The 57,671-nt window shown below is 42.1% G+C and carries 47 protein-coding genes and 1 tRNA gene (1 of these 48 running past the window's edge); 16 read left to right on the top strand and 32 right to left on the bottom strand.

Annotated elements, in window-relative coordinates; translation table 11 throughout:
* The 3 genes from ftsZ to HPE56_RS11985 form a co-directional block, all read left to right on the top strand.
* A protein-coding gene (gene ftsZ, locus HPE56_RS11995) for a cell division protein FtsZ (RefSeq protein WP_188244002.1) crosses the window boundary here: on the top strand, window positions 1-1,598 show its 3' portion. 310 nt of this gene lie to the left of the window's left edge; the window shows 1,598 of its 1,908 coding nt (coding positions 311-1,908); the start codon falls outside the window, past its left edge; the stop codon is at window positions 1,596-1,598.
* A gap of 89 nt (window positions 1,599-1,687) precedes the next feature.
* The gene (locus tag HPE56_RS11990) at window positions 1,688-2,134 is read left to right on the top strand and encodes a GatB/YqeY domain-containing protein (RefSeq protein ID WP_188244001.1); all 447 of its coding nucleotides are present in this window, start codon (window positions 1,688-1,690) and stop codon (window positions 2,132-2,134) included.
* Window positions 2,135-2,165: 31 nt separating this feature from the next.
* Window positions 2,166-2,239, top strand: a tRNA-Arg gene (locus HPE56_RS11985).
* 126 nt (window positions 2,240-2,365) lie between these two features.
* Here HPE56_RS11985 and HPE56_RS11980 read toward each other — a convergent pair.
* From HPE56_RS11980 to tamL, 12 genes are all read right to left on the bottom strand, one after another.
* Window positions 2,366-3,331: a YpdA family putative bacillithiol disulfide reductase gene (locus HPE56_RS11980; protein WP_188244000.1), complete on the bottom strand. Its 966-nt coding sequence runs from the start codon at window positions 3,329-3,331 to the stop codon at window positions 2,366-2,368.
* Window positions 3,331-3,990 (bottom strand): ribulose-phosphate 3-epimerase, encoded by a 660-nt coding sequence (rpe, locus tag HPE56_RS11975; RefSeq protein ID WP_188244131.1) that lies wholly within the window; start codon window positions 3,988-3,990, stop codon window positions 3,331-3,333. The genes HPE56_RS11980 and rpe overlap by 1 nt, the downstream gene beginning before the upstream one ends.
* Window positions 3,991-4,147: 157 nt before the next feature.
* Complete coding sequence (locus HPE56_RS11970) at window positions 4,148-4,597, bottom strand: tRNA (cytidine(34)-2'-O)-methyltransferase (RefSeq protein WP_188243999.1); 450 nt, start codon at window positions 4,595-4,597, stop codon at window positions 4,148-4,150.
* Window positions 4,598-4,819, bottom strand: a complete 222-nt coding sequence (locus HPE56_RS11965; RefSeq protein ID WP_188243998.1) for a VF530 family protein — start codon at window positions 4,817-4,819, stop codon at window positions 4,598-4,600. It abuts the gene before it with no gap.
* A gap of 109 nt (window positions 4,820-4,928) precedes the next feature.
* Entirely contained in the window at window positions 4,929-5,267 is a 339-nt protein-coding gene (locus HPE56_RS20305; RefSeq protein ID WP_223170288.1) for a hypothetical protein, read from the bottom strand.
* Window positions 5,251-5,640, bottom strand: a complete 390-nt coding sequence (locus tag HPE56_RS20300) for a redoxin domain-containing protein (RefSeq protein WP_223170287.1) — start codon at window positions 5,638-5,640, stop codon at window positions 5,251-5,253. The genes HPE56_RS20305 and HPE56_RS20300 overlap by 17 nt, the downstream gene beginning before the upstream one ends.
* A gap of 859 nt (window positions 5,641-6,499) precedes the next feature.
* Window positions 6,500-7,363: a sigma-70 family RNA polymerase sigma factor gene (locus HPE56_RS11955; protein ID WP_013304569.1), complete on the bottom strand. Its 864-nt coding sequence runs from the start codon at window positions 7,361-7,363 to the stop codon at window positions 6,500-6,502.
* 159 nt (window positions 7,364-7,522) lie between these two features.
* Window positions 7,523-9,754 carry a polyribonucleotide nucleotidyltransferase gene (locus tag HPE56_RS11950; RefSeq protein ID WP_188243997.1) on the bottom strand — a complete coding sequence of 744 codons (2,232 nt, stop codon included), beginning with the start codon at window positions 9,752-9,754 and terminating at the stop codon, window positions 7,523-7,525.
* Between the two features lie 195 nt (window positions 9,755-9,949).
* Complete coding sequence (gene rpsO, locus HPE56_RS11945) at window positions 9,950-10,219, bottom strand: 30S ribosomal protein S15 (RefSeq protein WP_188243996.1); 270 nt, start codon at window positions 10,217-10,219, stop codon at window positions 9,950-9,952.
* Window positions 10,220-10,315: 96 nt separating this feature from the next.
* Complete coding sequence (gene accD / locus HPE56_RS11940) at window positions 10,316-11,176, bottom strand: acetyl-CoA carboxylase, carboxyltransferase subunit beta (protein ID WP_188244130.1); 861 nt, start codon at window positions 11,174-11,176, stop codon at window positions 10,316-10,318.
* Window positions 11,177-11,202: 26 nt separating this feature from the next.
* Window positions 11,203-12,270, bottom strand: a complete 1,068-nt coding sequence (gene fbaA, locus HPE56_RS11935; protein WP_188243995.1) for a class II fructose-bisphosphate aldolase — start codon at window positions 12,268-12,270, stop codon at window positions 11,203-11,205.
* 59 nt (window positions 12,271-12,329) lie between these two features.
* Window positions 12,330-14,945, bottom strand: coding sequence for a translocation and assembly module lipoprotein TamL (tamL, locus tag HPE56_RS11930; RefSeq protein WP_188243994.1), 2,616 nt, complete (start codon window positions 14,943-14,945; stop codon window positions 12,330-12,332).
* 24 nt (window positions 14,946-14,969) lie between these two features.
* On the opposite strand from tamL, the gene HPE56_RS11925 reads away from it, so the two are divergent.
* Window positions 14,970-15,698: a TrmH family RNA methyltransferase gene (locus tag HPE56_RS11925; RefSeq protein WP_188243993.1), complete on the top strand. Its 729-nt coding sequence runs from the start codon at window positions 14,970-14,972 to the stop codon at window positions 15,696-15,698.
* 52 nt (window positions 15,699-15,750) lie between these two features.
* Here the strand turns inward: HPE56_RS11925 and porT are convergent, their stop codons facing one another.
* Window positions 15,751-16,446, bottom strand: a complete 696-nt coding sequence (porT, locus tag HPE56_RS11920; protein ID WP_188243992.1) for a type IX secretion/gliding motility protein PorT/SprT — start codon at window positions 16,444-16,446, stop codon at window positions 15,751-15,753.
* A gap of 3 nt (window positions 16,447-16,449) precedes the next feature.
* Window positions 16,450-17,178, bottom strand: coding sequence for a bifunctional demethylmenaquinone methyltransferase/2-methoxy-6-polyprenyl-1,4-benzoquinol methylase UbiE (ubiE, locus tag HPE56_RS11915; RefSeq protein WP_188243991.1), 729 nt, complete (start codon window positions 17,176-17,178; stop codon window positions 16,450-16,452).
* 215 nt (window positions 17,179-17,393) lie between these two features.
* On the opposite strand from ubiE, the gene trkA reads away from it, so the two are divergent.
* Both trkA and HPE56_RS11905 read left to right on the top strand, forming a co-directional pair.
* A complete protein-coding gene (trkA, locus tag HPE56_RS11910) occupies window positions 17,394-18,743 on the top strand; it encodes a Trk system potassium transporter TrkA (RefSeq protein ID WP_188243990.1) in 1,350 nt (449 codons plus the stop codon).
* A gap of 1 nt (window position 18,744) precedes the next feature.
* Window positions 18,745-20,235 carry a TrkH family potassium uptake protein gene (locus HPE56_RS11905; protein ID WP_188243989.1) on the top strand — a complete coding sequence of 497 codons (1,491 nt, stop codon included), beginning with the start codon at window positions 18,745-18,747 and terminating at the stop codon, window positions 20,233-20,235.
* A 43-nt stretch (window positions 20,236-20,278) separates the two neighbouring features.
* Here HPE56_RS11905 and HPE56_RS11900 read toward each other — a convergent pair whose 3' ends face one another.
* Both HPE56_RS11900 and HPE56_RS11895 read right to left on the bottom strand, forming a co-directional pair.
* The gene (locus HPE56_RS11900; protein ID WP_188243988.1) at window positions 20,279-21,463 is read right to left on the bottom strand and encodes a pyridoxal phosphate-dependent aminotransferase; all 1,185 of its coding nucleotides are present in this window, start codon (window positions 21,461-21,463) and stop codon (window positions 20,279-20,281) included.
* Window positions 21,464-21,476: 13 nt separating this feature from the next.
* Window positions 21,477-22,580, bottom strand: a complete 1,104-nt coding sequence (locus HPE56_RS11895; RefSeq protein WP_188243987.1) for a fatty acid desaturase family protein — start codon at window positions 22,578-22,580, stop codon at window positions 21,477-21,479.
* A gap of 108 nt (window positions 22,581-22,688) precedes the next feature.
* Here HPE56_RS11895 and rsmG point away from each other — a divergent pair, with 108 nt between their 5' ends.
* Window positions 22,689-23,324, top strand: coding sequence for a 16S rRNA (guanine(527)-N(7))-methyltransferase RsmG (rsmG, locus tag HPE56_RS11890; RefSeq protein WP_188243986.1), 636 nt, complete (start codon window positions 22,689-22,691; stop codon window positions 23,322-23,324).
* A 512-nt stretch (window positions 23,325-23,836) separates the two neighbouring features.
* Here rsmG and pruA read toward each other — a convergent pair.
* From pruA to HPE56_RS11870, 4 genes are all read right to left on the bottom strand, one after another.
* Window positions 23,837-25,465: an L-glutamate gamma-semialdehyde dehydrogenase gene (pruA, locus tag HPE56_RS11885; protein WP_188243985.1), complete on the bottom strand. Its 1,629-nt coding sequence runs from the start codon at window positions 25,463-25,465 to the stop codon at window positions 23,837-23,839.
* Between the two features lie 81 nt (window positions 25,466-25,546).
* Window positions 25,547-25,939, bottom strand: coding sequence for a Co2+/Mg2+ efflux protein ApaG (gene apaG, locus HPE56_RS11880; protein WP_188243984.1), 393 nt, complete (start codon window positions 25,937-25,939; stop codon window positions 25,547-25,549).
* 1 nt (window position 25,940) lies between these two features.
* The gene (locus HPE56_RS11875; RefSeq protein WP_188243983.1) at window positions 25,941-27,074 is read right to left on the bottom strand and encodes a DUF3667 domain-containing protein; all 1,134 of its coding nucleotides are present in this window, start codon (window positions 27,072-27,074) and stop codon (window positions 25,941-25,943) included.
* A 28-nt stretch (window positions 27,075-27,102) separates the two neighbouring features.
* On the bottom strand, window positions 27,103-28,347 hold the full coding sequence (locus HPE56_RS11870) for a type IX secretion system plug protein (RefSeq protein ID WP_188243982.1): 1,245 nt from the start codon (window positions 28,345-28,347) through the stop codon (window positions 27,103-27,105).
* A gap of 151 nt (window positions 28,348-28,498) precedes the next feature.
* Between HPE56_RS11870 and HPE56_RS11865 the strand changes: the two genes are divergently transcribed.
* From HPE56_RS11865 to HPE56_RS11830, 8 genes are all read left to right on the top strand, one after another.
* Window positions 28,499-29,851 (top strand): Na(+)-translocating NADH-quinone reductase subunit A, encoded by a 1,353-nt coding sequence (locus tag HPE56_RS11865; RefSeq protein ID WP_188243981.1) that lies wholly within the window; start codon window positions 28,499-28,501, stop codon window positions 29,849-29,851.
* 3 nt (window positions 29,852-29,854) lie between these two features.
* Complete coding sequence (locus HPE56_RS11860; protein WP_188243980.1) at window positions 29,855-31,138, top strand: NADH:ubiquinone reductase (Na(+)-transporting) subunit B; 1,284 nt, start codon at window positions 29,855-29,857, stop codon at window positions 31,136-31,138.
* A 2-nt stretch (window positions 31,139-31,140) separates the two neighbouring features.
* The gene (locus HPE56_RS11855; RefSeq protein ID WP_188243979.1) at window positions 31,141-31,890 is read left to right on the top strand and encodes a Na(+)-translocating NADH-quinone reductase subunit C; all 750 of its coding nucleotides are present in this window, start codon (window positions 31,141-31,143) and stop codon (window positions 31,888-31,890) included.
* A gap of 1 nt (window position 31,891) precedes the next feature.
* Window positions 31,892-32,539, top strand: coding sequence for an NADH:ubiquinone reductase (Na(+)-transporting) subunit D (locus tag HPE56_RS11850; RefSeq protein WP_109652479.1), 648 nt, complete (start codon window positions 31,892-31,894; stop codon window positions 32,537-32,539).
* 21 nt (window positions 32,540-32,560) lie between these two features.
* A complete protein-coding gene (gene nqrE, locus HPE56_RS11845; RefSeq protein WP_188243978.1) occupies window positions 32,561-33,307 on the top strand; it encodes an NADH:ubiquinone reductase (Na(+)-transporting) subunit E in 747 nt (248 codons plus the stop codon).
* A gap of 2 nt (window positions 33,308-33,309) precedes the next feature.
* Window positions 33,310-34,617 (top strand): NADH:ubiquinone reductase (Na(+)-transporting) subunit F, encoded by a 1,308-nt coding sequence (nqrF, locus tag HPE56_RS11840; protein ID WP_188243977.1) that lies wholly within the window; start codon window positions 33,310-33,312, stop codon window positions 34,615-34,617.
* A gap of 89 nt (window positions 34,618-34,706) precedes the next feature.
* Window positions 34,707-35,063 carry a Na(+)-translocating NADH-quinone reductase subunit F gene (locus tag HPE56_RS11835; RefSeq protein ID WP_188243976.1) on the top strand — a complete coding sequence of 119 codons (357 nt, stop codon included), beginning with the start codon at window positions 34,707-34,709 and terminating at the stop codon, window positions 35,061-35,063.
* A complete protein-coding gene (locus tag HPE56_RS11830) occupies window positions 35,041-36,081 on the top strand; it encodes an FAD:protein FMN transferase (RefSeq protein ID WP_188243975.1) in 1,041 nt (346 codons plus the stop codon). The genes HPE56_RS11835 and HPE56_RS11830 overlap by 23 nt, the downstream gene beginning before the upstream one ends.
* Here the strand turns inward: HPE56_RS11830 and HPE56_RS11825 are convergent.
* The 4 genes from HPE56_RS11825 to gpmI form a co-directional block, all read right to left on the bottom strand.
* Complete coding sequence (locus HPE56_RS11825; RefSeq protein ID WP_188243974.1) at window positions 36,078-36,845, bottom strand: class I SAM-dependent methyltransferase; 768 nt, start codon at window positions 36,843-36,845, stop codon at window positions 36,078-36,080. The two genes, HPE56_RS11830 and HPE56_RS11825, sit on opposite strands and share 4 nt — an antisense overlap.
* Window positions 36,846-36,904: 59 nt before the next feature.
* Complete coding sequence (map, locus tag HPE56_RS11820) at window positions 36,905-37,723, bottom strand: type I methionyl aminopeptidase (RefSeq protein ID WP_188243973.1); 819 nt, start codon at window positions 37,721-37,723, stop codon at window positions 36,905-36,907.
* A gap of 74 nt (window positions 37,724-37,797) precedes the next feature.
* Window positions 37,798-38,583 (bottom strand): ABC transporter substrate-binding protein, encoded by a 786-nt coding sequence (locus tag HPE56_RS11815; RefSeq protein ID WP_188243972.1) that lies wholly within the window; start codon window positions 38,581-38,583, stop codon window positions 37,798-37,800.
* A gap of 14 nt (window positions 38,584-38,597) precedes the next feature.
* A complete protein-coding gene (gpmI, locus tag HPE56_RS11810) occupies window positions 38,598-40,100 on the bottom strand; it encodes a 2,3-bisphosphoglycerate-independent phosphoglycerate mutase (protein ID WP_188243971.1) in 1,503 nt (500 codons plus the stop codon).
* Between the two features lie 241 nt (window positions 40,101-40,341).
* On the opposite strand from gpmI, the gene HPE56_RS11805 reads away from it, so the two are divergent.
* Complete coding sequence (locus HPE56_RS11805; protein ID WP_188243970.1) at window positions 40,342-40,737, top strand: ankyrin repeat domain-containing protein; 396 nt, start codon at window positions 40,342-40,344, stop codon at window positions 40,735-40,737.
* Window positions 40,738-40,835: 98 nt separating this feature from the next.
* Here HPE56_RS11805 and HPE56_RS11800 read toward each other — a convergent pair whose 3' ends face one another.
* The 8 genes from HPE56_RS11800 to HPE56_RS11765 form a co-directional block, all read right to left on the bottom strand.
* A complete protein-coding gene (locus HPE56_RS11800) occupies window positions 40,836-41,003 on the bottom strand; it encodes a DUF6747 family protein (protein WP_170117868.1) in 168 nt (55 codons plus the stop codon).
* 132 nt (window positions 41,004-41,135) lie between these two features.
* Window positions 41,136-41,897 (bottom strand): M48 family metalloprotease, encoded by a 762-nt coding sequence (locus HPE56_RS11795; protein WP_188243969.1) that lies wholly within the window; start codon window positions 41,895-41,897, stop codon window positions 41,136-41,138.
* A 39-nt stretch (window positions 41,898-41,936) separates the two neighbouring features.
* Entirely contained in the window at window positions 41,937-42,677 is a 741-nt protein-coding gene (locus HPE56_RS11790) for a M15 family metallopeptidase (protein WP_188243968.1), read from the bottom strand.
* Between the two features lie 228 nt (window positions 42,678-42,905).
* Window positions 42,906-44,069, bottom strand: a complete 1,164-nt coding sequence (locus HPE56_RS11785) for a gliding motility-associated C-terminal domain-containing protein (RefSeq protein ID WP_223170286.1) — start codon at window positions 44,067-44,069, stop codon at window positions 42,906-42,908.
* A gap of 4 nt (window positions 44,070-44,073) precedes the next feature.
* The gene (locus HPE56_RS11780; protein ID WP_188243967.1) at window positions 44,074-45,600 is read right to left on the bottom strand and encodes a hypothetical protein; all 1,527 of its coding nucleotides are present in this window, start codon (window positions 45,598-45,600) and stop codon (window positions 44,074-44,076) included.
* 7 nt (window positions 45,601-45,607) lie between these two features.
* Window positions 45,608-55,426, bottom strand: a complete 9,819-nt coding sequence (locus tag HPE56_RS11775; protein WP_188243966.1) for a beta strand repeat-containing protein — start codon at window positions 55,424-55,426, stop codon at window positions 45,608-45,610.
* A 389-nt stretch (window positions 55,427-55,815) separates the two neighbouring features.
* Window positions 55,816-56,967, bottom strand: coding sequence for a gliding motility-associated C-terminal domain-containing protein (locus tag HPE56_RS11770; protein ID WP_188243965.1), 1,152 nt, complete (start codon window positions 56,965-56,967; stop codon window positions 55,816-55,818).
* Window positions 56,968-56,970: 3 nt separating this feature from the next.
* On the bottom strand, window positions 56,971-57,671 hold a 701-nt coding region (locus tag HPE56_RS11765), incomplete at its 5' end, for a hypothetical protein (protein ID WP_394355050.1).

The following is a 57,671-nucleotide window of genomic DNA, read 5'->3' as shown; positions in this document are numbered from 1 at the left end:
CCACTAAAATGATATTCATAACTGCTGGTATGGGCGGGGGAACAGGTACTGGTGCTGCCCCTGTTATTGCCAAGCAAGCTAAGGAAATGGATGTTCTTACTGTGGGTATCGTAACCATGCCTTTTCTATTTGAAGGAAAGATGCGCTGTGATCAAGCCCAGAAGGGTATTGAGAAATTACGTGCCAATGTTGACTCGCTCATCGTCATCAATAATAACAAATTAAGGGAAGTATACGGAAATTTAGGTTTTAAGGCTGGTTTCTCAAAAGCAGATGAAGTATTGGCAACCGCCGCAAGGGGTATAGCCGAGGTCATCACCCACCATTATACACAAAATATCGATTTACGTGATGCCAAAACCGTGCTTTCAAATAGTGGTACGGCAATTATGGGTTCTGCCATGGCTTCAGGTTCTTCAAGGGCCAATGAGGCTATAATGAAGGCTCTGGATTCGCCTTTATTGAATGATAATAAAATTTCCGGGGCAAAGAATGTTTTACTGTTGATCGTTTCTGGGGCACAGGAGATTACTATAGATGAAATTGGTGAGATCAATGATCACATTCAAGGTGAAGCCGGTCATGGTGCGAACATCATCATGGGTGTTGGTGAGGATGATTCCTTAGGGGAAGCCATCGCGGTTACTGTTATTGCCACGGGTTTTAATATCGATCAACAAGATGATATTGTAAATACGGAATCAAAAAAAATCATCCATACGTTGGAAGATGAACAAAAGGCAGTACAGAATCTGACACCTCAGAACATTGTTCACCAATTGGTCGAGGATCAAGAGGAGGAAGTTGTCCAACCGAAAGCTAAATTCGAATTTGAGGAAGGTGATGGTTTGGATTTGATTCCAACTACGAATTATATCAGGAATTTCAATGTTTTCTATGAGGAAGTCGTTGCGAAAAATGTTTCGGAGGATGATTTTGTCATCTTTGAGGCCAAGGATACGATCAATGACATTGAAGTAGTGGAGCCTGAAGTTGTTTCAACCAAAAAGGAAGAAGATCAGTTTGCCATTAGTTTTGATATGCCCTTGAACGATACAAAGAATGAAGAGGAAAACGCCAATGTCATTACCTTTAATTTGGATGATGAAGTAAAGGACATGGATGTTAATGGTCATGTAGAGGTTATTCCTGTTTTAGAATACAGTAAGGAAGGTGAGACTCGTTATAGTCTTGATGACTATATGGAGTTGGAAAATCAATTGACAGGTGCCAAATCAAAGGCAGAGGAGTTCGAGCCTAAAATTATCGAGGATGAGTTGGTCTTTCAAAAGAGAACCATAAAAACCGCTCCACAGCAGGTTGAGGAAACAGATCCTATGGATAGTCCAATTGAGGAATTGTTAAAGCAACGTGCCGATGAGCGCAGAAGAAAATTAAAGGATTTCAACTACAAATTCCAAAACAATCTGAGTAATATCGATGAGATTGAAAAGGAGCCTGCTTACAAGCGTCAAGGTGTTAGTTTAAATGATAAACCCATTCAGAATAAAGTTTCAAGAACAACTTTGAGCGAGGATAGCAATGAAGACATCCAATTGCGTTCCAATAACTCATTTTTGCACGATAACGTGGATTAACCACATGTTGAACAGCCTGCTTTAAACCCGAAACTTCTCCAATTTTCGGGTTTATTTTTTTATCTTCGTAGGCTCAAAATGTATACGTTATGAGTTTACAAAAACAGGTAATGGAAAAGATGAAAACTGCAATGAAAGCTAAGGATACTGTAGCCTTGGAATCGTTGCGGGCGATAAAATCCGCTTTGCTTTTGGCGCAGACCAGTGGGGCAAGTGGTGAATTATCTGAAGCCGATGAAACCAAATTGGTCCAAAAGTTGGTAAAACAAAGAAAGGATAGTGCGGCTATTTATACCGAACAGGGTAGGGAGGACCTTGCTGCCCCGGAATTGGAACAAGCGGCTGTTATAGAACAATTTTTACCCGAACAATTGACCGAAGAGGAAATTGAGAAAGTGGTGGTGCAGACCATTGATGCCGTTGGGGCAGAAGGTATGAAGGATATGGGTAAGGTAATGGGGATGGTGTCAAAGGAATTGGCCGGACAAGCAGATGGAAAAACCATTTCCACTATTGTAAAAAATAAACTATCTTAGCGCGCTCTTAACCGAGTGTTGAATAATTAATGGCTCCGTGGCGCAACTGAATAGCGCATCAGATTTCGGCTCTGAGGGTTGGGGGTTTGAATCCCTCCGGGGTCACTAATAAGTCGAAAAGCAAGCAATTTTATATTGCTTGCTTTTTTGATTTTGGGTCTTTGTAATATTATAAAATTTGGGGTTTTAAAGAGAAGGTCCCGGTCAATTCCTTTAAGCGGTATCCCTGCTTTATTTTTTACCCAATATCGAATTCATGATCATCGGTGCGTGTATTCTTGAATTTTCGATAAACCACTTATGGGTTTCCATGCCGCCGCAAATAACACCCGCGAGATAAAGACCTTTTACATTGGTTTCCATAGTCTCTTTATCGTATTGTGGTAATTTTTTTTCATCATTCGAAAGTTGAACACCTAATTTTTCAAGAAAGTCAAAATTAGGCTGGTAACCCGTCAGGGCTAGGACAAAATCGTTTTCCAATTCAATAGTGCCTTCTGGTGTGTCCACCAATATCCTATCAGGATGGATTTCTTTAATGTTCGAGTTGAAATAAGCCTTGATGCTACCCTCTTCGATCCTATTGATAATATCGGGCCGGACCCAATATTTAACGCGTTGACCAACCTCGGGCTCGCGAATGATCAAGGTGACTTCCGCTCCTTTTCGATAGCACTCCAAAGCGGCATCCACAGCGGAATTACTTGCGCCTATGACCGCCAATTTTTGACTGGCATAGAAATGGGGGTCTTTGTAATAATGGGAGACCTTGTCCAGATCCTCCCCAGGAATGTCAAGTAAATTGGGAATGTCATAGAATCCTGTGGCAATAATGGTGTACGATGCGCTATACGATTGTTTATTGGTTTTGATCTCAAATCCGGAAGCTACTTTTTTGACATTTTCAACCGTTTCAAAAAGGTTTATTCTTAAGGCATTATTGGTAACGATCCTTCGGTAGTATTCCAGGGCTTCGTTTCTCTTGGGTTTGGCCTCGTTGCTTATAAACGGAATATTATCGATCTCCAATAAATCGGAGGAGGAAAAGAATTGCATATTAACGGGATAGTTGAAAAGGGAATTGACAATAGGTCCCTTTTCTATGATCACATAACTAAGTCCGTTTTTCTGTGCTTCCAATCCGCATGCGATGCCAATAGGGCCACCTCCTACGATTACAATATCAAAATAATCCATTAGCCTACAATTTCCTTTAGTTCGTGTATCGTCTGTGTTGGGTTGTCACTTTTAAAAACAAAACTACCAGCGACCAAAACATCGGCTCCGGCATTAACCAAGGCCTTGGCGTTTTTAGAGGTGACCCCTCCATCGATCTCGATGAGGGTCTTTGCCCTTTTGCCATGGATCATAGCTTTGAGCGTTCTGGTTTTTTCGTAAGTGTTCTCAATGAATGATTGTCCGCCAAAACCGGGGTTCACACTCATGATACAGACGAGGTCAATATCTTTGATCGTATCTTCCAAGAGGCTGATGTTCGTATGTGGGTTTATGGCAACTCCGGCCATCATCCCTTCAGCCTTTATGGCCTGAATGGTGCGGTGAAGGTGGTTACAGGCCTCGTAATGCACCGTTAATACACTTGCTCCCAGATGGGCAAAGGTCTTTATGTATCTATCGGGATCAACAATCATCAAATGCACGTCCAATGGTTTTGTGGCATGCTTTTGAATGGCTTTCAATACGGGCATTCCGTATGAAATATTCGGAACGAAAACACCGTCCATAATATCAATATGGTGCCAATCGGCTTCGCTATTGTTCACCATCTCAACATCCCGTTGCAAGTTGCCAAAATCAGCAGCGAGGAGGGAAGGCGCTATTTTAATGTTATTTATCATGCTATTCCTGGAATTTTATGTAAAAGTAATGATTTGCTATCGTTTTTAATGTCTTGGATTTCTTCAAAAACCAGGTTTGAATATTTTTCAAAAAACAGTTATCAAAAGTATTGGAGAAGTATTTATTGGAGCCAATTTTGATAAAATCGAAATCTTAAAGATGTTTTAAACCCTCGTATACGGCAATACTTACGGCATTGGCCAAATTTAGGCTTCGAATATGCGGACTGTAGAGTGGTATTTTGTAGAGTTTGTCGGGATTGCGTTGGGTAATGGTCTCTGGTAGTCCCACCGATTCCTTGCCAAATACAAGAAACATATCATTTTCAAAGTCGATTGACCAATGGTCCTTTTTTCCATGGCTCGAAAAGTACACTAGATTCTTATCCTCATGTTTTGCGTAAAAATCCGCTAAGTTTTCATAGATGAATAGGGAGATATGGGGCCAATAATCCAGGCCGGCACGTTTTAGGCGCTTATCGTTTATTTCAAAGCCAAAGGGCTTTACGAGATGTAGGTTGGAGCCGGAAGCCAGGGCAAGACGACCAATATTGCCTGTGTTGTTAGGGATTTCCGGTTCAATGAGGACGATGTTCAAAGGCATTTATTGTCGAATTGAATGTAAATAAAATTGTTCCACTTTTTCACGGGCCCAAGGTGTTTTTCTCAAAAAACGCAATGATGAATTAATGGAAGGATTGTTTTTGAAGCAGTTGATGTTGATCTGATTGGCCAATTCTTCCCAAGTATATTTTTGGGTAAGATACTCCAAAATGTCCGCTAGTTTTACGCCGTGTAACGGGTTATTGGGTTGTGTGTTCTCCATAGTATCAAAACTTGTGACAAATGTAGTTGTTTGTTCTGCATTATAAAACCAAACAGGCAACAGGTCTTTGTAAGCCTGTTGCCTGTTTGTAGCTTAACATGGATATGTGTTATTTTTTAAGTATCCTGTCCATGACGGTGTCCTTATCCAGTTTTTTGGTACAGAAGAACCAATCCTTACAATCGATGTCCCCGTCGTCCATCCTATCTTTTGCCGTTCCACAGGAACCAGCAGGGCCAATGATTACGTCATCTCCGGGATACCAGTCTGCAGGAGTGGCAATATCGAATTCATCGGCAGCCTGAAGGGCGATGATTACCCTGTAAAGTTCATCAAAATTCCTTCCCAAACTCAATGGGTAATAGATGATGGTTCTGATAATTCCTTTGGGGTCAATAAAAAATACGGCCCGTACGGCTTTGGTGGAATCTTCATTGGGTTGTATCATGCCGTATTTTTTTGGCAACTTCCATGGTAATGTCCTCGATCAAGGGGAAGTTTACTTCGACATTCTTCATGCCTTTATATTCTATTTTTTCCTTAATGGTTCTTAACCATGCGATGTGGCTATAGAGGCCATCGATTGAAAGGCCTACCAGTTTACAGTTTGCTTTGTTGAATTTTTCCTCCATAGTAGCGAATGTCATAAACTCTGACGTGCATACGGGAGTGAAGTCGGCAGGGTGGCTGAATAAAATGACCCAACTGTCTTTATAATCTGTGGGAAAGTTAATGTCTCCTTGTGTGGTTACAGCTTTGAATGCTGGGGCGGGATCGCCAATTCTTGGCATACTGATTGCCTGTTCCAATTGTTCTTCCATGGTTTTGTTTTTATTTTATAGATAACTTGATTTTGTTCTCTACAAGATACTTTGGAAGGAGGGTGGATATAAGCCACAATTGTTACATATACAGTATTTTATAAATTCATTAACAATGAAATATAGGGTGTGGATACCGGTAGGATAAGTTCGTTTGGAACCAATCCCTAAAGTTGTTTGAGCATTGGAAATAGAAAGAATAAAAGATCCCGCAGTTCGTGTGCTGTTTATTTTTTACATCGCCTCAAATGCATAGCATTTATGAATACCGTTAAAAAACTACAGACATGCCGATGAATAAAAAACGACCAGGGTCGAAAAACTAAGGTATGGTATACCTTGGTTTAGAGGAGCCAGCCCCAGCTAGGCTACGTTGTTGGGACCCATATTTAGAAAGCAAGTAAATAAACCCCCTGGCCACACCGTTCAGGCCGATTTCACTTGGGGGAAATGCGCTATGGACGGCTTCCTCCGTCCAATGTGGAAACCACTTGAATAAAATGAAAAAATAATTTGAATATAAGTTTTACCCGTATTCCCAATAATAAAGACGAACGATTAAAAAAACAATAATTAAGGATGAGCCGCATTTAGGACTCAGTACAGGGATGTGATAAATTCCTTATAGATTGACAAAATCTTTGTATAAACACAACAATTGCCGTTGATCTTTCTTTTGACAACCCTAGGGTTGGTTTTTGAAAAGGTATAAAATGAAAAACTCCGGTAATCAGCCGGAGTTTATTCATCAATCAAAAAACGAACAGTCATGATAAACTGTTGTTATCTATAAAATTACAATATATATGCCAAATTTCCAATTTAAGGAGAATTTAACGTTATTGATATTGCAATTAACCTATCCTAGATAGGTCTTCAAAATTTTACTTCTTGAAGTGTGTTTTAGGCGTCGAATCGCTTTTTCCTTGATTTGACGAACCCGTTCCCTTGTAAGGTCGAATGTTTCACCGATTTCCTCCAAGGTCATCGAATGTTGTCCGGCCAAACCAAAGTATAGACGAATAACATCGGCTTCCCTAGGTGTCAAGGTTTCCAAAGCGCGTTCAATTTCAGTACGCAATGATTCATGCAATAATTCCCTATCTGGATTGGGGGATTCACCACTTCGAAGTACATCGTATAGGTTAGAGTCCTCACCGGCAATCAAGGGAGCATCCATAGATACGTGACGGCCTGAGTTTTTCAAGGATTGTTTTACATCCTCAACGGTCATGTCCAATTCCTTGGCGATTTCCTCGGCAGAAGGCATTCTTTCATGCGCTTGCTCTAAAAAGGCAAAGGTTTTGTTGATCTTATTGATCGATCCAATCTTGTTCAAGGGCAAACGAACGATACGTGATTGTTCGGCCAATGCTTGTAATATGGATTGACGAATCCACCATACGGCGTATGAGATAAATTTAAATCCACGGGTTTCGTCGAATCGCTGTGCTGCTTTAATCAATCCCAAGTTTCCTTCATTGATCAAATCAGGTAGAGTAAGTCCCTGGTTTTGGTACTGTTTGGCGACTGATACTACGAATCGAAGATTGGCCTTTGTAAGTTTTTCAAGAGCGATCTGGTCGCCTGCCTTGATTCGTTGTGCCAATTCTACTTCTTCATCTGCGGTAATCAAATCCACTTTGCCAATTTCTTGCAAGTACTTGTCCAAAGATGCGGTTTCCCTATTGGTAACCTGTTTTGTAATCTTAAGCTGTCTCATCTACTATATTTAAGTTCACTTTGCATAGACTGCATATATTTATACGTAGAAAAGGATCAAATGTTACAAACGGGGTTAATTATTTTTCGACTATCCATAAAAAAAGCCCTGACGATGCTGTCAGGGCTTGAATATTTAATCAAAAAGGGTGTTTTTCAACTAATCCCTTCTTGGTTTGCGATCACGGTTATCTCTTCCGCCTCCACGTCGATCATCCCTTCCACGTCCACGATCTTTATCGTTTCTTGGTGGTCTTTCGACATAACCTTCTGGTTTTGGTAAAAGAGCCTTTCTAGAAACCTTGTCTTTACGGGTCCTTGGATCAACACCTAAGTATTTCACGTCAAATACATCGCCCATGTTAACGACATCGCTAACATTTTCGGTGCGTTCCCAAGCCAATTCGGATACATGCAATAATACTTCATTTCCTGGAGCTTCGGCATATTCTACCACAGCGCCAAAATCCAACATCTTGATGACCTTGACTTCATAAACACTTCCTACTTGAGGTTTGAACATCAACGAATCGATTTTTGCCAATACGGCATCGATACCATTTTGGTCTGTACCTAAGATTTCAACAATACCTTCCTCAGTTACGGGATCTTCATTGATAACAATGGTAGTTCCTGTTTCTTTTTGAAGTTCTTGGATAACTTTGCCTCCTGGGCCAATTAGTGCACCAATAAATTCATTAGGAATCGTACGGGTAACCATTTTCGGTGAATGTGGTTTCACATCAGCAGCCGGAGCAGGAATCGTATCAGTCAACTTCTTAAGAATGTGTAGACGACCTTCCCTAGCTTGTTGCAATGCATTCACTAAGATTTCGTATGACAATCCTTTTACTTTAATATCCATTTGACAGGCAGTAATACCATCTGCAGTACCGGTTACTTTAAAGTCCATATCACCCAAGTGATCTTCATCACCTAAGATATCTGAAAGTACGGCATATTCCCCTGTTTCGCTATTGGAAATCAATCCCATTGCAATACCGGAAACGGGTTTTTTCATTTGTACACCTGCATCCATCAAAGCCATGGTGCCTGCGCAAACCGTTGCCATTGAGGAGGAACCATTGGATTCCAATACTTCAGAAACTACTCTGACCGTATAAGGACAATCCGCAGGAATCATTCCTTTCAAGGCACGTTGTGCCAAGTTACCGTGACCGACTTCCCTACGTGACGTTCCACGAATAGGTCGTGCTTCCCCAGTACAAAAAGGAGGGAAGTTATAGTGTAAATAGAAATTCTCTTCACCTTCGTAAGAAGGCATGTCAATTTTATTAGCATCTCTAGAGGTACCTAGGGTAACAGTAGCCAACGCTTGGGTTTCACCACGGGTGAAAATTGAAGAACCATGCGTAGAAGGTAGGTAATCAACTTCACACCAAATAGGTCTGATCTCGTTGGTTTTCCTTCCGTCCAAACGTAAACCTTCCTTAAGGGTAAGGTCACGTACGGCGGCTTTTTCCGCTTTATTGTAATATTTGGAGATCAAATCCCCAAATTCCGCTATATCCTCTTCAGAAAAGGATGCTTTGATTTCTTCTTTGATCTCTGCAAATGAAGCACTTCTTTCGTGCTTGGATGAACCGGCCTTGGCAATTGCGTAAACCTTATCATAAGCTAGATCATGAATTTTTTTGGCTAATTCCTCATCTTCCCTTTCCGCTTCATATTCGCGAACTTCCTTTTTACCGAAAGCTTCGGCCAAACGTAATTGGGCGGCACATTGTGCCTTAATGGCTTCATGTGCGAATTTGATGGCATCGGCCATTTCTTCTTCTGAGATTTCGTCCATCTCACCTTCAACCATCATTACGGAATCAGCTGAGGCACCAATCATCATATCAATGTCGGACTCCTGTAATTGCGCTCTTGTTGGGTTAATGACAAACTCTCCGTTGATACGGCCAACCCTTGCTTCTGAAATGGCACATTCAAAAGGGAAATCGGATAATTGAATGGCGGCAGATGCGGCCAAACCAGCCATGGCATCAGGCATAACCTCTTCATCATTCGACATTAATTGAATCATCACCTGGGTTTCAGAATGATAATCCTTAGGGAATAGTGGTCGCAATACACGATCTACCAGTCTCATGGTCAATACTTCACCATCACTAGGTCTTGCTTCTCTTTTGAAGAATCCACCAGGGTAACGACCAGCGGCGGCAAATTTTTCTCGATAATCTACTGTTAAGGGTAAGAAATCAACATCAGATTGTTTGTAATTGGAAACGACTGTACATAATAACATACATTTTCCTGACTGAACAACAACAGAACCGTGGGCCTGTTTTGCCAATTTTCCGGTTTCGATGGAAATTTCCCTACCGTCACCAAGGTCAATGACCTCTTTAAATACTTTTGGAATCATAAATACGATTTAAAACCTGATTTTTTCAGGTTTGTTAAACAATGGTCTATCCGCCATTCTTACTGGTCGGATGTTGTTGTGTTGTTGTGTGTTGACCAATGAAAAACTGAGTGCAGCTTTTTGAATTTGTCCTTTTTTGAATCCTGGACTTAGGAGTGTATAAAAAAGGGGAAGCCTAGCTTCCCCTTTTAAGTTCTATTTTCTAATACCTAATTCTTTGATAAGCTCACGATATTTTACAATATCTTTCTTTTTCAAGTAATCCAGTAGACTTCTTCTTTTACCTACCAGTCTTACCAATGAACGTTCGGTGTTATAATCTTTGTGGTTTCTTTTAAGGTGACCGGTCAAATGATTGATACGATGTGTGAATAAAGCAACTTGACCTTCCGTAGAACCTGTGTTCTCTTCTTTACCGCCGTGTTTTTTGAATATCTCGGCCTTAATCTCTTTTGTTAGATACATTCCAATATTATTTTAAATGATTTTTATGTATATGATTGATTTTCAATCAGGGCGCAAAGATACTAATAATTTTGGTTTCAAGACGCATAGTGTTTTTTATTTGCGAACCGGATTATTCTGGATCAAATCAATATAAAGGTTTATTTTTTTCTTTAAATCCCTTCTATGTGTTATGAAATCCAAAAATCCATGTTCCTGGACAAATTCCGCAGTTTGGAAATCTTCGGGCAGATCTTTGCCCGTTGCTTCTTTTACTACACGAGGTCCTGCAAATCCAATCAATGCACCAGGTTCGGAAATGTTTATATCGCCCAACATCGCATAGGATGCCGTAGTGCCTCCCGTTGTAGGGTCTGTACACAATGAGATATAAGGTAAATTGGCCTCAGCCAACTGCGCTATTTTTGCAGAAGTCTTGGCCATTTGCATTAAAGATAAAGCAGCTTCCATCATTCGGGCTCCCCCAGATTTTGAAATCATGACAAAAGGCACTTTCTTTTTAATGGCATAATCTATACCTCTTGATATTTTCTCACCTACAACGCTACCCATCGAACCCCCGATAAAATTAAAATCCATACAGCAGATGACGACATCCTTTCCCAAGGATTTGCCAAAGCCCGTGCGTACGGCATCTTTAAGTCCGGTTTTCTTTTGTGCAGCCTTTAATCGATCCGTATACTTTTTTGTATCGGTGAATTTAAGGGGGTCTTTTGAGTGCAACTTGGCATCCAATTCGGTAAACTTGTTGTCGTCAAAAAGAATCTCGAAATATTCTTTGCTGCCAATTCGAACATGATAATCATCTTCAGGGCTAACATAGAAATTTTTGGCCAATTCCTCGGATTCAACGATCTTACCTGTTGGGGACTTGTACCACAAGCCCTTTGGGGTGTCTTTTTTTTCCTCAGTGGCTGTTTGTATTCCTTTTTCCTTTCTTTTGAACCACAACGACATATCTTCCATATTGGGTTTAACTACTTTTATAAAGTATTTACATTGTTAAGGTCTTCAAATGCTTTTTTCAAACGGTCGATAAAGGTCTTTTCCCCTGCGCGTAACCATACCCTTGGGTCGTAATATTTTTTGTTGGGCTCATCTTGGCCATTAGGATTGCCAATCTGTGATTGTAGAAAATCCTTGTTGTCCTGAACATAATCCCTAACACCGGCTAAGAAGGCATATTGTAAATCGGTATCGATATTCATCTTAATAACACCGTAACCAATGGCTTCCCTAATTTCCTCTACTGTAGACCCAGAACCTCCGTGGAATACAAAGTCGATATGATTGTCTTCGACACCATATTTTTTAGTGATGTACTCTTGGGAATTCTTAAGGATTTTCGGGGTTAATTTTACGTTGCCAGGCTTGTATACACCATGTACGTTACCAAAAGCAGCTGCAATGGTAAATCTAGGACTTACTTTTGAAAGCTCTTCGTAAGCGTATGCTACTTCTTCTGGTTGGGTGTATAATTTGGAATCATCAACATCGGAATTGTCAACACCATCTTCCTCACCACCTGTAATACCCAATTCTATTTCCAAGGTCATGCCCATCTTGCTCATTCGCTCAAGATATCCTTTGCACAATTCGATATTCTCCTCGATTGGCTCTTCGGAAAGGTCGATCATATGGGAGCTGAACAATGGTTTACCAGTTTCTGCGAAGTGTTTTTCACTGGCATCCAACATACCATCGATCCAAGGCAATAATTTTTTTGCACAGTGGTCTGTATGAAGAATAACAGTTGCCCCGTAGGCTTCTGCCATTTGATGTACGTGCTTGGCTCCGGCAACGGCACCAAGAACTGCAGCGCGTTGATTTTCGTTGGACAACCCTTTACCGGCGTTGAATTGAGCACCGCCATTTGAAAATTGTAAGATTACGGGAGAGTTTAAGGTAGCAGCGGTTTCAAGAACACCATTGATGGTGTCAGAACCAATAACGTTTACTCCTGGAAGAGCAAATCCTTTATCCTTTGCATATTTGAAAATCTCCTGAACTTGATCCCCAGTGGCTACACCAGGTTTAATATTATGGCCCATAATTGTTTGGCTTTAAATTTATTAAAAAAGTGAAGCACAAAAGTAAGAAATAATTAAGTTTAAAAGGGGTAGTTTATACCTATTTGTAGTACCGAATTTGCAAAATTATAGTCCCTGAACCATCTTTTCGAGGTTTCTTCGGCTGGGTTATAGGTTTTAAAGCCCAAATCTACCCTAATTAAAAAATAAGTGAAGTCATACCGAATACCGAAACCAGTTCCTAAAGCTATATCTGCAAGGGAATCGATACCGTTGAAGGTTTTGTCTGGGTCAACCTCACTGTCAAATACGTTCCATATGTTGCCTGCATCCGCAAAAAGGGCTCCTTTTATATCGCCCACTACAGGAAACCGATACTCAAGATTGAAGGCTAATTTTAGATTTGCCTCATTAAAATCATTGACTTCATCTGTTTTTCCAGGCCCGAGTGAGTAGGGGCTCCATGCTCTGTTGTCGTTGGAGCCTCCCGCAAAATAACTACGTACAAAAGGAATGTTGTCTGAATTGCCATAAGGTACGGCTATGCCAAAGAAACTTCGAAACGCCAAAACCTTGGATTGTCTTAAATCCCAATACTTAATATAATCGAATTCGGTTTTGATATATTGGGAGTAGGGCACGCTGAAAACCAACTGGTCTCCATCACTGTTTTCGTTGAATGGTATAATAGTGGTCAAGGCCGAAAGTAAATTCCCTGCGCTTTCCACTTTCCATCGAAAACTGTGAAAACTATTATCGGTAATCCCATTTTTGTTGTTTTTGTTAAAGGTGTAATTCGTAGCGAAAATGAGATTGTTCTCTGTAAGCCGGTCTCTTCTTTCCTCAATGCTGCGTACATCGTCATAATCATCACTGGTCGAAGAAACAGTACCATCGATAATGGCTTGGGTGAATCCGGACGTGCCAGAGGGTATGATCAAATTAGGGTCATCACTATCCTCACTGGTCTCAAAATAATCGGCAAGTTCAGGATATTCATCGGAATCATCATAAGTGTCCGCTATTTCATCCAAAAGTTCATAGGTGTTTTCGTAAACATTGAAAAATCGATCTGGGTTTACATTGTTTACAAATTGGACATTAAGGAGTTCTAAACTATGTCGCCTTTGGTCATTGGGTGTCCAATTATATCCCAGGACGGTGTTGAAGGTCTGTTTGTCAAGTCCAATGTTTTTTTGAAAACTTGTACCTAGGGAGAGCCTTGTTTGGGGTAGGCTGTAACTGGGTATGATCTTGCCGGTATTGACAAAAGGGAACCAGATCCTGGGAATGGTCAGGTTGATGTCGGCACCAAATTCCAACAGGTTGAAAAAACGGTTATCGGTAACCGTTATGCTCTGGTCGTTCGATGACCCCACATTCAATCTTCCCGTTAAACTAAGGTTTTCTGCCCCTTTAAATAGATTTCGAGCCTGCAAGGATGGACTAAAGGCCATACCTACTTGTTGAATGTTCGAGTGGGAGACATCCAGGTCCATTCCCAACGAGTATTTTGGTCGTTCGGTTAAATATATGTTTGCGGTAAGCCCTGTTTGTGAGCTGTCGGTCTCAAAGGCAATGGAAGGGTATTTGAAAACATTCAGGTTGGTAATCTGCCGATAGGTCCTAGATCGGTTAACCTCCCTATAGATACTATCCTTTTCGAAAAAAATAGCATCGCCTAAGGTTTTGGGCTTAAACCTCAATTTATCCTTGTAGTGAATCGTATATCCGTCGTATTCGATGATTTTGTTCCCGTCCTCTTCCCCTTCGCCTTCAAATATGAAGTCGGTATAGATGTTGATTTTTTTGAACTTCTCAATTTGATATTCCGAGGTGGTAATGTCATTGTTGTTTCTAGTGCGTAAATTATGGATATTCAGACTGATATTCATACTTTTATCGTTCCCGGATTTGGTGGAGTCCCTTGTAATGGCGTAGTTGATTGAGCTCTCCTGGAAATTACGGATTCCCGAGTTCCGAAAAATAGAGGTTAACCTTTTGCGCTCATTCTCAAAGTTTACCAAATCAAATTGTTCCCCTTCCTTTATAAAGGATTGCGCCTTGTTCAAATGATAGATTGAGTCTACGGTTTTTGAGGAGATTTTATTCGATAGGGTGTCGATCATATAGGGTTGGCCTAAAGCGATCTTATAGTCGACTCCTGCTCTTTTTTCCCGTTTAAGGGTGTCGATTTCATAAGTGGTGTTATTGTTGAAATACCCTTTGCTGCTATAATAGGCCTTAAGCCTTTCCAGTGTTCTTCGTGTGTCTGAAGTGTCTATGACGGCTGGGGGTTCACCGATATTCTTCAGCCATTCACTCATTCCTTTGACCAAGAAGGATTCCCCAAGTCTGACCACTTGTTTTTCTGAGAGTAACTTGACCAACCGGTCTTTTCTTTTTTCTTTTTTGTAGAGCCAATTTTGGAAGGAGGAATCCGGATTCTGTTTGGCAAGGTTATATAGATTCAATCGCAGAGGGTAACCCAACAATGTGCTATTGGGATTTTGAATGATAAGGCTTTGGATATCCTCATTGTTCACTTTTTCCCCATCGGCATAAATGGTGTTCTTTGTAAGGAGAAGTTCGTTTTCGTCAACACGCTTGAGCGCATTGCAAGAGGCAAGCACTATGGCAAAAAATAATAAGCTTATTTTAGCGCTCGGGTTATTAATACGAAATAATCTCCTCATAGAAATCAAAAATACATTATTTCAATGGTTGGTAAAAGCCAAATAAAGTTTATAAAAAGCTTACTGCAAAAAAAGTACCGAAACCAATATGGTATGTTCGTAGTGGAAGGGTTAAAGACGGTCCAAGAGCTCTTGGATTCCAATTTTGAAGCGCATATCATCTATACCGTCGGCGATGTACTTGTCAACGCGGAACACATGAACACCGAGTTGGTTTCCGAACAGGAATTGAAACGATTGAGCAATCTCAAGAGTCCCAATAAGGTGTTGGGGGTGTTTAAGTTCCCTGAAGAAAAACCCGTGGACCAGCAGGGTTGGGTTTTAGCCTTGGACGATGTTCGTGACCCAGGGAATTTGGGAACGATAATACGGCTATGTGATTGGTTTGGGGTTCAGCATTTAGTGTGTTCGAACAATACGGTCGATTGCTTTAATCCCAAAGTCTTACAGGCGACCATGGGTTCAATAACCCGGGTGAATATTGTTTATACCGATTTGGTCCAATTCATAAATGAATCATCGTTGTCGGTTTATGGTACTTTTATGGATGGGGATAATGTTCATACCACCCCATTGCCCCAAAAAGGGATATTGGTGATGGGTAATGAAGCCAATGGGATATCGAGTGCAATCGAGGCCTTGGTAGACCATAGGATTAGTATTCCCCAATTTGGTGACCAGCGTACCGAAAGTCTTAATGTCGCTACGGCGACGGCCATCTTCTTGAATGAAATCAAAAGAACTGGGAATTAACCCTTGCAGCGATAGGAGGGTGTATTAAATAAGCTGTGTGGGATAGATGGTGTTACTCAAAAGTAAAATTGATGAAGAGTCCGCGCGTACGCATCCCCGCTAAATTTCCCGTCCATGGACTGTCGGGGTCATTGTCAGGTACGAGTTCATCGCTTATGGCAAAAACGCCCCTTATGGAAGGGGTAAATTTAAAATACTCCAAATAAAAATCGATACCGAATCCCAACTCGTAATTGTAGACCATTTTTTTCATTCTAAAGGTACCGGCCGAATTGTCGTCCAAGCTATCTTCATTGCTGCCTAGGTTCATTGAGATCGAGGCGCCACCTATTAAAAAGGGCTTCCAGTTGCCAAGTCTTTTGGCACTTGCCTTTAAAAGTAAAGGAAAGTTGATGTAGGTCGATTTAACTTCCCTAATGGCATCGCTTTCCTCGGTAAAGCCAGGGAAACCCAAGGTCCTGGAGTTGTACAGTAGGCCGGGTTCTAGGCGAACATCCAAAAACTCATTGATACGCAATTCCCCGATAAGTCCGACATTGAATCCAAACGATTTATCTACCAATATATGTTTGGCATCGTTCTTATAATCGAATTTAAAGTCATATTGGTTAAAACCGAGAAAGTATCCCCAGTTCAAAAGGGGTTCATCCTCGTTCTCTAGGTTGATGATCGGATCTTCGTTAAACTGCGCCATTGCCGATTGACTTAAGCAGGTCAATACGATCAAGGCCACTACAATTTTCTTCATAGTTTATTTTGTGGCAATGTAAATAGATGCAACCCCAAACGTTTGAGGTTTGTTCACTACATCTATAAACCCGATTTTACGTAAAATATTGTTGAACGCTTCCCCATGTGGAAAAACTGATGCCGATTTGCTTAAATAAGCATAGGCCGAATCGTCTTTTGAAAACATCCTTCCGATTTTAGGAAGTACGTATTTGGTATAAAAAGCATAGCCTTGTTTATAGGGTGTTTTAGTGGGTACGGAGGTTTCCAAAACCACAAAGGTCGCTTTGGGCTTCAATACACGATGGATCTCGGCAAGACCTTTTTCCAAGGTCTCGAAATTACGTACCCCAAAGGCGACGGTCACGGCATCGAAGGTATTGTCCTCAAAGGGTAGGTTTTCGCTATCCCCTTCGACCATTTCTATGGTTTGCGCCAACTTCCTCTCGATGATCTTTTTCTTGCCGACCTCCAGCATTCCTGGGGAAATATCGAGACCGATGATTTTTTTGGCACCTGTCTCGGCAAGGTTGATTGCCAAGTCCCCGGTTCCTGTGGCGATGTCCAATACTATTTCAGGTTTCTTTTTCTTTAGGATGGCGACTACCCGTTTTCTCCATTTAATATCGATACCAAAGGATATAACCCGGTTTAAACCATCATAGTTTCCTGATATTTTATCGAACATTTGGGTTACCTGTTCTTTTTTTCCTAAATCTGAATCCTGATATGGGGTTACTTTTTTGGTCATATAATGAATTTCGGCAAAGATACAACTTAGCCGATAGCTAAACTATTCACGTCATAAAATGAGGTTGAACCTAAAAAATACGTAATTTTGTTGCGCATTTTATGGTGTATTCATCTAATGGACTGTTCAGTAGGCGTCTTACTTCTTGTAATATTTCTTTTTGTAACACAATTAAGGTATGATTGTCTTCGTTGTGAAATCAATATATTTAATCAATGAAAATTATTATTGCTGGTGCTGGCGAGGTGGGTTTTCACTTAGCCAAATTACTCTCCTACGAATCTCAGAACATAACACTGATTGATACGGAGAAAGAGAGTTTGATGTATGCAGATAGCCATTTGGATATAAAAGTGTTGCGCGGCGATGCCACTTCTATTTCGATATTGAAGGAAGCTGAGGTGCATCAATCCGAACTGGTCATTGGAGTTACATCGTCCGAAACCACCAATATTACTTTTTGTATGTTGGCCAAACAATTGGGTTGTAAACGTACTATTGCCAGGATTTCGAATACGGAGTTCATACATTATAAGGATGTCATTCGTTTTTCCGAATTGGGCATCGATGAGCTGATTTCCCCTGAACAGTTGGCCGCTGAGGAAATTCAACTTTTATTGAATAAATCGGCCTTTAATGATACCTACGAGTTTGAAGGGGGTAAATTGATCATGGTAGGGGTGTCATTGCAGAAGAAAGCCTCTTTTGTGGGTAAAATGGTGAAAGAAGCTGCCCGGATATTCCCTGAACTCCATTTTATGCCCATCGCATTACAACGGTTGGGGACACAGTTCACGGTGATACCACGTGGGGACACCGTTTTCAAGGAAGGTGACCAAGTCTATTTCATTACCACCATGGAAGGGGTTGATGAATTGTACAAGCTGACCAACAAGCGGAAAGAGGAAATTAGGAATGTCATGATCATGGGCGGAAGTAAAGTCGGTTTTAAGACCGCACGTGACCTTTGTGCCAAAAAATTCAACGTTAAACTTATTGAAAAAAACAAGGAAAAGGCTTTTGATTTGGCCGACGACCTTCCTAACGCATTGGTCATCAATGGGGATGGTAGGAATGTGGAATTGTTAGAGGAGGAAAGTTTGGAATCCATGGATGCTTTCGTTGCCGTAACGGGTAATTCGGAAACCAATATCATGTCTTGTTTGGTAGCCAAGTCGAAACATATAAAAAAGACCATTGCCCTAGTAGAGAATATGGACTATTTTCAACTTTCACACTCTATCGGTATCGATACGCTTATCAATAAAAAATTATTGGCGGCGAACAATATTTTCAGACACATTCGCAAAGGGGAGGTGGTTGCATTGATGCGTCTCAATAATATCAATTCCGAAATATTGGAATTTAAGGTTAAACCGAAATCCAGGGTTACCGGTAAGCTTATCCGCGAAATAGACTTTCCAAGGGAAGCTACCATTGGTGGGGTCGTTAGGGGTGAGAAAGGGATAATAGCCCTTGGTGGATTTCAAATTCAGGAAGGTGATAGGGTAGTGGTTTGTTGCCTACCGGAAGCTATTCCAAAAATAGAACGTTTATTCCGATAGTATGTCCTTGAACTCGAAAATCATATTCCATTTAATGGGAGTGCTACTGCTCTTCAATGGTTTGTTCATGCTCTTTGCTGCCATAATGAGTGGTGTTTATAGTGATGGAGCGACCTTGGATATTGCCTTGGCCTCGATTGTGACCATGTTCGCTGGGGTGGCCGCAATGTATTTTACCAGAAACCATAAAAAAGAGGTCAAACGTAAGGAAGGGTATATCATTGTAACCTTTGGTTGGATTATTATGTCCATTTCCGGAATGTTGCCCTATTTGTTTTCTGGGGCGATACCCGATGTTACCAATGCTTTTTTTGAAACCATCTCAGGGTATACGACTACGGGAGCCACTATTTTGGATGATATAGAGGTTTTGCCTGAAGGAATTCTGGTATGGAGGAGTCTTACCCATTGGATTGGTGGAATGGGGATCATTGTTTTGGCTATAGCCATACTTCCGCTTTTGGGAATAGGGGGTATGCAATTATTCGCCGCGGAAGCCCCTGGTCCTAGCGCCGATAAGTTACATCCTAGGATTACAGATACGGCAAAACGACTCTGGTATATCTATGTGGGGTATACGGTTGCCGAAACCATATTGTTGAAGCTGGCGGGAATGTCGTTTTTCGACGCCTTGAACCATTCTTTGGCCACGCTTTCAACCGGTGGATTTTCAACCAAAAATGCCAGTTTGGCCTATTGGAACGACCAACCTTTGATACAGTATATTGTCATCCTCTTTATGTTTCTGGCGGGTAGTAATTTCGTGCTTAGTTATTTTGCCTTCAAAGGAAAGGTAAGACGTGTGCTAATGGATGAGGAGTTTAGGTTCTACACTGGTTTTATCATAGTATTCTCAATTATTGTGGGCTTGGTGGTTCTTTATAAGGCAAACGTTCCTGTATCGGAATATCACCCTATGCCGTATGGTGAGGTTGAAAGTTCTTTTCGGCATGCGCTTTTTCAGGTCGTTTCGGTGATAACGACAACCGGGTTTGTTACGGCCGATTTTACCAATTGGACCCCATTTGTCAAGGTCTTCTTTTTCGGATTGTTCTTTCTTGGGGGTTCTGCGGGATCTACGGCAGGGGGTATTAAGGTCATGCGTCACCTACTGATTATTAAAAATGGGTTGTTGGAGTTTAAAAGAACCTTACATGCCAATGCAGTGATCCCCGTGCGTTATAACAATAAAACCGTAAGAGAGCATATCGTTTACAATGTAATAGCCTTTTTTGTACTGTACATGTTACTGTTTATCATTGGTTCCTTAGGGTTGAGTTTCTTGGGGCTGGATTTTGAATCCTCGGTCGGGGGTGCCGCTTCCTCTTTGGGTAATGTAGGTCCTGCTTTGGGATCTCTTCATCCGTTGAGTAATTTTAATGGGTTGCCGATGTTGGGAAAATGGTGGTGTGGTTTTCTGATGCTCTTGGGAAGGTTGGAACTCTTTACCGTACTGATTATATTGACACCCTATTTCTGGAAAGACATATAAAAAAACCCGCAATCGCGGGTTTTTTTCTTTAAAAATACGTTTTTTATAATACTGCTTTTATTCTCGAAATGGCTTCTCTTAATTCCTTTTCGGAAGCGGCATAGGATATTCTTATACAGTTCGGATTACCAAAAGCCTCCCCGGTTACGGTGGCAACATTGGCGTTTTCCAACAGGTATAACGCAAAATCAGATGCATTGTTGATTTTTGTACCCTTCAAGGTTTTGCCAAAGAAGCTGGAAATATCAGGGAATACATAAAAGGCACCTTCTGGAACGTTGAGTTTGAAACCTTCGATTTCCCCTAAAAGTCCAAGAATCAAATCCCTTCGTTTATGAAATTCGTCGATCATGAACTGAATTTTGCTCACAGGGGCCTCCAAGGCGGTAATCGTTGCCCTTTGGGCAATGGCATTGGCGCCACTCGTAATTTGTCCTTGAAACTTGGTACAGGCCTTGACAATCCATTCTGCAGCACCAATGTACCCGATTCTCCAACCTGTCATGGCAAATGCTTTCGATACCCCGTTTACGGTAATGGTACGATCGTACATACCTTCAATACCTGCGATACTTATATGGCCTCCCCTAAAGTTGATGTGCTCGTAAATTTCATCGGATACCACGAAGATATTCGGATGTTTTTTCAAAACCTCGGCCAAACCTTTCAGTTCTTCCTCGTTATAAACCGATCCACTAGGGTTGCAGGGTGAGCTGAACCACATCATTTTGGTTTTTGGGGTAATGGCAGCCTCGAGTTGTTCGGGTGTCATCTTGAAATCCGTATCAATACTTGTAGGTACTTCAACAGGAACACCTTCGGCAAGTTTAACGATATCACTATAACTAACCCAATAGGGTGCAGGTAGGATAACCTCGTCCCCTTTGTTCAACATGACCATGGCGATATTCGCCAGGGACTGTTTGGCTCCAGTGGAAACCACAATTTGACTTAACCCATAATCAAGATTGTTGTCCCTCTTGAATTTGTTGGATATGGCCTGTTTTAAATCTGCATAGCCATCAACGGGTGAATAACTACTGTAATTCTCGTCAATCGCTTTTTTGGCGGCATCCTTAATGAAATCAGGAATGTTGAAATCGGGTTCCCCCAAGCTCAATCCAATGATGTCTTTGCCTTGTCCTCTTAGCTCCCTGGCTTTCGCGGCCATGGCCAATGTGGCCGAAGTGGCCATATTGTTAATTCGCTCAGATAAATGGTTGTTCATTTAGTGCTAAAATTTATTGAATCTGTAATTGGGGTTTTCTGCCCAATTCCTTCAAATGTTTGAAGTGCGAAATTATAGCTTTTCTTGTAGTTTTATATTCGTTGTAGGGTAAATTATATTCTTTTGCTGTTTGTTTAACAATTTTCGAAATATTTGTGTAATGTATGTGGCTGATGTTAGGGAAAATGTGGTGCTCAACCTGATGGTTAAGACCTCCTGTAAACCAATTCACGATACGGTTTTTGGTACCGAAATTCACGGTCGTGAACAATTGGTGTATCGCCCAGGTATTTTTCATTGTACCGTTCTCGTCAGGTAAAGGCGTTTCAGCTTCATCGACAACATGTGCCAATTGGAAGACAACACTGAGGATCACCCCGGCTACATAGTGCATAATAAAGAAACCAATTAATATTTTCCACCAGGCAATGTCCAAAATAAGCATAGGCAACACAATCCAAATCGTCACATAGATAGCTTTGGTGATCAGTAAAGTGCTCCAATTTACAACGGGACTGGGTAGCTTTCCGAATGAAAGTTTACGCTTCATGTAACGGTACATCTGCTGAAAATCAGTGGTGATGGCCCAATTGAATGTTAGGAGTCCATAAAGGAAAATAGAATAGAAATGTTGGAATTTATGGTATTTACGCCATTCTGCGTGTTTGGAAAAGCGCAATATGCGGCCTGCTTCCAGATCTTCGTCATGTTCAGGGATGTTCGTGTAGGTGTGGTGCAATACATTGTGTTGAACCTGCCAATTATATACATTCCCGGCAAGGATGTAAATACTTCCCCCCATGATCTTATTGATCCATTTTTTGGAGGAATAGGAGCCGTGATTACCATCGTGCATCACGTTCATGCCGACACCGGCCATTCCTATGCCCATGACAATCGTCAATAGCACATTCGCCCAATTGGGTAGGCCTAAGGTCAATATTAAAAAGTAAGGTGTAAGAAACAGGCCGAACATGACGATCGTCTTTAAATGTAAGCGCCAATCGCCTGTTTTTTTCTTATGGTTTTCCTTAAAATATTCGTTTACTCTTTTGTTTAAAGTTTTAAAAAATTGGGCGGAATCCTTTCTTGAGAATCGCACGGTCTTTGTATCCATTTGTTGTAAGCTTTATGTAAATATAAGGCATTGAAAGCAGATTAATAATATCCTTTTCGTTAATTGGGAATTCTTTATGTGCTATTTTTGCAAGATACAAAGATAAGAATGAAAGCTGAGATAGTATTTAAATATTTTCCCAATTTAACTGATAATCAACAATATCAGCTTAAAAAGCTCGAAGATTTGTACAAGGATTGGAACCTGAAAATCAATGTGGTTTCCCGAAAGGACATTGAAGAATTGTACTTGCGTCATGTTTTGCATTCCCTTGGAATTGCTAAGGTCCAAATGTTCAAACCCGGTAGTGAAATCTTGGATGTGGGTACCGGTGGTGGGTTTCCGGGAATACCCTTGGCCATACTTTTTCCCGAATCGAAATTCACTTTGGTAGATTCAATAGGTAAGAAGATCAAGGTGGTGGAAGAAGTTGTTGAAGGATTGCAACTAGAGAATGTAACCCCTGTGAATAGCAGGGTTGAAGAGTTGGATAAACAGTTCGATTTTATAGTAAGTAGGGCAGTGGCCGTTATGCCGACCTTCGTACATTGGGTAAAAGGGAAAATAAAAAAGGAATCGGTGCACGACAGACGTAACGGGATTCTTTATCTAAAGGGAGGTGATTTGGCGGAAGAGCTTAAAAATTATAAAAGTGCCCAGACTTTTGAATTGTCCGATTATTTTACGGAAGACTTTTTTGAAACAAAAAAAATAGTCTATCTACCTATGAAATTCAAAGGTTGATCCTTTAGATTTGAAACATTGAATTAAACGAATATCTGCAGTTCTCTGCGTATTTCTTCACATATTTCTGCACTCTATCCAAGTACGTGAACATACTGGTTATAGGGGTGTTCGAGTTGTTGTCTTTATTCATAATCTTGCTTTTTAGGTTCCTAAATGCTAAAACTTTACATTAAGTTAACGTTAAATTTACATAAAAATTGCTTGAATTACAAATTCAAGGGTGTTAAAGTATTTGTAACAAGGTGATTGGGGAGGTTTTTAGCGCCATTTGGACTCCTTCTTTTTTTTTTTTCTTGAACCCAGTTCAATGTAGGGTGGGAATATCGTTAAAAGTGCAATATGGCATGGGCTTGTAAAAATAGAATTTGCTGCCCGAAAATAGGGGTTGATATTTTGATTCAGGGTTTTGTAGTTTGTTCCTTTAGCGTAGTGGGTATATTGAAAATAAAAAAAAGCCCCTACTTTCCATGGGAAAATAGGGGCCGTGTAAGGTATTAGGTATTATGTGCTTAACCTAAAAATGGATATCTGTAATCTTCTGGGGTTACAAATGTCTCTTTGATCAGTCTTGGGGATACCCATCGAAGCAGGTTCTGGGCCGATCCCGCCTTGTCATTGGTTCCTGAAGCTCGGGCGCCACCAAAAGGTTGTTGGCCAACGACCGCACCTGTTGGTTTGTCATTGATATAGAAGTTACCGGCACAATTCTGCAATGCTTTTGTGGCTTCGTCAATAGCGTAACGGTCTTGGGATAAGACTGCTCCGGTTAAAGCATATTCCGATGTGGAGTCGATCAGGTCAAGGGTTGCCGACCAATCCTTATCATCATAAACGTATATGGTCATTACCGGACCGAACAATTCGGTTTCCATAGTGGTATAATGCGGGTTGGTAGTCAATATCACTGTAGGTTCGATAAAGTAACCCGTTGATTTGTCATAGTTGCCACCAACAACAATTTCGGCATCCTTATCTTCTTTGGCTTGGTCAATATACTTTGCCAATTTGTCAAAAGAACCTTCGTGTATGACCGCAGTGATAAAATTGGTCATATCCTCAGGGGAACCTGGTTTATTGAATGATTGGACATCTTTCTTAACCAACTCCAAGATTTCTTTTGAGGTTGATTTTGGTAAGTAGGCCCTAGAGGCAGCACTACATTTTTGACCTTGGAATTCAAAGGCGCCCCTGGTTATTGCCGTAGCTACCTGTTTTGGTTTTGCGGTAGGATGGGCCAAGATGAAATCCTTGCCACCGGTTTCGCCTACAATTCTTGGGTAGGTCTTATAGGTGTGTATGTTGTTTCCTATCTGTTTCCAGAGTTCTTTAAAAACATGTGTGGAACCGGTAAAGTGTAATCCGGCGAAATCGGCACTATCCAAAACGGTTTTGGAAATCATGACGGGATCACCATATACTACATTGATAACACCATCAGGGAGTCCTGCTTCCTTGAAGACATCAACGATTACCTTTGCCGAAAATATTTGGCTATCACTGGGTTTCCAGACAACAACATTCCCCATCATTGCCGCACTGGCAGGTAAATTACCTGCAATCGCAGTAAAGTTGAACGGGGTAATGGCATAAACAAATCCTTCTAAAGGACGGTATTCAACACGGTTCCATATACCTTCCGCGGAATCAGGTTGTTCTTCATAGATTTGCGACATATACTCCACATTGAATCTAAGGAAATCTATGAGTTCGCAGGCGGCATCGATTTCTGCCTGGTGTATGTTTTTGGATTGGGCGATCATGGTAGCTGCATTGATTTTGGCCCTATAGGGTCCGGCAATCAATTCCGCGGCTTTTATGAAAATTGCAGATCGCTGCTCCCATGTTAGATTGGCCCATGCCTTTCTGGATTCCAAGGCATTTTCAATGGCGTGGTCTACATGTTTCTTTTCCGCCAAATGATATTGTCCAACAATATGCTTATGATCATGTGGTGGTGAAATCGGTTTGGTGTTACCTGTTCTTATTTCTTGGTTGCCAATGTAGAAAGGAATGTCCTCATTGCCATTGAAGTATGCTTTATATTGGTCCAATACTTCCTTTCTTTCCGGGCTGCCGGGAGAATAACTTTTAATTGGCTCATTGATAGCCGTTGGTACCTGAAAAAAACCTTTACCCATAGTTGTATCTTTTAAATTGAAAAACAGACCAAAGGTACCGAATTGGGAATGGATAAAAAACTAAATATTTGGTAAAAAGAATTAATTCAAGGCAAAGGGAGCGCTGAATTTAAAGGTAGGAATGTAGACCCTGAACTCTTCCGAGGATTCAATATTGATCATATTGTAATGTCCTTTCATGGCTCCAATGGTCGAGGCTAAAAGACATCCGGAATTATAGGTGTGGGATTCCCCGGGTTTAATGACCGGTTTTTTGCCGATGACCCCTTCCCCATCCAACATTTCAATCTCATTCAATGAATCGTAAATTTGCCAATGTCGCGAAGTTAATTGAACTGAATGCGTACTTTGATTTTCTATGGTAATGGTATAGCCAAATGCATAATGCATTTTATAATTTTTGAAGAAGGTGCCTTCGAAACTCGTGTTCACTGATATCTTTATTCCCTTCGTAACTTGTGTTATCGTCCTCATGTTAGTATGTAATTAAGCTTCCAGTGAACAGCAGTATAACTGAAATGCCTGCTAAAATAAAAAAAATCGTGTTCAAAAAAAGATATTTAACGATTGTTTTAAAAGTTCCTTGTCCGTAGAATTTCCGCATGGCCCAATATAAATAGATGGAAAAAATGACAATAAAAATCCAACCACTGTCCACGGTAAATATGGAGTCTACTAAAAAACTAATAATGAGCAAGATAAACAACAAAGATTGATTGTGAAAGCTAAATATGAGATGATCGGTATAAGTATATCTTTTTCTGATGTATACCAGCCAAATGAAGATGGCAAAGAGGGGAAGAAAGAAGAAAGTGGCTAAAGGGAGCTTTGATATAAGTTCGTTCAAAAAGCTTCCGGGTTGCTTGGAAAACTTGCTTACACTCTTCGCTGTATTGAAGACGATCTTGTTTTCGTAAGTGTCAGAAAGGTGGTATTCTTCGATTAATTTACTGTATGATTTTATGTTTTTCTTGTTGATCAAGAGACTGGTGATCTTGTATTTTCCAGAAAACCGAATGGCAAAAGTGCTATCGGCATATGTTTTGAAGCTTTGTGTAGGGTGACTCAGTAGGGTGGAATCCCTTTTTTTTATTTGCTCGGATATCTTTAGGATATTGTCGGCCAATTTTAACGAATCCATGACATGGGACAATTCCTCTTGTTGTTCGTCATCCCCGAAATCCAAATTAAACCCACCGTTTTCGCCAATGAAGGAAGAAGCATCCTGGTCCAGGGCGTAGTCATCGAATTTTGAAAAATCACTGTTAAAACTTATGGCCAAAAAATAGATGATCGCCAAGCTGAGTAAAAATCGGAAGGGATTGGTGTAAGAGACCCTTTTTCCATTGATGTAATCCTTGGTAATGCTTCCCGGGTGCAGCAATAGGGCCGATAGGGTCTTGAGAAGTTTGGAGTCGTACGAAATGACGTTCGCGAAAAACTCGTCGAAAAAGTCACTAAGCGTCATTTTTTTTGTGCTGTTCGCTTGGGAGCAGTTGGGACAGAATTTGTCGCTGATATCCAAGGGGTGTCCGCAATTCTTGCAGCTTGTGCCCCTGTATTTCTGTTGGTCCCTTTTCTTGGTAAAAGAAATTAATTTTTTGTCCATATTTGTCACTCAGGGTGATAAATATACGTTAATTACTGATGTTTCGGGAGTTGGTTGAGCCTACCCCTATGATGCTATCGTAGATGTCACCGAAGTTGCGGTAATAGACCAATATTAGATAGGTGTTTTCGGTAAAATGGAAATTACCGGAAATGGTATTCAATTCTATGACTTCGTTTTCACGCTCAATGACATATTTATAATTGTAAAACCCCTGTTTCATTTTTAAGACAGCCTCCATCATTCCATTCTCCTTGTTATAGGTCATCTTATTTTGTGGGGTTAAGGCGTAATTGTTGAATTTTCCATAGACATAAACATTGTCAAGACCAATGCGTTCCGAATAAGGGAGACTAAAGTGTACCAAGGTGTATTCGGCTTCCCTAGAGGCGTCATTGCCTTGTAGTGTGCGTATCATGAAGTCGCCATTGATGTCTGGGTAGTAGGTGTAAGGTCTATCGGCCCTATATTGATCGGCAAATAGATAGTGGTTGTATAGGTCCCCGATCTCTATACGCGAGATGACAGAGCTTGGGGCCCTAAGGTCCTTGGTGTCAAAATAGAAATACTCATTGCCGCCATAAAAGCTGGTTTCCTGGTCATATTTATAAACCAGTTCGTTTCCTATGGTAAATTGTGGGGCTATATTGTAAAGGGCAGTAGGCCAATGGTAGTTTTGAAGGATGGCTATCTTTACCTCCTTTTTGGGGTTTACCAATCTAAGGCTTCCGGCGTTCACATTGAACTGTACGACTTGCTTTTCGTTGATAAACTCGAAATCCCTTGAACGCTTAACGGTTCCCCCTACAGTGACCAGATCTTTATAGACGACGAATCTTCTTGAAAACTGTAGCTCATTGCTGCCATTGTAAACCTCCAAAACATAATTGCCGCTAACTTTCATCCGCACATTGTCATTGGGAATGGTCAGTCTGTAATTGGAATAGGGTTGTAGGGTTGAGTAACTGTTTTCGTAATCCAATATACGTTGGTTGTCAATGCCACCCAAATATTGTGATTTTAGTAGTCGGGAGGGTTTCCAGTCGTAATCGCAATGAACGATTTTGTAATAATAGTCCTGTTCATTGGCCATTAGGTCATCAAACTGCAAAAAAATGGGTTCCCCAATCTGAACAACTGGGAATTGGTCGTCTTTTTCGCCCTTGAAAACTATGGATCTGATATGGTCTGGAGGACTTACTTCTTCTTGGATTTGCCCGAATAAAAATGGGGTAAAGAGTAGAAGTAATAATTGTTTAATGAAAAACCGCATTTATGCTTCAATTTTAAAGTAAAGGTAAACAAAAACCATTCCTAACAAATTTACATCGATGAATTGCCCAAATTTATAGGAGATAATTATGATTACTTTCCATTAAGTGCTATTTTTGCCCGAAATTTTGTTAACCTAAGGTCTACAATTTATGTCTAAAGACATCAGAATACGAAAAGGCTTGAACATTAACTTGGTAGGAGCTGCCGAACAAACTACGGCCAAAGCGGTTTTAAGTAACGTTTATGCCATAAATCTTGAGGATTTTCACGGAATCACACCCAAAATGCTTGTAAAACAAGGTGTTGAGGTTAAGGCTGGTGAAGCGTTGTTTTTTAATAAAAGCAATCCGGAAATGTTGTTTGTGTCGCCGGTAAGTGGTGAGCTAGTCGAAATAGAACGTGGGGCGAGGCGAAAAATCCTGTCCGTCAAAATACTTGCCGATAAGACGCAGGCAGTTGTCGAACATGGGGCTTTTGATGCCGCCAAGGCGACTTCGTCACAAATAAAGGCCCATCTGTTAAAAACAGGGTGTTGGCCTTTTATAAAACAAAGACCTTACGATATCATAGCGAACCCGGATACGAACCCAAAATCGATTTTTATCTCTGGGTATACTACAGCGCCTTTGGCTGCCAATAGTGATTACGTATTACAGGGTAAGGAAAAGGAACTTCAGGCCGCAATTACGGCTTTGGGTAAATTGACACCGGGTGCAGTACATGTTTCCGTAGGGGCCAATTCAAATTCCCCCCTTTCGGGACTAAGTGGATTGGAATTGCATAAGGTTTCAGGACCGCATCCTGCAGGATTGGTGGGCACCCAAATAAATAAAATAGACCCAATCAACAAGGGAGAAGTGGTTTGGACGGTTTCACCCCAGGATTTGGTCTTGATAGGGGAGCTGCTCTTAACAGGTAAGTTCAATGCCGACCGAATTGTTGCTTTGGCAGGGTCATCGGTTAAGACACCTAAGTACTTCATTACCAAAATTGGTGCCGAGATAGCCACCTTCCTATATGGTAGTGGGGTCAACAATGATAATTTCCGGGTGATTAATGGGGATGTGTTGACCGGCTCAAAAAGTAGACCGGATGGTCACTTGGGGTATTATAATAATACGGTCACGGCTATTCCGGAAGGGGATGATTATGAATTGTTCGGGTGGGCACTACCGGTATTCAATAAAGTATCTACGACCAGGGCATTGACATTCTCATGGTTAAACCCCAAAAAGAAATACGACCTAAATACCAATACGAATGGCGAGCATCGGGCATTTGTGGTAACGGGACAATATGAAGAGGTTTTCCCTATGGATATTTTTCCAATGCAATTGCTAAAAGCGTGCATGATCAAGGACCTTGATGAAATGGAACAACTGGGGCTTTATGAAGTGGCTCCTGAGGATTTTGCTTTAACTGAATTTATTTGCATTTCCAAGCAGCCCCACCAAAAGATCATTCGTGAGGGATTGGATTTATTATATAAAGAAATAGGCTAAGAGATGAGTGATAAAAGACTGACCTTTAAGAAAAGACTGCACATATTAAAGCATCATTATAGGGATAAGAAAATGGCGCCTGCGTTCAACGCAATCCATACTTTCTTGTTCTCTCCTGATGATACGACCCATTCTGGGGCCCATGTTCGCGGTGCCGATGATTTAAAGCGTACCATGAATATGGTGATAATGGCTTTGATTCCGGTGTTATTGTTTTCCATGTTCAATGCTGGATATCAATATTATGCTGCCATCGATGTGGCGAACAATGTATCCCGTGAATTTTCCTTGTGGGAAAGCTTCCTTACATGGGATAATTTTTGGATAGGGATTATCAAGGTATTACCCTTGGTCGTGGTTTCCTATGGTGTCGGATTACTTGTTGAATTCATTTTCGCGATCATTAAAGGCCACGAGGTTGAAGAAGGGTATTTGGTTACCGGGATGTTGGTGCCTTTGATCGTTCCTATCGATACACCGCTTTGGATGTTGGCTGTTGCCGTTGTCTTTGGTGTGGTTATAGGGAAAGAGGTATTTGGCGGAACAGGTATGAATATCCTGAATCCGGCTTTGACCATAAGGGCATTTTTGTTTTTCGCTTATCCTACTTGGATGAGTGGTGACAAAGTCTGGGTTTACCAAGCTGTGGAAAGAACGGGAACACCCGATGCCATATCTGGGGAAACCGTTTTAGGGGCCTTGGCCCAAAACCATTTGGCGGAACTCAATTATTCGATTTCCGATATGTTCTTTGGTTTTATCCCTGGTTCGGTAGGTGAAACTTCAACGTTCCTGATTCTTTTGGGGGGGTTGTTCTTGATATATACTAAAATAGCCAGCTGGCGAATTATGGTGAGTGCCGTGATCGGTTCATTGGTTATGGGCTACATTTTCAACATGGTTGTTGATTTGGGTGTTATTTCAGAGGCCAGTAATTTTTACGGTTTAATGAGTTTTGAATACTGGAAGCATCTGTTGGTTGGTGGCTTGGCCTTTGGTATTGTCTATATGGCTACCGATCCCGTTACAGGTTCGCAAACGAATAAAGGGAAATGGATTTATGGCTTTTTTATTGGTTTTATGTCCGTGATGATCCGGGTTTTCAATCCGGCTTATCCAGAGGGTGTGTTCTTGGCCATATTGCTGATGAACGTATTTGCACCGACTATTGACCACTATGTGGTTAAGGCGAATATCAATAAACGTCTAAAAAGATTCAAGAACGCTACTATTCTACCCAAGGATTCAGATAGCAGAGCAGAAGAATTAAAAGCAGAAACAATTTAATCATGGCATTAAATACAGAAAAGAACAGTTACACGGTAATTTTTGCAGCCGTTATGGTTGTTATTGTTGGTACCATTTTGGCCTTTGTGTCGTCTTCTTTGAGTAGCAAGATCGAAGAGAATAAACGATTGGAAAAACAACAGAACATACTATATGCCATGGGGGTTAATGAGAATTCCGGTGAGGGTAGTGTTGATTTTGTGCCTACCGATAAGGTGGCAGGGGAGTTTTCAAAATACATTAAGGAGCAATTGGTTATCGAAGGGGATAAGATCACCAAGGATGATCAGGCTTATTTGATCGATCTTAAAAAGCAGTCAACGGCCGCCAAAGCTGGAAAGACGAGAAAATTGCCTTTGTTCATAGGGGATAAGGATGGGAAAACATTCTATATCATTCCTATGAGGGGTAAAGGACTTTGGGATGCTATTTGGGGTTTTGTCGCGTTGGATGATCAAATGGTGGTCCAAGGGGTTTATTTCGATCATGCCGGTGAAACACCTGGTCTTGGTGCCAATATCAAGCAACGTTATTTTATGGATGATTTTGTTGGGGAGTCCATTCTCGACGGAACAAAGTACGCGGGCATTACTGTGGCGAAGGGCAATAACGATCCCTTGAACCAAATTAAGGACGATAATGAGGTAGACGCACTTGCTGGAGCTACCATTACCGGTAATGGGGTATCTGCGATGATCAGCGAGAGTGTAAATCTTTATAAGGACTATTTAGAAACGATTAGAGTTAAATAATATGGCACTACTTTCAAAAAAAGATGCGAACTTAATTAAGGATCCCTTGGCGGATAATAACCCTATTACCATTCAGGTATTGGGTATCTGTTCCGCTTTGGCAATTACCGCCGAGTTAAAGGCGTCCGTTGTAATGGCTGTTTCCGTACTCTTTGTACTGGGTATGGGTAACGTGGCCATATCCTTATTGCGGAATATCATCCCTTCAAAAATCAGGATTATCGTTCAACTTATTGTTGTTGCGACCTTGGTGATCATTGTGGATCAGGTATTAAAGGCATTTGCGTACGAATTGAGTAAGACCCTTTCGGTATTTGTCGGGTTGATCATTACCAACTGTATCATTATGGGGCGTTTTGAGGCTTTTGCCTTGGGCAATGGACCATGGAGGTCCTTTCTCGATGGTATCGGTAATGCCCTCGGGTACGGTATTATTTTGGTGATCGTTGGGTTCTTCAGGGAGCTTTTGGGATCGGGCACTTTATTTGGTTTCCCTGTTTTGGGTAACCCTATTGACAAAACCGGACTTTATGCCTTTGGATATGAAAATAACGGATTCATGATCATTCCACCAGCGGCCTTGATCGTTGTTGGTATCATCATCTGGGTACAACGGTCTAGGAACAAAGCATTGATAGAAGACAACTAATAGTCATTTAAAGATAATAACATGTTAGAGCATATAGAATTATTTTTTAAGTCCATATTTATCGATAATATGGTGTTTGCAGTATTCTTGGGAATGTGTTCCTATTTAGCTGTATCGAAAAAAGTGGCGACCGCCGTAGGTTTGGGGGCTGCCGTTATTTTCGTCTTGGCCGTAACCGTACCCATGAATTGGCTATTGGATCAGTATTTGCTTCGTGATGGGGCCTTGGCCTGGTTGGGACCTGAATATGCGGATTATAACCTAAGCTTTTTATCCTTTATTCTGTTTATCGCAACAATCGCGACTATGGTACAATTGGTAGAGATCGTGGTTGAGAAATTTTCTCCTTCACTGTACAATTCACTGGGTATCTTCTTACCGTTGATCGCTGTAAACTGTGCAATTTTAGGAGGATCCCTGTTTATGCAATCCAGAGAGATCGCGACGTTGGGATTGGCCTTTAATTATGGTGTCAGTTCCGGTATTGGATGGTTCTTGGCTATTTTGGCCATTGCGGCAATACGTGAAAAAATCAGATACTCAAATGTACCGGCGCCGTTAAGGGGCCTTGGTATAACCTTTATCATTACAGGGTTGATGGGTATCGGCTTCCAGAGTTTTGGTGGTATGTTGACAGGCGGTAGCGATGAAGAGGCTGCTGTTGAGGAAAAAACGACTGCTGCGAAGATCGAAAAGGTAGAGAAAAAAGAGAATAAAGAGGAGATTGATGAAAAAGAGGTCTCATATAATGACGCTATAAACAAGTAAAAATGATTTTAGCTACAAGTACAGGTGGAACAATTTTAATAACGGTAATCTCGTTCCTGATTTTATTATTGGCTTTGGTGGCCATTTTATTGTTCGCCAAACAAAAACTTTCGCCCTCTGGTCCGGTTACCATTACCATAAACGGGGAGAAAAAGATTAAAGTGAGTTCAGGTGGCTCGTTGTTAACGACACTAAGCAGCCAAAAAATATTCCTTCCTTCTGCATGTGGTGGTGGGGGTACCTGTATTCAGTGTGAATGCCATGTGTTGTCTGGTGGAGGGGAAGCCTTACCTACAGAAACACCGCATTTCTCAAAAAGGGAATTGAATGAGGGGGTACGTTTGGCCTGTCAGGTAAAAGTAAAACAGGATATGGAGATTACCATTCCTGAAGAGGTGTTCGGTATTAAGAAGTGGGAAGGTACCGTTGTGCGTAATTTCAACGTAGCTTCTTTTATCAAGGAATTCGTTGTTCAGATTCCTGAGGATATGAATTATAAAGCAGGTGGATATATTCAGATTGAAATCCCACCTTGTGAGATCAAATACGCCGATATAGATATTACGGCACACCCTGAGGAACATGAGACTCCGGATAAATTCCAGGCTGAATGGGATAAATTCAACCTTTGGCCATTGGTGATGAAAAATCCAGAGACTGTCGAAAGGGCATATTCCATGGCTTCTTATCCTGCCGAGGGTAGGGAGATTATGTTGAATGTACGTATTGCGACACCACCATGGGATCGATCTCAAAATGGTTGGATGAATGTTAATCCCGGTATTGCTTCCTCTTATATTTTCTCTAGGAAAAAAGGAGATAAGGTTGTGATTTCAGGACCTTATGGTGAGTTCTTTATCAATGATTCCGATGCCGAGATGCTTTATGTCGGTGGTGGGGCAGGTATGGCACCAATGCGTTCGCATTTGTACCATCTGTTCAAAACCTTAAAAACGAACCGTAAAGTGACCTATTGGTATGGTGGTCGTTCCAAAAGGGAGTTGTTCTACTTGGATCACTTCTACGAATTGGAAAAGGAATTCCCGAACTTCAAATTCTATTTGGCACTTTCAGAACCTATGGAAGAGGATAATTGGAAGGTTAAGGCGGACATAGATGCCCCTGGTGATGGTTTTGTCGGGTTCATCCATAATTGTGTGATCGATAATTATTTAAGCAAGCACGAGTCCCCTGAGGATATTGAATTGTATTTCTGTGGACCTCCATTGATGAACAAGGCTGTTCAGAAGATGGGTGAGGACTTTGGTATCCCAGATGAGAATATCCGCTTTGATGATTTTGGTGGATAATGATAGACATCTTGATTTTTAAAATATAAATTACAAACCTGACAGATCTTCAAGACCTGTCAGGTTTTTTTAGTTAATGAATAACGTTGATGAAACCACTTAGTGCACAGGAATTACATAATTTGGCCATGAATATCGTTGGAAGGCAACTTCAGGCCGAAGGATATGAGTTTATGGGGGTGAATAGTAAACCCAAAAAAAATCCCCAATTCGTTTGCTTAAAGGATAAGGAACTTCATTTTATCGTGGTGCGGAATGTGGAGCATCCCCAAGACCCACGAAAATACGATGTTGCTTTAATGGAAAGAATGAAAGACCATGCCCTAAGCCAAAAAGGAAAATTATACTATGCAGGTGTTGGACTCTACAATGCCAAGGACCGAAATTTACCCGTATACTTAAATGAGGAATATATTGTCGATTATGAAGGACTTATTGAATTTTAAAGAAAAAGGATTGAAGGTAGGTGTTGTTATGTGTATGGTGATGGTTGTCCTGTCCTGTGCCGATACGCCAAGAAACTTGGTTAAGAATTCCAATGCAGGGGGAGCTTTGGGAACGTCCTATAGCATCACGTATATTGCGGATAGGGAGTTGGATTACCAGCACGCCATCGATTCGGTTTTCAATGTTGTCAATCATTCGTTGTCAACCTATATCCCAACGTCTGATATTTCTAGGATCAATCAAGGGGATGACGACGTGACCGTTGACGCTATGTTCCAAGAGGTTTTTAAGCTCTCAAAGGAAGTTTACGAACACACCGAGGGTTATTTTGATCCAACCGTGGGTATTATGGTTAATGCTTGGGGCTTTGGTCCAGGAAAAAAGGTGGCGATGGACAGCCTTAAGGTCGATAGCCTGATGCAATATGTTGGCCTCCCCAAGGTTAATCTAACAGCTGACAATAAGATCCAAAAGGAATATGCGAATACCTATTTGGATTTCAATGCCATAGCCAAAGGGTATGCCATTGACCGATTGGCGAGAATGATGGACCAAAAGGGTATTGAGGATTATCTTTTGGAAGTAGGGGGCGAACTCGTTGGGAAAGGTATTAATCAAATAAAACAGAAACCTTGGGTGGTTGGTATCGATGATCCCCAGATTGGGTTGGGTCGAAAATTGAAAATCCTGATACAGTTAAAGAATAAGGCCTTGGCCTCTTCAGGAAACTATCGAAAGTTTAGGATTGATTCGCTTACCGGAAAAAAATATGTGCATACCATTGATCCCAAAACGGGATATACGAAGAATGCCAGTACCTTGGGTGTGACCGTACTTGCGAATTCATGCGCCGTTGCCGATGCTTATGCAACGGCCTTCATGGCGATGGATTTGGAGAAGACCAAGGCGATATTGGCTACAAGGAAGGAATTGGAGGCTTATGTCGTTTATCTTGATGAAGAGGGGCAAACCAAGGAGTATATGACCGATGGCTTTACGAAGTTGGTTGTGGACTAGGGCTTTCGAACGAAAGGAATTATTTCAGTGGCCGCCAATCGATACCGGTCTATTTCCTCTGGAGAAAGGTTTTTGTTATAAGCTACCTCCTTTACTTCAAATCCTATGTTCCGAAGTTTGTCAAAATAATCCCTGCCATAGATGCGCACATGATCGTATTGTCCAAATATTCGGGCCCGTTCCTTTCGGTCTGTAATACTATCGTCCTCAAAGGTGTGTTGCCTGTTTAGGTCTTGTGGTATTTGAAAGATTCCCCATCCCCCGGGTTTGAGGACCCGGTATAATTCCTGCATCGCTTTTTCGTCATCGGGAATATGTTCCAAAACATGGTTGCATAGAATGACATCATAGGTGTTATCGGCAAAGGGTAGATTGCAGATATCGGCTTCAACATCGGCCAAGGGGGAGTTAAGGTCCGTAGTCGTGTAATCTAGGTTCCCCAGGTTTCTAAAGCGTTTGTAAAAGGCCTGTTCCGGGGCAAAGTGCAATACTTTCAGGTGTTCCGTAAAAAAATCGGTTTCCTTTTGTAGAAACAGCCACAATAGGCGATGGCGTTCCAAGGATAGGGTAGAGGGAGACAGCACATTGTCCCTTGGGCTTTCATAGCCATAAGGTAAAAAAGTCCTAAACCGTTTACCGTCGATAGGATCGGTATATTTATTTCCGCGAAGCCAAAGGGCCATAACAGGCCTGATCCAGTAACTCACTTTTATAAGCAAGGGTCTTGGAATGGCATTTAGGAAATATTTAAATACTTTTTTCATGTATCATCCCTGCTCCATTTATCCTGCCTTTCTTTAAAAAGCGAATCGGTTATAGCCGGCTATAATTGAATTTCCTTTTGATGGAATTCATCTTCTTCGTCACTTTCAATACCCAAGGCATCATAAATATATTTGAAAGTGGAAAGTAATTCCGGTTTTCCGTTAACAATGGCAACATCATGCTCAAAATGCGCACTGGGTTTGCCATCTGCGGTGAGAATGGTCCATCCGTCTTTCAGTTGATTTATTCTTTTTGTGCCCATATTGGTCATAGGTTCGATCGCAACAACCATACCTTCAACAAATTTTTTGCCACGGCCCCTTCTACCGTAATTCGGCATTTCAGGGTCTTCATGCATTTTTTGTCCAAGACCGTGGCCTACAAGCTCACGTACCACGCCATACCCATGCGCTTCGGTGAATTTTTGAATAGCGTAACCTACATCCCCAACGCGGTTGCCAACTTTAAATTCTTTGATTCCTATGTACAAGGACTGCTTTGTGACTTCGAGTAACTTTTTAACTTCAGGAGTAACTTCCCCTACCTCAAAAGTATAGGCGTGATCACCATGATAGTTATTTTTAAAGGCGCCGCAATCAATTGAAATTATATCGCCTTCGACTAGTGGTGTAGCATTCGGAATGCCATGTACCACTTGGGCATTCGGACTCATGCATAGTGAATTCGGAAAATCATATAGTCCTAAAAAACCGGGGACGGCTCCATGGTCTCTAATAAAATCCTCTGCTAATTTATCTAAATACAATGTTGTTACTCCGGGCTTTACCTCTGATGCGAGCATCCCAAGAGTTTTGGAAACGATTAATGCACTTTCCCGCATTAACTCTATTTCTTCGGGTGTTTTAACTATAATCATAAGATGCAAAGGTAAATATTTACTTTGAGGCTAGGAAGCTTAAAGAGGTCAATCTATAAGGTTTTTGAAATGTTTTAATGCAGGCTTTTAAAGTACTCAAAAGCCAATAATAGACGGGAACCATACCAGGAGAAATATTCACCATCCACAAGAAGGCCCTTTCCTTTAATACCGGTATTTTCCAAATCATTGATATGTTGCTCTTTAAAAGGAAAAGGTTCTGAAGAAAGTAGGGCCATGTCTACTTCGGTGTTATTTAATAGATTGTCGTCAATTGTCGGGTATCGAGGGTTTTCGGGGCTCATATTGATAAAGCCATTCAATTGGAGTAAAGCATCTATGAAAGTCCCTTTTCCCGCAAGCATCCATGGTTTTTTCCAAATAAAATAGAGTACTTTTTTTTGGGGTTTATGTTCAATGAAGGTTTTAAAACTTTTTTGTTTTCGTTCAATCCCAGAAACTAAAATTTCTGATTTTTCGGCACAATTGAACAAGGTTCCGTATTGTTTTATTAAGTGTAGGGCGTTTTTGATATTGTTTACTTCAGAGACGTGGACTGCGTATTTTTTTTCGAGGGTCTCCACAATTTCCTTTGTGTTTTCTTCTTTGTTACAAAGGATAATATTGGGGTTTAATTCAGCAATCTTATCAAAGGAAACTTTTTTGGTTCCCCCAACAATGGTTTTCGTTTTTTTTAAGTAAGCTGGATGAACACAGAATTTAGTGATTCCCACTATATATTCTTCAAGACCTAAATCTACAAGTAATTCAGTTTCTGAGGGAACTAGGGATATAATACGAAAAGGCCAACTAGGTAAAACCGTAGTTCTTCCAAGTTGGTCTTTTATTCTATTGTGCATTTATACGTAGTATTTTAAACCAATGACGCTCTTGTCATGGCTTCTGGCTGTGCAACACCTATCATTTTTAAAATGGTTGGTGCAACATCACCTAAAACACCATCTTTTATTTCTTTTATATCCTTATCAATTAAAATTACAGGAACAGGATTTGTGGTATGTGCCGTATTCGGGGAACCATCAGGGTTGATCATCGTTTCACAATTGCCATGGTCAGCAATCAATATGGTCGAGTACCCATTTTCCAGGCCTGTTTCAATGACCTCCTTAGCGCAGATATCCACAGCTTCACAAGCTTTAATGGCAGCCTCCATAATACCGGTGTGACCTACCATATCACCATTAGCAAAATTGAGACATACAAAATCAGCTTCTTGCTTCTTTAATTCTTCCACCAAAGCATCTTTTAATTCAAAAGCGCTCATCTCGGGCTTTAAGTCGTAGGTGGCTACTTTAGGTGAGTTTCTTAGAATTCTACTTTCACCTTCAAAAGGCTCTTCCCTTCCTCCTGAGAAAAAGAAAGTTACATGGGGATATTTTTCTGTCTCTGCTATTCTAATTTGTTTTTTACCAGCTTTGGATAATACTTCACCAATCGTTTCAGTGATATTATCCTTATTGAAAATAACACGGATACCTTTAAAACTATCATCATAGTTTGTCATGGTAACATAGTATAATTTTCGTTTTGTTGTATTGTACTCAGGAAAATCGTTTTGGGACAACATATTGGTCAATTCCCTTCCACGATCTGTCCTAAAATTGAAAAAGATGATAACATCGTCTTCTTCTACGATACCATTTTTATCGGCAACCAATGGTTTAATGAACTCATCGGTAACTCCATTGGCATAGTTGGCTTCTATACTTGCAACCACATTATCGGTGGTGTCACCAATTCCATTGGCAATTACATCATAAGCCAGTTTTACCCTTTCCCATCGATTATCACGATCCATAGCATAATAGCGACCTGTCACTGTGGCAATTTTACCTGTTGTTTTTGCCATATGGTCTTCTAAATCGGCAACAAATGAAGCTCCTGATTTTGGGTCTACATCCCTACCATCCGTAAAGGCATGTACGAATACATTGTCGAGGTTGTTGTCCTTTGCGGCACTTAATAAGCCTTTTAAATGGCTAATGTGCGAATGAACACCGCCATTGCTCAATAATCCTAGGAAATGTACTTTTTTATGGTTTGTTTTCGCATAGTTGAATGCATCAACCAAGACTTTTTCGTCCTTTAAAGTGTCGTTTTCAATCGCAAGATTAATCCGGGTTAGTTCTTGATAAACAATTCTTCCGGCACCTAAATTCATATGACCAACTTCACTGTTTCCCATTTGGCCTTCTGGCAGCCCCACATTCAACCCATCTGTACGTAATGCTGCATTAGGGTATTTAGTATATAAACTGTCTATAAAAGGAGTGTTTGCGTTGTCAATTGCTGAAACTTTTGGATCTGGGGATGTTCCCCAACCATCCAAAATCATTAAGATTACTTTTTTGTTCATGATGTATGATTTCGTTCTGCAAAAATACGGCGTTCCAATAAGTTTAACTAGTTATTTCAGGGGCTTTTTTTAACATTGTACACCGATGATGTTCGTGTGGTCATCAATAATCAAAATGTTAAAATTTCGTTATTTAACAGTTGAAGCTGAAACAATTTTCATCATTGTGGGTCTCTTTAATAGTAATATAAATTAATCATCAATCGTTACTGGGGACTACCCGGTAAAAAAAACAATCATCATGAGAAAAACAATTTTAATTGCTGCCGCTGCTTTTATGCTCGCGGCTCCTGCTATGATGGCAAACCATCATAACACAAATCGGAATTCGAATGTGCACCTTATTTCGGTTAAAAATTCCGAAATCAATTCTTTTTGTAAGGCTATTATGAAAGGGGATCTGGACCTAGTGAAAAAGTTAATTGCAATGGGGGAGGATGTTAACCAAAAATCATTGGGTATGACCCCGGCTATGTTCGCTGCCCGCTATAACAAGGTTGGGATATTGAGACTTTTGATTGCCAATAAGGCGGATTTGAGCATCAAAAGCAATAAAGGGCATACCATTACCCAAATAGCACAATTTTCCAATGCCAAGGAGGCCTTGGAGGTGCTCAATGCCGAAATGCAAAGTTGAGGAATCGTTTATCCTATAAAAAAAACCATCCCGCCAGGCGGGATGGTTTTTTTATTCACTTCAAATAGTGTTCAAGTAAAAGAGTGAATCTTCGAAGTTTAAAAATCGAAACCTGTAGCTACCCTATAGATAAAAGCATAGAAAGCCATAGTCAACATTAAAACGCAGAAAATGAAATACGCTTTTAGGAGTAATACTACAAAATCAGGTTTGCAATTCTCAAAAGCTTCGGTGTAAATGTTCTTAAAATGTAATAGTGTTCCCATATAGTTTTGCTTAAGTGATAATAAATCAAAGCTATAAGGGTTAAATCTGAGGCGATATAAAGATTTATGGGAAAACCAAAGATACTAAAATAAAGCGTAAATCAAACAGGATAATGTTAATTTTGGAAAAGACTATCCGCCATATTTGGTTATGGCCTCCCGTATTTTTTCTATACGGTTTTCAGGGTCAGGGTGGGAGCTTTGGAATTCAGGCACACGATTGGGGCCTGCAGCTGCTTTTAAAATTTTCATGACCTCGATCATTTCCATCGGGTCATAGCCGGCATTTATCATGAAAAGAACGCCAAGTTCATCACTTTCAAGCTCATCGCCACGGCCATTTTTCAATAGGGTATTCTGTCCTATACTGCCAACGATATTACCTGCATCCGCACCCACCGAGGCTCCCATGGTAATGGTTTGCCAAAAACTGCTCTCCGCAATGCGCTCTGCGGAATGCCTGCCGATGACATGTCCTATTTCATGACCAAGGACACCCGCCAATTGAGCTTCGTTCAGTTGTGAAAATAGGGCATAGGTAATAAAGACCTGACCACCGGGTAGGGCGAAGGCATTTATGGTTTGATCATCTGCCAATAAGTGGAAATCATATTCATAAGGGGTTTCCCGGGCGATGCTGTTATCGACTAATTTTTCACCTACAAAATCCACAAAGGACTGTAGGCGCTCATCAGGATATAGTCCACCGTGTTGTTGGGCTATTTCAGGAGCACTTTGCACGCCAATGGCGATTTCCTGCTCAGAGGTCATGTTGATGGTCTGTTCCCTGCCGGTATATGGGTTTTCTTCCTTATTGCTGCATCTCTGGATAAAGGCAAAAGCCACAATGGCCAAGCCGATGAATATCCTGATTTTCCAACTGCCTCTTCTCATGGTTAGTAGTGTTCAGTGTTGGCCCAATATATAAAAAACCTAAAGAAGTGCGGTATTTATGTCCAAAATATTATTTTGGAAGTAATTTTTGATGAAACGGGAGGTGAAATGCTCACTGCCATAGTACGTCTCATCACGCATTAATTGAACTAAATTCAACCTACGGTAAGCCGTTAGCATGGGTATGGAAATGGGCGCGTAACTGTAATGCCATGGTTCGTATTTAAACCCTCTGCGTTTGGGGTCCTTGGTATATACCAAATGGAAATCAAATTTTTCGGAGTTCCCATCCATCCACTTTTTAAAATCCTCAAAAGGCCCACCGGCTTCAAATTTTTCGGGAACCAAGACATCACCATTGGTCTTTCGGTATCCATCAATAACATCGATGTCTGTCCCCCAATGATGCCTACTGGTACCGGGAATGGTCGAATACGTTATGATCTTTTCAATGGCATCGAGCGGATTCATACCTTGATCTTCAGTGTACTTGATATATTTTCGCTCCCATATCAATTCCTGACGATCGAAACTGCGATAGCTGGAAACTATTTTCAAATCTATTCCATCACTGTAAGCAGCTTTTTTCATGGCCAAAAAGGAGTCATGGGCTTCCTTTCTAAGGTTTATTCCTTTACCAAAGAGTTCTATATCCGCTTTTCCCATTAATTCCAATACTGAAAATTCGAATTCACGGTCTTTGGCAACCATTAGTGATGGTGCCAAGGCCAAGGCCAATCCAGAAACGCTACTTTTTTTTATGAATGATCTTCTTTTCATGCTTTTTTGATTTAATCCAAGGTGTTTTTTGAAAGGCTATTTGCAAATATGTTGCCATTCTATACCTATAACGTAATTTATCACGATTTGATGTTTTAAAAGGCTAGACCTTTTTTATTTTTTAAGTATACCGGTGATTTTCAATGCCCTAAAATTAAACAAATCGTAGGTGTTCTTCCAAAACCCCACCTTGATGTAGGCATTTATTCGATCTTTGTCAATGTATGATTATTGTTTCAGGGAAAGATATAGATATCCTTGGTGGCGCTGTTTTAGATCATGCATGGTAATGATATAGAAATAAATACCCGTGGCCAATCCTTTATCACGGGAAATTACCGATGCTCTATTCGAAGTACCATTGAACTCATTGTTGTAGTCTTCCTTGGAATAGACCAGTACTCCGTATCTATTGAATATCTGTAAGGAATTGTTGGGTGAAACCTCAAGCCCATCAAGGACCAAATAATCGTTTTTACCATCCCCGTTCGGGGTCATATAATAATTATCAAGTTCAACGGTGTCAAATTTTTCCACGATGTCCGCATTACCGCCCAAGGTCAATATTTCATAGTCATTGGGTAGGAAAGGTTCGGAGGTGACCGATCCCCGTACAAGGCCTCCTTCAACATTGGTGTTTCCCAGGTTTACCCATTCGTCCTGTTCTTTGCTCCAGCCCACAACCTTAAGGTCACCAAGAAATTCTGCCAAGGAACCAATATTGCTATATTCATCCCAGGTTAGGGTTACGGTGGTCAATACCTCGCCTTCCAAATGCCAATATTCCTTATCGCTTACCGACATATACTCGGAGGCAATTTTCTCGGTTTCAAAACTCTTTGCAAAAACGGAAGGGGAATTGGGATCTTCAAAAAAATAGGCACATTTAACGAGTGGATCGACTTCATCGGAAGTGATGCTTAAAGGCCTGAGTCTTTCAGCATCTCCCACGGGAAAGGTAAAGCTGTCTTTATTGGTAAAGGCGGCATATCCATCGATTAGGGATACGTCATTCTCACCCACATAGAAGGCATTTTCCATGAAATTGGTAAATACATCGGCGTTGATCCTTGGGGTGATAACGTCACCAACGACCAAGTTTACATTGTTGGTCACATCTATTTGGGTGTTTAAATACAAACCGTTGTCCACGGCGATTTCGGCATCGTAGAATACCGGAATACGACTACCGGAAACGATAATCGATTTGTCAAAACCATAAAAACCTACCAACCCTGAATTTTGGTCAAAGTCGCCGTCATTGATCAGATCCATATGAAAACCGACCATGGTTGAACCATGTATTTGCATGGAACCATAGTTATGCACGGCATCTTGGCCAATAATAGCATGTAAAGAAAAAAATAATACTATAAATACCGAAATTCTCATGTACTTACTTTATTTTGTTGATTATGAAGTTGGAAGTACCAGTTCCGGATAAATAAACATTCCCACTTTTTCCTACTCTATCTGCATTGATGGTGATAACATCATTGGTATTTAATTGTAATATTTCATTAATAGCAATAGATGGTAATAACTTATTACTTTCTTTTAGAAAACCTGTTGCCCCGACGGCACCTACCGGCGATCCATTAATTTCTATTCTAAAAGTTACGCTTGTTTTATCTTTAACCGCGTAAAGGGCAAGATTGGATCTAATATCATACCTACCGGCCTCCTTCACCATTAATTCATTGCCAGTTACTTGATATAAATTGTTGTCATCATTATAATCTTCATTGCCAAAAATAGGCACTAAAGTATTATCGTTATTTAAATTAGTTGAAGTATCGGTGTTTGTCCATCTTGCTCCTTGATTTATTTTCAAATAAGCCCCTCCATCGGTTCCGACCGTAATAATATTGTCGGCATCGGTAGAGACCATTGTTGAAGCTGATGCGCTTGTGTCAGAACCTGAAATCGAATGCCATGAACTACCATCACTTTGTATTTGTATGGCGGAATTTGATGGGATCTTGTTCGCGTTGGTTCCGGTATTGTCCAGGTAATTCGAGATGCTAACAGCACTACCATAGGTGTTTTTGATAATATAGGTTCTACCCTCGCAGGAATTGGCTGCGGGGAGCGTAACACTGCTGTTTGAAGTAATGATAAGCGTATGGTGTGTTTCATCCAAGGTTAAACTTGAGCTCGGGGAGGTAATGGCCGTTGCGACCGATCCATTGACTTCCAAGGTTGAATTGGCCAATTGCCCCGTATTGATGCCTACCCTGGGTAAGGCATTCTGACTGTCCGCACTTCCTTGGATCCTAAATAGTTCCTTGGTCAGTTGGTCCCTATAATCATAACGTTTGAAGATAAAGGGCTCTGCTCCATCATCCCCAATTATAAATTCCATGATCCCTGCATTGGAAACACCAGCGGAACCAAGTTCGAAAAAATCAGTACTTGCCGCACTTCCTTTTAACCTGAAGTTACCATTAGAGTCGGTAAAGAACATGGGTTTGTAAAAATCGGCGGCATCTGCCTGAAATTGTAAGGCTGAGGTTCCGTTGTTCCCTTTAACGTAGGTCAGGTATTGGTCATTGTCATTGTAATCCGGATACGATTGGGTAAGGCCCAAGGTTTGTCTTCTGCCGAATTGCAGTAGGCTAATATTGTTGGATTTTATATCCATCCCCACATCATTCGTTGTACCGAGAAAAGAACCTGAGGATGAGGTGTTTCCATTTTGAAGCCAATTGGAGTTTGCTGTTTTTACCCATGAGGAACCAGTATAAACGTATATTTCATGGGTATCCGTATTATAAAGCATTTGCCCTTCTTCCATTCCGGAAATGGCATTGATCTCGGCAGTTGTCCCTTTGGTAAGACCGAATAAAAGACCGCTTTCAATCTGCCCATAGGAAAAACCGGTTATGAGAAGTAAGGTAAAAAGTAGAAATTGTTTTTTCATATTCTTATTATAAATCTAAAATGGTAAACATAAATTCTGAATCAAATCGACTTCTGTCCGTACCCCCATTGTCATTGTCCCCAATGATAACCTCAAAACTTGTTGCGGTTTGGTTGGAGTAGGAGATACCTGGATCGTCATTTCCGACCCCGCCTCTACCGGGTTGGGTCAATTGAATGATATAGTCTGCATCGGATACTGAGCCCGTTGGCAATGTTACCCGGTAATAACCCTTACTTATTCTTGTAACGGAAACACCTGGAGTTGCTTTGGTAACCGTACCGGTAGAGCTGATTTTGCCAATTGCCTTAATGGGATTATAACTGTCTACCCATTCTGTGCCCGTTGCCGTGGAGCTGAGGACTTGACCCGTTGTGCCTGCAGAATCGTTACTATCCAATACGGCCCCTTCCAATTCCAAGGTTTCGTTCACTGTAACTTTGGTTTCACCCGATGCTTCATTGATTTCCAAAGCCTCGGTTCCACCAACAGTGAAGCCAATTCTATCTGCTCCAGGACTGTAAACTCCTGTATCGGAATCATCCGAGAACCTGTATGATGGTAGCCCAACAGTTCCATCGGAGTTGTTTAAGCCACTGGTTCGCGTTGCTCCGTTTACCGTTAGTTTATTTGTTCCTGATAAAGGATTACCTATACTTAATCTATTATCGGAGGCATCCCAAAATAGTTGTGAGTTGTTTTCTGTTGGTTTTCCGTCCGATCCTGCGAAAAATATAGAACCTGTTGTGCCGCTATGCGCTAAATCCGATAGAGGAACATCTAAATCGCTATTGGAATCCGATATTCTTAAATAATCGGTACCGGAAACAGTTACGGTAGAAAAACTGGTATTTGTTTCATTTGTGATACTTCCATCAACTTCGGTGAAATTATTAAAAATACCATAAGGGGAGGTTGAAGATCCATCACCTGTAACAAGTATATTGGAATCCCCTGCAACAATTTTGGTTTCAGTACCATCCGCATGTAAGGATGATAAATTTGCTACCCTGGTCGTTGCATCATTTTCAATTCCCAATAATAATTCAAAAGTTGAGCCATTAAAAGCGAATAATTCAACTTGTTGGTCATCCGAAGAAACTAAACCAGATAAATCCACTTGATTCGTGCCAGTAGCGGGATTGGTAAGTGTAAGTATATTTGAAGCATCCAATTTTAAATCTGATAGTTCGTTCGTTGCACTTTTATCATTATCCAATGCTTCAGAAGCCGCAATCGCTGTGCTGACTTGTGCATCGGTAGCAAATGTACCATCCAAGTTAACTGTTCGGTCAGAAAGGCCATCCCGAATTAGAGACAATTCTAGAAAGGTTCCGTTCAAGGCAAATTTATCGGGATATTGATTGTCAGAACTTACGGAACTTAAATTTACGGATTTATTTGATGCTCCATCTTGTTCTAGCGTTAAGGTAGTTCCGTCAAAGGATAAGGCGGTAACCGATTCATTACCTATTACTTGATCTTTATCCAAAGTTTCTGAAGCTGTAATCGCTGTGCTGATCTGTGTACTTACTTGTGCATCGGTAGCAAAAGTACCATCCAAGTTAACGGTTCGATCCGAAAGTCCATCCCGAATTAAGGATAATTCCAGAAAAGTTCCATTCAATGCAAATTTATCTGGATATTGATTATCCGAAGAAACAAAACCGGATAAATCCACTTGATTCGAGCCAGTGGCAGGATTCGTAAGTGTAAGTATATTCGAAGCATCCAATTTTAAATCTGATAGTTCGTTCGTAGCACTCAAATCCCCATCGGCCGTGTTGTGTGCGGTGATGGCTGCGGCATTGTTTGCAATGTCGGAATCGTTGGAGGTTATCGCCGCTTTATTGGCAGCGATGTCTGTTTCGTTTACACCAATCTCACTTGTGTTCGTGGTTATCGCAGCAGTGTTGTTTGCGATGTCGGAATCGTTGGAGGTTATTGCCGCTTTATTGGTAGCGATGTCTGTTTTGTTTACGCCAATCTCACTTGTGTTGGTAGTTATTTTAGAAGTATTGTTTGCGATGTCGGAATCGTTGGAGGTTATTGCCGCTTTATTGGTAGCGATGTTTGTTTCGTTTACGCCAATCTCACTTGTGTTGGTCGTTATTTTAGAAGTATTGTTTGCGATGTCCGTATCATTGGAACTGATATTGGTAGTGTTCTGGTCCACTTCAGCTTGAAGGGCAGTATCGTCATAGGCAAGTCCACCGATGTTGACGGACTTGTCACCACCAAGGTCGGTCACGGTCAGGTTGGTCCCGTCAAAGGAAACCCCGGTATTGAATTCGTTTGTGGCATCATTATCTAAATTCGCAGGTGCATTGATCAAATCATTATAGTCACCACTGAAGTCATCCGTAGCATCCGTATCCAGATTCGGGAACTCTGTATTGACAGCCGTTGCGACTTCCGCCTCGGTCAGTTGGGTATCGTCATCACCATCGGCGATATCGGCCGGAATATTGTTTAAGCTGGTCCACTCCCCATCGAAGTCGTCTGTACTATCGGTATCCAAGTTTGTTGGAACGTTGGTCAAATCATTAAAGTCACCACTAAAGTCATCGGTACTATCGGTATCCAAGTTTGCAGGGACATCGGTAAGATTGTTGAAGCTGCCATCAAAGTCATCCGTAGCATCCGTATCCAGATTCGGGAATTCGGTATTGACAGCCGTTGCCACTTGGGCATTGGTCAATTGGGTATCGTCATCACCATCGGCGATATCGGCAGGAATGTTGTTCAAGCTGGTCCACTCCCCATCAAAATCATCAGTGGAATCGGTGTCCAAGTTTGCAGGGACATCGGTAAGATTGTTGAAGCTGCCATCAAAATCATCCGTAGCATCCGTATCCAAATTTGGGAACTGGTTGTTTACCGCCGTTGCCACTTCCGCCTCGGTCAATTGGGTGTCGTCATCACCATCAGCGATATCCGCTGGAATGTTGTTTAAGCTGGTCCATTCCCCATCAAAGTCGTCGGTGGAATCGGTATCCAAGTTTGTAGGGACATCGGTAAGATTGTTGAAGCTGCCATCAAAATCATCGGTAGCATCCGTATCCAGATTCGGGAACTGGTTGTTCACGGCTGTTGCGACTTCCGCCTCGGTCAATTGGGTATCGTCATCACCGTCAGCGATATCCGCTGGAATATTGTTCAAGCTGGTCCACTCCCCATCAAAGTCGTCGGTGGAATCGGTATCCAAGTTTGCAGGGACACCTGTAATATTGCCCCATTCCGGATTCACTTCGGAGTCGTTTACGGAAAATTCCGTTCCAGTAAGGTCTACACCTGTACCGGCAGTGTACGTTGTATCGTCATCACCATCAGCGATATCCGCTGGAATATTGTTCAGGCTGGTCCATTCCCCATCAAAGTCGTCGGTGGAATCGGTATCCAAGTTTGTAGGGACATCGGTAAGATTGTTGAAGCTGCCATCAAAATCATCGGTAGCATCCGTATCCAAATTCGGGAACTGGTTGTTCACCGCTGTTGCGACTTCTCCTTCGGTCAATTGTGTATTGTCATCACCGTCAGCGATATCCGCTGGAATGTTGTTTAAGCTGGACCATTCCCCATCGAAGTCGTCTGTACTATCGGTATCCAAGTTTGCTGGAACGTTGGTCAAATCATTAAAGTCACCACTAAAATCATCAGTGGAGTCGGTATCCAAATTAGCAGGGACATCGGTAAGATTGTTGAAGCTGCCATCAAAATCATCCGTAGCATCCGTATCCAAGTTCGGGAACTGGTTGTTCACCGCCGTTGCCACTTCCCCTTCGGTCAATTGTGTATCGTCATCACCATCAGCGATATCGGCTGGAATATTGTTCAAGCTGGTCCATTCCCCGTCAAAGTCGTCAGTGGAATCGGTATCCAAGTTTGCAGGGACATCGGTAAGATTGTTGAAGCTGCCATCAAAGTCATCGGTAGCATCCGTATCCAGATTTGGGAACTCTGTATTGACAGCCGTTGCCACTTGGGCATTGGTCAATTGGGTATCGTCATCACCATCAGCGATATCCGCTGGAATATTGTTCAAGCTGGACCATTCCCCATCAAAGTCGTCGGTGGAATCGGTATCCAAGTTTGCAGGAACATCGGTAAGATTGTTGAAGCTGCCATCAAAATCATCGGTAGCATCCGTATCCAGATTCGGGAACTCTGTATTGACGGCCGTTGCCACCTGGGCATTGGTCAATTGGGTGTCGTCATCACCATCAGCGATATCCGCTGGAATGTTGTTTAAGCTGGTCCATTCCCCGTCAAAGTCGTCTGTACTATCGGTATCCAAGTTTGCTGGAACGTTGGTCAAATCATTAAAGTCACCACTAAAATCATCAGTGGAATCGGTATCCAAGTTTGCAGGAACATCGGTAAGATTGTTGAAGCTGCCATCAAAATCATCGGTAGCATCCGTATCCAAATTCGGGAACTGGTTGTTCACCGCTGTTGCCACTTCCGCCTCGGTCAACTGTGTATCGTCATCACCATCGGCGATATCGGCTGGAATGTTGTTTATGCTGGTCCATTCCCCATCAAAATCATCAGTGGAATCGGTGTCCAAATTAGCAGGGACATCGGTAAGATTGTTGAAGCTGCCATCAAAATCATCGGTAGCATCCGTATCCAAGTTCGGGAATTCGGTATTGACAGCTGTTGCCACTTGGGCATTGGTCAATTGTGTATCGTCATCACCATCATCCAATCCTGTTGGTCTGTTGGCTAAACTTGTCCATTCCCCGTCAAAGTCATCAGTGGAATCGGTATCCAAATTTGCTGGAACGTTGGTCAAATCATTAAAGTCACCACTAAAGTCATCGGTACTATCGGTATCCAAGTTTGCAGGGACATCGGTAAGATTGTTGAAGCTGCCATCAAAATCATCGGTAGCATCCGTATCCAAATTCGGGAACTGGTTGTTCACCGCTGTTGCGACTTCTCCTTCGGTCAATTGGGTGTTGTCATCACCATCGGCGATATCCGCTGGAATGTTGTTCAAGCTGGTCCATTCCCCGTCAAAGTCGTCAGTGGAATCGGTATCCAAATTAGCAGGGACATCGGTAAGATTGTTGAAGCTGCCATCAAAGTCATCGGTAGCATCCGTATCCAGATTTGGGAACTCTGTATTGACAGCCGTTGCCACTTGGGCATTGGTCAATTGGGTATCGTCATCACCATCAGCGATATCCGCTGGAATATTGTTCAAGCTGGACCATTCCCCGTCAAAGTCGTCGGTGGAATCGGTGTCCAAATTAGCAGGGACATCGGTAAGATTGTTGAAGCTGCCATCGAAATCATCGGTAGCATCCGTATCCAAATTCGGGAACTGGTTGTTCACCGCTGTTGCGACTTCTCCTTCGGTCAATTGTGTATTGTCATCACCGTCAGCGATATCCGCTGGAATGTTGTTTAAGCTGGACCATTCCCCATTGAAGTCGTCTGTACTATCGGTATCCAAGTTTGCTGGAACGTTGGTCAAATCATTAAAGTCACCACTAAAATCATCAGTGGAGTCGGTATCCAAATTCACAGGGACATCCGCCAAGTCGTTAAAACTTCCGCTAAAGTCGTCTGTACTATCGGTGTCCAAGTTTGCAGGGACATCGGTAAGATTGTTAAAGCTGCCATCGAAATCATCCGTAGCATCCGTATCCAGATTTGGGAACTGGTTGTTCACCGCCGTTGCCACTTCCGCCTCGGTCAATTGGGTATCGTCATCACCGTCAGCGATATCCGCTGGAATGTTGTTTAAGCTGGACCATTCCCCGTCAAAGTCGTCGGTGGAGTCGGTGTCCAAATTAGCAGGGACATCGGTAAGATTGTTGAAGCTGCCATCAAAATCATCGGTAGCATCCGTATCCAGATTCGGGAACTGGTTGTTCACCGCTGTTGCGACTTCCCCTTCGGTCAATTGGGTATCGTCATCACCATCATCCAATCCTGTTGGTCTGTTGGCTAAACTTGTCCATTCCCCGTCAAAGTCGTCTGTACTATCGGTATCCAAGTTTGCAGGGACATCGGTAAGATTGTTGAAACTGCCATCAAAATCATCGGTAGCATCCGTATCCAAATTCGGGAACTGGTTGTTCACCGCTGTTGCGACTTCCGCCTCGGTCAGTTGGGTATTGTCATCACCGTCAGCGATATCGGCTGGAATATTGTTCAAGCTGGTCCATTCCCCATCAAAATCATCCGTAGCATCCTTATCCAAATTTGGGAATTCGGTATTGACAGCCGTTGCCACTTGGGCATTGGTCAGTTGGGTATCGTCATCACCATCGGCGATATCGGCTGGAATGTTGTTTAAGTTGGACCATTCCCCATCGAAGTCATCAGTAGAATCGGTATCCAAGTTTGCAGGGACATCGGTAAGATTGTTGAAGCTGCCATCAAAATCATCCGTAGCATCCGTATCCAAGTTCGGGAACTGGTTGTTCACCGCCGTTGCGACTTCCCCTTCGGTCAATTGTGTATCGTCATCACCATCAGCGATATCGGCTGGAATATTGTTCAAGCTGGTCCATTCCCCGTCAAAGTCGTCAGTGGAATCGGTATCCAAGTTTGCAGGGACATCGGTAAGATTGTTGAAGCTGCCATCAAAGTCATCGGTAGCATCCGTATCCAGATTTGGGAACTCTGTATTGACAGCCGTTGCCACTTGGGCATTGGTCAATTGTGTATCGTCATCACCGTCGGCGATATCGGCAGGAATGTTGTTTAAGCTGGACCATTCCCCATCGAAGTCATCAGTAGAATCGGTATCCAAGTTTGCTGGAACGTTGGTCAGATCATTGAAGTCACCACTAAAATCATCAGTGGAATCGGTATCCAAATTAGCAGGGACATCGGTAAGATTGTTGAAGCTGCCATCAAAATCATCCGTAGCATCCGTATCCAAGTTCGGGAACTGGTTGTTCACCGCCGTTGCCACTTCCCCTTCGGTCAATTGTGTATCGTCATCACCATCAGCGATATCGGCTGGAATATTGTTCAAGCTGGTCCATTCCCCGTCAAAGTCGTCTGTACTATCGGTATCCAAGTTTGCTGGAACGTTGGTCAGATCATTGAAGTCACCACTAAAATCATCAGTGGAATCGGTATCCAAATTAGCAGGGACATCGGTAAGATTGTTGAAGCTGCCATCAAAATCATCGGTAGCATCCGTATCCAAATTCGGGAACTGGTTGTTCACCGCTGTTGCGACTTCTCCTTCGGTCAATTGGGTGTTGTCATCACCATCGGCGATATCCGCTGGAATGTTGTTCAAGCTGGTCCATTCCCCGTCAAAGTCGTCAGTGGAATCGGTATCCAAATTAGCAGGGACATCGGTAAGATTGTTGAAGCTGCCATCAAAGTCATCGGTAGCATCCGTATCCAGATTTGGGAACTCTGTATTGACAGCCGTTGCCACTTGGGCATTGGTCAATTGGGTATCGTCATCACCATCAGCGATATCCGCTGGAATATTGTTCAAGCTGGACCATTCCCCATCAAAGTCGTCGGTGGAATCGGTATCCAAGTTTGCAGGAACATCGGTAAGATTGTTGAAGCTGCCATCAAAATCATCGGTAGCATCCGTATCCAGATTCGGGAACTCTGTATTGACGGCCGTTGCCACCTGGGCATTGGTCAATTGGGTATCGTCATCACCATCGGCGATATCGGCTGGAATATTGTTTAAGCTGGTCCATTCCCCATCAAAATCATCAGTGGAATCGGTATCCAAGTTTGCAGGGACACCTGTAATATTGCCCCATTCCGGATTCACTTCGGAGTCGTTTACGGAAAATTCCGTTCCAGTAAGGTCTAAACCTGTACCGGCAGTGTACGTTGTATCGTCATCACCATCAGCGATATCCGCTGGAATGTTGTTCAAGCTGGTCCATTCCCCATCGAAATCATCGGTGGAGTCGGTATCCAAGTTTGCAGGAACATCGGTAAGGTTGTTGAAGCTGCCATCAAAATCATCCGTAGCATCCGTATCCAGATTCGGGAACTCTGTATTGACAGCCGTTGCCACTTGGGCATTGGTCAGTTGGGTATCGTCATCACCATCGGCGATATCGGCTGGAATGTTGTTTAAGCTGGACCATTCCCCGTCAAAATCATCGGTAGCATCCGTATCCAAATTCGGGAACTGGTTGTTCACCGCCGTTGCCACTTCCCCTTCGGTCAATTGGGTATCGTCATCACCGTCGGCGATATCGGCTGGAATGTTGTTTAAGCTGGTCCATTCCCCATCAAAGTCGTCGGTGGAATCGGTATCCAAATTAGCAGGGACATCGGTAAGATTGTTGAAGCTGCCATCAAAGTCATCGGTAGCATCCGTATCCAAGTTCGGGAATTCGGTATTGACAGCCGTTGCCACTTGGGCATTGGTCAGTTGGGTATCGTCATCACCATCGGCGATATCGGCTGGAATGTTGTTTAAGCTGGACCATTCCCCGTCAAAGTCGTCTGTAGCATCCGTATCCAGATTTGGGAATTGGTTGTTCACCGCCGTTGCCACTTCCCCTTCGGTCAATTGGGTATCGTCATCACCGTCGGCGATATCGGCTGGAATGTTGTTTAAGCTGGTCCATTCCCCATCAAAGTCGTCGGTGGAATCGGTATCCAAATTAGCAGGGACATCGGTAAGATTGTTGAAGCTGCCATCAAAGTCATCGGTAGCATCCGTATCCAAGTTCGGGAATTCGGTATTGACAGCCGTTGCCACTTGGGCATTGGTCAGTTGGGTATCGTCATCACCATCGGCGATATCGGCTGGAATGTTGTTTAAGCTGGACCATTCCCCGTCAAAGTCGTCTGTAGCATCCGTATCCAGATTTGGGAATTGGTTGTTCACCGCCGTTGCCACTTCCCCTTCGGTCAATTGCGTATTGTCATCACCATCAGCGATATCAGCTGGAATGTTGTTTAAGCTGGTCCATTCCCCATTAAAATCATCGGTACTATCGGTATCCAAGTTTGCAGGAACATCGGTAAGATTGTTGAAGCTGCCATCAAAGTCATCGGTAGCATCCGTATCCAGATTTGGGAACTCTGTATTGACAGCCGTTGCCACCTGGGCATTGGTCAATTGGGTATCGTCATCACCATCAGCGATATCGGCAGGAATGTTGTTTAAGCTGGTCCATTCCCCATCAAAGTCATCCGTAGCATCCGTATCGAAACCAGAAAGGTCCACGACCGTTGCATCAGGGTCATTGCTCAAGGAAATGACACCTCCTGTATATTGTAAATCCTGTATTTCATTTCCTGCGTCCGCATCGGCATCGTCCACATTCAAGGTAATCGTATTTCCCCCAACAATTCCAATATTCCCTGAAGAACCATCCGTCGTTATATCCGGATTGCCCCCACCGGCACTAAACGTGGTGTGCGCTCCGCGTTCATTCGTATAGGTAAAGGTTCCGTCGAAATTGTTGATTAGGGTAGTAGGGGTTTCCTCAGCCCCGTAGAAGGTAATCGGACTTCCGCTTCCATTGTTGAACGTAAAGGTTCCGTTGCCATTATCAATCACTGTAGCACTGCTTGTACCGGCAGTGCTTCCCGAGTTACAAAGGTTGTTCCACTGCGCTCCATCGTAATAATGGATGCATTGGGTGTCGATGTTGTAGACCATGGCCCCGTTCAATGGGGTAATGCCCTGCATCTGCACCGTAGAGAGCCGTGTTAATACCAAAGCCTTGTCCGTGCTTTCGAGTTCCATAATGGAGGACGGATCTATAACACTTGGTTTTTCCCCTATTTTTACCTGGCCCAACGCAAACTGTGCGCCGAATAGGAGTAGTAGGAGGGTGATTTTCTTAAAATTCATTCCGATGGAGTTTTGGGGTACTTTGTTAATCGTTCAAAAATAATCCTAAGGACTCCCGAAATGGAATATATGTTGTCAGGTACGGGGAATATGTTGTGAAAGGCAAGTAGGCTCGGTTTTAATCGATAAAAGGAACCATTCGTCGAAACAAGATAGTGTATCGTAAATGATTGAAAATGTGCGTGTTATTGTATTGTAATGGATTGCACAGGATAATTCCCTAAAAACAAGTCAAATACATCGTTTTTACAAGGAAATCACTTACAAAACATGGGTGGTAGTCCAAATAGGATCGGAAAGTGGCGTTTTTGGGATGTCCGGTTAGGCCCGTTAAAGGTGTGTGATTTTTTGTAAGTGACTGAATACTATAGTGTTATTCGTAAATCGATTTAACGGGTCAAATAGAGGAAGCCCTGAAAATCCAACCCCAGGTCATCCATGGTCACGATATAGAAATAGACATCGGCCGGAAGGCCTTGTTCCCGGTCAATGACAAAATTACTCACGTTGGAGTAGCCCTTGAACTGATCCGTATAATTCTCCTGCTCAAAAACCAGGGAACCGAAACGGTTGTAGATCTTCAGATGGTTGTTGGGGGAGAGCTCCAACAGTTCGGGAATCATAAGTATATCGTTGATACCGTCCCCATTGGCCGAAACGATATAGTTTTCCAGATCCAGAAAATCCTCGGGTACATCCAAGGTCCCGAAGGTAATGGCCTCATAATCATCGGGAATAAAACTTTCGGAGGAGGCAAAACCTGAGGTCAGTTCCCCCACACCGGCCGTGGGGCCCAAGGGCACCCATTGTTTTTCCGCCTTGCTCCAACCGACGACCATAAGGTTGGCCACCTCTTCGGTAAGGGCGGCAATATTGCTGCGTTCGTTCCAGCTGATGCTGACAATGGAGGGAATGTTACCTTCCAATCGCCAGAATTCCACACCGGTTACCCCGCCCAGTTCCCGTGAGGCTATGCTGGGGTCAAAACTGTCGTCAATGGAAGTCGGATTCCCCGGGTTCTCGAAAAAATAGGCACATTTGGCCAAAGGGTTTTCGCTTTCCGATTGCAGGATCAACGGCCGCAATTGTACACCGTCACCAATCGGGAAGGTGAAATTCGCTTGTTGGGTCACGGCGGCATACCCATCTACCTGCGATATATCGCTATCGCCCACATAAAAGGCATTCTGTAAAAAGTTATAGTAGACGTCGGACTGGTTTCGCACCGTAAGGAAGTCGCCGACGACAAAATTGGTGTTGTTTAGGTTGTTGATCCCCGTTTGCAGCAATACCCCGGTAGGGTTGGCGATTTCCATGTCGTAAAAGGTAGGCGCAAAGGCCCCCGAAACATAGATTTGGTCATTGCCGTAAAACCCGGCCAGCCCTTGGTTCTCGTCAAAGGCGGCATCGTTGATCAGGTCGGTATGAAAACCGAGTTGCCCTTGGTCGTGGATGCGGATGTTACCACTGTTGTACAGGGCGGTCTGGGCATGGCCCAACACCCCGAACAGGAAAAACGATATATGGAATAGGTTTTTCATATTTTAAAAGTCTGTCACTGTAAAGAACCATATTGCATCAGTTGGTAAACCAGCCAAATCCTCAATTTGAACACTGAAGTTACCTGAGTTTTGATTTGTAACATATATGGATTTACCTGGGCTTGATACAGTTAATTGAATCACATAGTTTGCAGAACTTGCTGCAGAGGAAAAATTAACTTGATAATTGCCTGGACCTATATTTATTATGCCGGAAATATTCGTAGAATTATCAATTGCAGTAATATTTATTTTCCCTAAAGCATGAAATGGACTTACTGTAGTTGGATCGGTCCATTGTGCCACCCCAGCGACTGTTGTCAGGATTTCGCCATTGGTAGTCGATGGATTGATCTTGGCCTCTGTAACATTTGCATCCGCAATATCTTCTGATAGGATTGTACCGTTCAATATCTCGTCCGTAGTTATGGCTCCTGTGTTGATGTCGTCGGCGATAATGGTGTTCGGTGCAATCTTGGCGGATGTTACCGCATCATCAGCAATATCCTCAGCTAGGATTGTACCGTTCAATATCTCATCCGTCGTTACCGCTCCTGTGTTGATATCGTCCGCGATAATGGTATTTAGCGCGATTTTGGAAGATGTGATTGCATCGTCGGCGATATCTAAAGGTGTACCAGCCTGTCCATTGCCGTCAATTGCCGTAGTGGTAAGAACTACGCCTGCCGTTGGGGCTGTCCATT

Origin of the sequence: Maribacter aquimaris, assembly GCF_014596745.1 — a bacterium.
Taxonomy (GTDB): domain Bacteria; phylum Bacteroidota; class Bacteroidia; order Flavobacteriales; family Flavobacteriaceae; genus Maribacter_A; species Maribacter_A aquimaris.
This window is presented reverse-complemented; position numbering and strand designations above follow the sequence as displayed.

Excerpts from the sequence above, each read along its gene's own strand:
- HPE56_RS11815 (WP_188243972.1), bottom strand. The coding sequence starts at position 38,583 with ATGCACAATAGAATAAAAGACCAACTTGGAAGAACTACGGTTTTACCT.
- rpsO (WP_188243996.1), bottom strand. The coding sequence starts at position 10,219 with ATGTATCTAACAAAAGAGATTAAGGCCGAGATATTCAAAAAACACGGC.
- trkA (WP_188243990.1), top strand. The coding sequence starts at position 17,394 with ATGAAAATTATTATTGCTGGTGCTGGCGAGGTGGGTTTTCACTTAGCC.
- HPE56_RS11875 (WP_188243983.1), bottom strand. The coding sequence starts at position 27,074 with ATGGACAAAAAATTAATTTCTTTTACCAAGAAAAGGGACCAACAGAAA.
- pruA (WP_188243985.1), bottom strand. The coding sequence starts at position 25,465 with ATGGGTAAAGGTTTTTTTCAGGTACCAACGGCTATCAATGAGCCAATT.
- HPE56_RS11850 (WP_109652479.1), top strand. The coding sequence starts at position 31,892 with ATGGCACTACTTTCAAAAAAAGATGCGAACTTAATTAAGGATCCCTTG.
- HPE56_RS11800 (WP_170117868.1), bottom strand. The coding sequence starts at position 41,003 with ATGGGAACACTATTACATTTTAAGAACATTTACACCGAAGCTTTTGAG.
- HPE56_RS11830 (WP_188243975.1), top strand. The coding sequence starts at position 35,041 with ATGAAGGACTTATTGAATTTTAAAGAAAAAGGATTGAAGGTAGGTGTT.
- ubiE (WP_188243991.1), bottom strand. The coding sequence starts at position 17,178 with ATGACCAAAAAAGTAACCCCATATCAGGATTCAGATTTAGGAAAAAAA.
- nqrF (WP_188243977.1), top strand. The coding sequence starts at position 33,310 with ATGATTTTAGCTACAAGTACAGGTGGAACAATTTTAATAACGGTAATC.
- apaG (WP_188243984.1), bottom strand. The coding sequence starts at position 25,939 with ATGAGGACGATAACACAAGTTACGAAGGGAATAAAGATATCAGTGAAC.
- HPE56_RS11795 (WP_188243969.1), bottom strand. The coding sequence starts at position 41,897 with ATGAGAAGAGGCAGTTGGAAAATCAGGATATTCATCGGCTTGGCCATT.
- HPE56_RS11980 (WP_188244000.1), bottom strand. The coding sequence starts at position 3,331 with ATGGATTATTTTGATATTGTAATCGTAGGAGGTGGCCCTATTGGCATC.
- HPE56_RS11790 (WP_188243968.1), bottom strand. The coding sequence starts at position 42,677 with ATGAAAAGAAGATCATTCATAAAAAAAAGTAGCGTTTCTGGATTGGCC.
- accD (WP_188244130.1), bottom strand. The coding sequence starts at position 11,176 with ATGTCGTTGTGGTTCAAAAGAAAGGAAAAAGGAATACAAACAGCCACT.
- HPE56_RS11770 (WP_188243965.1), bottom strand. The coding sequence starts at position 56,967 with ATGAAAAACCTATTCCATATATCGTTTTTCCTGTTCGGGGTGTTGGGC.
- map (WP_188243973.1), bottom strand. The coding sequence starts at position 37,723 with ATGATTATAGTTAAAACACCCGAAGAAATAGAGTTAATGCGGGAAAGT.
- HPE56_RS11825 (WP_188243974.1), bottom strand. The coding sequence starts at position 36,845 with ATGAAAAAAGTATTTAAATATTTCCTAAATGCCATTCCAAGACCCTTG.
- gpmI (WP_188243971.1), bottom strand. The coding sequence starts at position 40,100 with ATGAACAAAAAAGTAATCTTAATGATTTTGGATGGTTGGGGAACATCC.
- HPE56_RS11925 (WP_188243993.1), top strand. The coding sequence starts at position 14,970 with ATGGTTGGTAAAAGCCAAATAAAGTTTATAAAAAGCTTACTGCAAAAA.
- HPE56_RS11780 (WP_188243967.1), bottom strand. The coding sequence starts at position 45,600 with ATGAAAAAACAATTTCTACTTTTTACCTTACTTCTCATAACCGGTTTT.
- HPE56_RS11865 (WP_188243981.1), top strand. The coding sequence starts at position 28,499 with ATGTCTAAAGACATCAGAATACGAAAAGGCTTGAACATTAACTTGGTA.
- HPE56_RS11900 (WP_188243988.1), bottom strand. The coding sequence starts at position 21,463 with ATGAACAACCATTTATCTGAGCGAATTAACAATATGGCCACTTCGGCC.
- HPE56_RS11835 (WP_188243976.1), top strand. The coding sequence starts at position 34,707 with ATGAAACCACTTAGTGCACAGGAATTACATAATTTGGCCATGAATATC.
- HPE56_RS11955 (WP_013304569.1), bottom strand. The coding sequence starts at position 7,363 with ATGAGACAGCTTAAGATTACAAAACAGGTTACCAATAGGGAAACCGCA.
- nqrE (WP_188243978.1), top strand. The coding sequence starts at position 32,561 with ATGTTAGAGCATATAGAATTATTTTTTAAGTCCATATTTATCGATAAT.
- HPE56_RS20305 (WP_223170288.1), bottom strand. The coding sequence starts at position 5,267 with ATGATACAACCCAATGAAGATTCCACCAAAGCCGTACGGGCCGTATTT.
- HPE56_RS11965 (WP_188243998.1), bottom strand. The coding sequence starts at position 4,819 with ATGGAGAACACACAACCCAATAACCCGTTACACGGCGTAAAACTAGCG.
- rsmG (WP_188243986.1), top strand. The coding sequence starts at position 22,689 with ATGAAAGCTGAGATAGTATTTAAATATTTTCCCAATTTAACTGATAAT.
- HPE56_RS11855 (WP_188243979.1), top strand. The coding sequence starts at position 31,141 with ATGGCATTAAATACAGAAAAGAACAGTTACACGGTAATTTTTGCAGCC.
- HPE56_RS11895 (WP_188243987.1), bottom strand. The coding sequence starts at position 22,580 with ATGGATACAAAGACCGTGCGATTCTCAAGAAAGGATTCCGCCCAATTT.
- HPE56_RS11990 (WP_188244001.1), top strand. The coding sequence starts at position 1,688 with ATGAGTTTACAAAAACAGGTAATGGAAAAGATGAAAACTGCAATGAAA.
- HPE56_RS11785 (WP_223170286.1), bottom strand. The coding sequence starts at position 44,069 with ATGAGAATTTCGGTATTTATAGTATTATTTTTTTCTTTACATGCTATT.
- HPE56_RS11970 (WP_188243999.1), bottom strand. The coding sequence starts at position 4,597 with ATGCCTTTGAACATCGTCCTCATTGAACCGGAAATCCCTAACAACACA.
- HPE56_RS11775 (WP_188243966.1), bottom strand. The coding sequence starts at position 55,426 with ATGAATTTTAAGAAAATCACCCTCCTACTACTCCTATTCGGCGCACAG.
- HPE56_RS11905 (WP_188243989.1), top strand. The coding sequence starts at position 18,745 with ATGTCCTTGAACTCGAAAATCATATTCCATTTAATGGGAGTGCTACTG.
- HPE56_RS11805 (WP_188243970.1), top strand. The coding sequence starts at position 40,342 with ATGAGAAAAACAATTTTAATTGCTGCCGCTGCTTTTATGCTCGCGGCT.
- HPE56_RS20300 (WP_223170287.1), bottom strand. The coding sequence starts at position 5,640 with ATGGAAGAACAATTGGAACAGGCAATCAGTATGCCAAGAATTGGCGAT.
- porT (WP_188243992.1), bottom strand. The coding sequence starts at position 16,446 with ATGAAGAAAATTGTAGTGGCCTTGATCGTATTGACCTGCTTAAGTCAA.
- fbaA (WP_188243995.1), bottom strand. The coding sequence starts at position 12,270 with ATGGGCCATAATATTAAACCTGGTGTAGCCACTGGGGATCAAGTTCAG.
- tamL (WP_188243994.1), bottom strand. The coding sequence starts at position 14,945 with ATGAGGAGATTATTTCGTATTAATAACCCGAGCGCTAAAATAAGCTTA.
- HPE56_RS11870 (WP_188243982.1), bottom strand. The coding sequence starts at position 28,347 with ATGCGGTTTTTCATTAAACAATTATTACTTCTACTCTTTACCCCATTT.
- HPE56_RS11950 (WP_188243997.1), bottom strand. The coding sequence starts at position 9,754 with ATGATTCCAAAAGTATTTAAAGAGGTCATTGACCTTGGTGACGGTAGG.
- HPE56_RS11860 (WP_188243980.1), top strand. The coding sequence starts at position 29,855 with ATGAGTGATAAAAGACTGACCTTTAAGAAAAGACTGCACATATTAAAG.